Below are 57,671 nucleotides of genomic sequence, written 5' to 3' on the forward strand. Positions count from 1 at the left end.
TGGGCTGACTTATTTTGCACAATATTTTTCTTCGGCCGCTTTGTGGCAATCAATGCGCAATACCTTAGTGTTGGGGCTCGGGGTCACTACGGTGGTCGGTTTACTGGCCTTTGGCTATGCTTATGCGTTAACTCGTTCTTGTATGCCGGGCAAAACTTGGTTTCGTGTGCTCGGCAGTGCGCCGATTCTAGCGCCATCGTTATTGCCCGCCATCAGTTTGATTTTTCTGTTTGGTAATCAAGGGATGCTCAAAGCTTGGCTGGGCGGCACATCGATTTACGGTGGGCTAGGCATTGCGCTGGGCCTGATCTTCTGGACCTTTCCCCACGCCTTGATGATTTTAACCACCTCGCTCAGCACCTCCGATGCCCGTTTGTATGAAGCGGCGCGCGCGCTGAAAACCTCGCCGTTAAAAACCTTTTTTATGGTGACCTTGCCTGCGGCGAAATATGGCTTAATCAGTGCCTTAATCGTAGTGTTTACCTTAGTGGTGTGTGATTTCGGGGTGCCGAAAGTGATTGGCGGCAGTTATAACGTACTGGCGACCGATATTTTCAAACAGGTCGTCGGGCAACAGAATTTCGCGATGGGCGCAGTGACCAGTATTGTGCTGTTGCTGCCCGCGGTGTTGGCGTTTGTGGCGGATCGCTGGGTTCAGAAAAAGCAGCAAAGCTTGTTTGATACACGTTCGGTCGCTTACCAACCCTCGCCACATCGTCTGCGTGATGGGCTGTGTTTGCTGTATTGCGTGGTGATCTGTGTTGCGATCCTCGCTGTACTGGCGATGGCGGTGTACGGTTCGCTGGTGACTTTTTGGCCGTGGAATACCGCGTTAACCCTGAAAAATTACCAGTTTTCCGAAACCAGTACCTATGGTTGGAGCCCGTATTTTAACTCGCTCACCTTAGCCAGCTTGACTGCGCTATGCGGCACGGTGCTGATTTTTCTCGGTGCTTACAGTATTGAAAAAGGTCGAATTTTAGCCCCATTGCGCCAAGTAATGCAGATGTTGAGTATGGTACCGATGGCGGTGCCGGGTTTGGTGCTCGGCTTGGGTTACATTTTCTTTTTCAATCACGCCAGCAATCCACTCAATGGTTTATATGGTGGCATGCTGCTACTGGTGATTAATACGGTGGTGCATTACTACACCGTGGGGCATATGACTGCGGTCACGGCATTGAAACAACTGCCACCGGAGCTGGAAGCCACAGCTGCTTCGATTAAGCTGCCCCAGTACCGTTTATTGTGCAAAGTCACCTTACCGGTTTCCTTACCTGCGGTATTAGATATTGCTAGCTATCTGTTTATTAATGCATTAACCACCACTTCTGCGGTAGTATTTCTTTACTCAACCGATACCGTTCCTGCCTCGGTGGCGGTGCTGAATATGGATGATGCCGGACAAACCGGCGCGGCAGCCGCGATGGCGGTGATGATCATGCTCTCTGCGGCGTTGGCAAAATTGCTGCATGTGGGGGTTGAGTTTGGATTGTTTGGTCGCCTGCAAGCTTGGCGCAAGCGTTAGAGCAAAAAGCAATAGGATCGCAAGTGCAATACGTAAAAATTAAAGATGCTATCGTCGAGCAGATTGATGCCGGGATGCTGATGCCGCGGCAAAAACTGCCTGCCGAGCGAAAATTGGCCGAGTCGTTTGATACCACGCGAGTAACTTTGCGTGAGGCGCTGTCACTGCTGGAGGCGGAAGGCAAAATTTATCGTGAAGATCGCCGCGGTTGGTTTATCTCTCCTGCGCCGCTGCGCTATGACCCGACACAAACGCTAAACTTCACCAATATGGTGCTGGCTCAGCAGCGCCAGCCGAAAACCGAGTTGATTGCTGCGAAGGCGATGATTGCCAATAAGCAGGCAACACGCCTGCTTAAGCTAAAACCCTTTGCTGATGTGTATCGGGTCGATCGCGTGCGTTATTTGGATAACCGCCCTGTGGTGTATGTGACCAATTATATTCGCCCCGAGCTATTTCCTAATCTGTTGGATTTTGATCTGTCACAATCGCTGACCGATCTGTATCGCGAGCATTACGCCACTCAATACCAAACGATCCACTATCGGATTTCCACCAGCTCATTATTGGGTGAGATGGCGCAAGCCTTGCGTGCAACCTCTGGTACGCCAGCGATGGTGGTTGAACGAGTCAATTACAACCAGCAAGGCGAGCTGATCGATTGTGATATTGAATATTGGCGTCATGATGCGATCACCATTGAATCGATCGCCGAATTAAAGCGCTGACGGGTCGCATCGCCACTGAGTGCGATGCGAGCGTTTATCTGTTGTGCTTATTCGCTAGCGACATTGGCCAGTACTTGATTACGCTGCTTTTTATACTGTTTCACTTGCGCTGGGAGCGGCGTAACTTTACCAGTTTCCAACCAATTGCGTAGGCGATTGGCATCGCCGACGGGAGAGAGTTTTCCTTGGGTATCGAGCACCACAAACGCCACTTGGCGTTGATCCATTTCGGTGCGCATCACCAAACAATGCCCTGCAGCATTGGTAAAGCCGGTTTTGGTGAGATGAATATTCCAGCGATCATTAAACACCAAGCGATTGGTATTGCGAAAATCGAGCGTGTATCTGGGCTTAGCAAAAGTAACGGTTTTCTTTTCGGTCGCGCTCAGCGTGCCAAGTTGCGGGTATTGTTTACTGGCTTTGAGCAGTAATACCAAATCATGCGCGGTGGAGACATTTTTTTCCGACAGCCCAGTCGGCTCAACAAAGTGGGTATGCTGCATCCCCAAAGCTTTTGCCTTGGCATTCATCGCTTTAATAAACGCTTGGTAGCCGCCGGGGTAGTGATGGGCGAGGCTGGCGGCGGCACGATTTTCCGACGACATCAAGGTGAGCAGCAGCAGCTCTTGCCGGCCTAGTTCGCTGCCAATCCGTACCCGAGAATAGACCCCTTTCATCTCCTTGGCTTCTTTAATCGTGATCGGTAACTTAGCCTTCATCGGGAGCTTGGCATCTAAGGTGACCATTGCGGTCATCAGCTTAGTCACCGAGGCGATAGGCTTAACCGCATTGGGGTTGCTGGCATACAGCACTTCGTTGGTTTTCAGATCAACCACCAGTGCGCTATGGGCGGAGAGCTCCTGTTTCGGCACGGTTTTCGGCGGGGCAGATTTCATGGCAGATTTGCCACTGCTGGGATCTGCCCCATGGCTGGGACTGCTCAGTATCAAACATCCATATAACATCAAAATAAGGCGCGAGAGGGTCATCATGTTAAGCTCACTGAACCGTTAATGGGGTTAAATCTCCGTTATTTAACCCGTTTACGACTAAGTATAGAGCTCAGACACCGAACCGTAGCTCGTTCGCTAAAATAAATTAAGTTAGTGATTAGGGGGCGAAAGCCTAACCGATTGTCGCCAGATCAATGGGGCAGAGAATAATAAATTGAGCTTGGTTTCTGGGGCTTCCAAGCGTTGAATAATCGCATCGGTCATCTCTTCTAGTGGCTGACCAAAGGTGGTGAGTTGATAGCTCAACCACCCCGCTTGCTCAATATTATCAAAGCCAATCACACACAGATCCTCTGGGATCGAGAGTTTAAATTCCTGCCTGGCGGCATCCATAAATCCGCAAGCGATCAAATCGGTGACGCAAAACACCCCATCTGGCCGATGTCTTGAGGCGAGGATCTGACGCGCGGTTTCAATGCCAGTTTGATAACAAGTTGGCCCTGAGCGATAAATGCTACAGGCAATGTTTTCCTGCTGTGCTGCGGTTAAAAACAGCTGCTCACGTTTTACCATACTGGGTGATTGGATGGTTGATGACACTACTGCGAGCCGCTGACAGCCTGCTTGTTTCAGGCGATATAAGGCGTCGTACATGGTACTGGTGTAATCCAGCGAAATATGGTCGGCACCGTCAAATTGACCAGCACGATTGACCAAAATGACATGCTGTCCACTGTTGACACAGGTTTCAACCAGCGAGGCTTGCGGAGTGCCAGAGAGGACGATGGTGGCGGAGGCGCGATAATTCAGTGTTTGACGTAGCGCCGCATCCACCACCTCGGCGGAACCAGAGGTGTTGATCACCATCACTGCACGGCCTGCCAATTGCAGTTTTTGAGTTAACGCATCCATTAATTTGGCTTGAAACGGAGCATTTAAGTTTGAGCCAAGCAGACAGACTGGGCGGCTACGCTCATTGGATAACCCACGCGCGAGGTGATTGACGTGATAATTGAGGGTATGAGCGGCGGCTAACACCCGCTGGCGGGTTTCATCAGAAACACTGGCTCCTGCGGTAAAGGTTCTCGATACCGCTGAACGTGATACGCCCGCTAAGCGGGCGACCTCGGCGGCACTGGCCACCATTTTTTTGTTCGGTTTACTCATAAATCCTTATTTATCGATATGGTGTCCAAAGCCAGCCGCGCGCAATAATTTTTCCATTTCGATCGCTTGCTGTGCCAGCTCAATTAACATCGGCTTTGGCGTTTCAAACCATTCATCTGGGTGTAATTGGCGTTTATCGCGAATGTGCTGAATGGCTGAGTCTAGCGTGGGAAATTTCTCTGGCCACTCTAAATGTAGAAATACTGCTACTATGGTCACAGAGCGGCTTCTGCCGCCACGACAATTGACCAAAATATTGCCTTTTTGGCGCACCTTGTAGGATGGTTTCACTGGGATCTGCTGGCTGAGACTTGAGCGCATCAGATGGTAGCCGGCGAGCACCATCGCTTGTGGATTACCCGCGCCATCAATCAATCCGATCTTGTAATAGCGGATCGGGGCTGCGCCAAAAGCTTGCAAACCTGCGCTATGCTGCTCATCCAATTCGGTGACCAGATCAATGTCTAAATTGACCGCACAGTTGATCACGGTGCTAATGTTGTGCTGTTGCAGCAACTGGGCATCACTTGCGCCGGTTGAGCCACCAATGTAAATATCCACGCCCCAATGGGGAATATTGCTGGCGATTAAGCTAATCGGTGGGCGAGGGTAGTGAGGGCGATTATTGGCCATGTGGGTTCTCTATTTCAGTCGCAGGTTTAAGGGGGATGTGGGTCGCTTGTGACAGTGTCGCGGCGACCGATGGCGCGGCCGCGAGGATCGCGCCACCTTGGATAATATCCGCAGGGCGGCTTGGGAATTGACCAATGCGTCCGCCCGATTCTTCAACCAGCAGTAAACCGGCGAGGCAATCCCATGCGTTCATATGCAGTTCGGCATAACCATCGGTGCGCCCTTCGGCGACCCAAGCTAGCGCTAATGCGCCAGAGCCACTGCGCCGAATATTGGCACCACTGGCTAATAGTGCGGTATAGGTATCAAGGTAGCGCTGTTGCGTCACGCGATTCGACCAGCCAAGTTCTAACGAAGTAGCCTGTAATGGTGTGTTGGCGACGTGGATTGGTTGGCCATTTTTCTCGGCGTAACCGTTTTTGCGGGTTAAATACAGCTCCTGCGTAACCGGATTATAAATGCCACCAAGCAGAGTGATGCCCTGTTCGACGAAGGCGATCACTACACAGAAATGGCCAATCCCGCGCGCAAAATTCGCAGTACCATCAATAGGATCGATGATCCACAGCCGTGTATGACCATCATCGCCACCGGACTCTTCACCTAAAATGCCATCTTCTGGAAAGCGGGTTTGCAATTGGTGACGGATATATTGCTCAACCAGCAGATCCGACTCGGTCAAAAAATCTTGCGCACTTTTGAGAGAATAACAGTTTGGATCGCGGGAGTTAAAATGGCTGAGTGCCAGTTCACCGGCTTGGAGTAACAGCTGTTTGAGCGTGATTTCTCGCGCTTGTAAGTCAAATTCGTTCAAAAAAGTTGTCCTATACAGCTGCGTAGCACTGGCTACGCAGCAAATAAAAAAGGTTAGCGTTGGTAGTTAAGGCTCCAAAGATCCATCCAATCCTGACGCATTTCCCAGTCTGATTTCGCGGTTGCGGTTTTGTACTGCATCAGTTGGTCGCGATATTGCTCGATGCCGGAGACATCTTCGCTTGGCAGACTGACTTTGAGATTGGAGGACATTTTGCCATCCACACCTTGCGCCTTGATCCCTTCCGCAGTCAGCAGGTAATGGATAAACAGCTTAGATGCGTTTGGACTGTTGGTTTGCGTGGTGATCACCCCTGGGGTTGGGTATAAGCTGCCAATAAAAGGTTGCATACCACTACAGATGCCAAGCTTCATGCCGTTTTGATTATCACGAAATTTTGCGGTACTGATCAGGCCGACAAAACTGCTTTTGGCATCTGGCGCTCCGATCGCTTGCGCGGCATCACCATCGGATTTGGTAAGCAATGGACCATTGTTGGCTAAACGTTTGACAAACTCTGCGGTGGCCGAGGCTTGATCGGTGGTTAGCGGCTTGCCATAGCGGTCTTGGTAAGCTTGTGCCATTTGAGCATCATAGTGCGTGGCCAATTGGTTAAAGGTGTCCGAATAGAGCGGTTTAATGAGCGGATCTTGCATGGCAATTTTATTGCGCCATTGCGGCTCGGTTAATTGCCAAATATTGCTGATCGGGCAGGTGGTATATTCAGCGGTGTTATAAGCCCAGATATTAGGCGAGAGGACCACACTGAGCGGCGCGCGGTATTCTGGATCAATATCTTGCTGCATATCCGCCGGAACCCAACTTTGTACATAGCCCTTATCCAGCAGTTGTACTTGAGTGGCGGGTGCGTCTTCAATCAGGGCGACATCCGCTTTGACATTGTTGGCCTGTGCTTCGCGGCTGATGATTTCAATGATTTGTGGTGATTTCGCTTTGATACCGAGCGCTTTGACACCGTATTTGGCGGTAAAATCTTTCGCCTGTTGGACAATTTTGCCAGTCGGAGCATAGACGGTAATCGTCTCTTCTTGCTGGGCGGCGGCAATCATCGCTGATAAATCCAACGTTTCCGTTGTATGGGCATTGAGAGAAAGGCTTGCCGTTACCACAGTGAGCGCAAGCAAATTGTATTTCATTTCCATATCATTTCCTTTATGGGTATGGTCTAGAGTTGGGTTTAGTTATGCTAAAGCGGCATAGCCAATCGTGGTGTTGCGTTTCATCGGTTGTGAGAGCGTGGGTGACAGTTCCACTCTTACTCCGCTTGGGTCAAAAAAATGCAGGGCGTGATCGGGCAATTCGGCGTACACCTGCTGCCCGGCTTGGTAATTTGGTCGCACTTGGGTTGAATGACATAGGCGATCGTGCCCTGCAACCAGCTCTACCACCCAACTGCCTCCGGTTGGGATGATGGATTCAACACTCATTGCAATGCTGCCGAGCGTTTTTTCGCGGTGCACGATAACGGCTTCAGGTCGAATGCCGCAGTGCTGCGCTTGGTCAAGATCACGATAGCGCTGATGGAGTTGACGTCTCACTTCGCTGTGATTGAGCACGGTTTGTTCGGCCAGCGGTGAACTAAACTGACTAACCTCCAGCATGTTTAGCTTCGGTGTGCCAATAAACTCGGCCACGAAACGGTTGGCAGGTGAAGAGTAGATCTCATCCGGTGAGCCGACTTGCTGTAATTCACCTTCACTCATCACCGCGATGGTGGTGGCTAATGTCATCGCTTCCCACTGATCATGGCTAACAAAGACAATTGTGGTACCAAACGTTTGGTGGATACGGCGCAGTTCCGCGCGCATTTCTAAGCGCAGTGCGGCATCCAAGTTAGATAACGGCTCATCCAATAACAGCACTCCCGGATTAACCGCCAGCATGCGCGCTAACGCTACCCGCTGTTGTTGTCCGCCAGAAAGCTGAGAGGGATAGCGATGGGCATACTGATCAATGCGCAGTTTTTCCATCACATCTAAGCAGCGCGCTCGCCGTTCTTGCTTAGGTAATTTTTTCAGCTTCAAACCAAATTCAACATTTTGTTCCACCGTCATATGTGGCCACAATGCGTAGCTTTGAAACACAAGCCCAAGCCCCCGTTTTTCTGGCGGGATAAAGCAGCCGCTGGCGACCGAATCCATGATGCGGCCATCAATTGCAATATGGCCGCCGGTGGTGTGTTCGATGCCGGCGATCATGCGTAAAATGGTGGTTTTCCCGCAGCCGGATGGGCCGAGTAAGCACATAAAATCGCCGTGATTAACCGTCAGATCGAGTGCTTTTACCGCTGCCGTGCTGGCACCCGGATAGATTTTGTTCAGTTTAGATAAAGTAATGGTCGGCATATTAACTCTCCAATCCTTGAGCCAGGCCAGTGCCTGAAATGCGTTGGATCAAAATGGTTCCTCCCCATGCCACCAGAGCAATGATCAGCACTACAGCATTGGCGGCTTGGTCGTAGTTGTAGTCAATCAATCTGAGTGAATAGGTGGTGAGGACGTCGGTGGCTGGAATGGCGAGAATAATAAATAGACTCACCCCTTTAATTCCGGAAATAAAGGGCAATAAGATGCCAGTTGCTAATGGTGCGGCTTGAATTGGGATAATAATATGGGTTAAACGGCTCAGCCAGTTTGCCCCCGCAATGCGCGCCGCTTCTTCCGGCTCTTTACCTAACTGAGCCATAGCGGCGATACCGGATCGACTTGCAAACGGCATCTGCTCGGCGATCAGCGCGATAATTAATAAGATCGGCATGCCATACAGGGCAGGGATTGGGCCGCGGCTGACCGCGAACAGCGATAAAAACGCGGCGGCAAAGGCAATTCCGGGTACCAAATAAGGCATAAAGGTGACTTGTTTGAGGCATTGTCCCATCCATGGCAAGCCACACCGCAGCACCGCATAACCGACCAATAAACCCAGTACACCAGAGACCAGTGACGCGCTACCTACAATCATCACCGTGTTCCAAGCTGCATCCCAAAATTCCTGTGTTAATAAAATCCCTTGATGCATGGCTAAGGTGTCAAGATTTTCGCCAATCCAATAATCGAAGGTGAAATTTTCGAGAGTAAAGCGCCCCGGCAAAACCATAATGGTCGACATAAATAGAGTCAGCAGGGGAATGGCGACGCCAATCATCACAAACAGAGTGGCGAGACTGCTCGCGGGTAGGCGCATCAAACCGAGTCGATTGAGACGATCCATTTGTCCTTTACCGCCGACGGTGACAAATCGACGCGCTTCTTTCATCATTCGAATATCGATCAGTAAGGTGACGATGCCAATCAGCATAATCACTAAGGCGACCATGGCGGCCACGCCGCTTTGGCGAGAGTCTAATGCACGATAAAGGGTGGTCGATAAGGTGTTGAAATTGATCGGTAGCCCGAGAATATAAGGCACGGCAAATTCACCAATGCAATCAGCAAAGATCAGTAGCGCGGAAGAGAGCAAGGCTGGGCGCACGAGCGGCAGTACAATCTTTAACGAGATGGTTTTGCGATCCGCACCTAGGATACGAGCGCAATCCTCTAATTGTGAATCTAAGCGACGTAGCGCATTGCCGACAATCAGGATCACCAGCGGTATATAGTGGATAACTAAGATCACAATCATAGGAAACAGGCCATAAGCCAACCAGTCTGGGGTGGCGATGCCCATTGCTTCTAGCCAACCGGGCTGGCCGCCGACGATATGATTTTTAAAAATCGTGGTCCAGGCAAGGGCAAATGTCCATGATGGCAGCATAAAGGGAACAATTAATGCTGTAGCAAACCATTTCCGACCGAACATATCGGTGCGATTAATTAACCACGCTAGTGTGACACCAAAAACGAGTGCAAAAAATACCGTTACGCTGGCCATGGTTAAAGTGTGTTGCAATGGCTGCCATAATAATAAGGCTGACATTGGTGATGTCATCAGTCGTGAGAAATAATAATCGGTTATTTCTCCTTCCATTTGCTGCGTACGCATTTCATCACCAGGATGAACAATGAATGCATCAATCGCGATTGATAATACTGGGGCAACAATTAAATAGGCAAAAAATAGCAATAGCAGGAATGCTAATATATTGGCTGGTTCATGGCGCATTATTGCCGCGCGATGTTTCATCCGCTTAAAAATACTGATTGGCACCGAAGTGGGATGGGTGGTTTCTAACACAATGCTTTCCATTTCGTTTATTTGATGGTGTTAGCCTAGTTAAATAAAATGACAGTTAGATGAACCTTTTGCACATAGGTGCAAAAAAGTCGATATTGAAATAGATATGTCATAAAGCAAAGTTAAGGTTCGTGCTGTCTCTTCTTGAATGAAGGGCATCCATTCATTCGATACTAAGGAATAGTAATGACACGACACACTCTTATTGCATCATCGATCATTGCCGCGTTGAGCTGTGGTATGAGCGCGATGGTAACAGCAGCAAACGCTTCCGGATCTTATCAGTACAGCAGTAAGGCGATTTACGCCGCCCAACAAGATGCTGCGACTTATGAAGCTGCACCAGCGGGTTATCAAGTGGTTTATTCACAATTGGTTGAACGCCATGGTGCCCGTGCACTCTCTAGCCCTAAATACGATATTTTGAGCAAGCAAGTTTGGGAGTTAGCCAAGCAACGTGGTCAACTGACCGAACTGGGCAAAAAGCTTGGGCCAGCGATTGATCAAGTGATCGCCGCTAACCAAAAATTGGGTTATGGCTTGTTAACCAAGATCGGTGAAGAGGAGCCTGCGGGTATTGCGACTCGTATGGCACAGCGTCTGAATTCGATCCTGAGTCAGGATGCCAATCAGCCAGTTTGCATTCAGGTGCAAACCTCTGGTAAAGAGCGCGCCAACCAAACCGCACACTATTTCATGCAAACCTTGGCGCAAGATGTCGCTTATGTGAATGATAACGCGGCACAATGCTATCAGGCGCAAACTGAGCCTGAGTCGATCGATAAGCAGTTGGTTAATCCGTATGAGCTGTATTTCCACAAGAAAGATCCAGCGAAGAGTGCCGATTATAAGCAATACGCAGCCAACTTTGCAGCCTACGAAAAGTTCCAAGATTCCGACCAATTGGATGACACGCTCGATGCACTGGCGGAGTTACCGCAAACCAAACAGCTGTCTCGCCAGATGTTAGAGCGGATTTATACCAAACCGTTTGTTGATTTTTTAGAAAACGAAGTTTCGCGTGATAAAAAATGCGATCTCAGCCAAGAGAATTGCATTAAAACCAATACTCGCCAGCCGGGTGAAAAAGAAGATGATTGGAAGTATGTGCAAAGTGAAGTCGATGCCGCTTCAATGCTATACAACTTATTCATCATTGGCCCTGGTATGTTGCGTGAAGCGCAAGCCCAAGGTGCAGCATGGAATTTAGAGCAGTTTATTACTCCTGAAGAGTCTGCTTGGTTCTCTTATCAATCGGATGCCGAAGATTTTTATGAGAAAGGGCCGAGCTTTGCGAATGGTCATGGCGTAACCTATAACATTGCTAAGCCACTGTTAAAAGACATGTTTAATCAAGTTGAAGCGGTAGCCAATGGCCAGCAAGCTTATCCACATGTTGCCAAATTGCGTTTCGCCCATGCTGAGCAGATCATGCCGTTAGCCGCACTGCTTAAAGTCACCGGTAGCACGCAACAGGCCGATCCTAATATTCTGTATAGTCAGCAAAATAACGAATGGCGCGGTGGTTGGGTTACGCCTTATTCTGCCAATATTCAGTGGGATGTGTACAAAAACAGCGCTAATGGTAGCGAAACATTAGTGAAAATGTTTTACAACGAAAAAGAGATCGCTTTTAAAGCTGGCTGTGCGGTTTATCCCGGTACGCAATATTTTTACAGCTTAACTGAGCTTAAACGCTGTTATAGCGCAGAGCTTATGGCAACTAATTAATCATTGATTTAATGATGGCTGATGTGATCAATTAAAACTTTTACTCAATAAAAAACTTTTAATTAAAGGTAATGGCGAATTTCACTTAAATAAATTTAAGTGAGAAGCGATTGCCTGCGCGTAAAACTGCATTTAATATGGAAATGAAAATGAAATTTGTTAAAACTGCTTTAGCTCTTGGATTAATGTCAACCACCGTTCAAGCGGTGACTTTAGTTGAAAATAAAGGTATTAGCTTTGATATTAAGGGTGATTTGCAAATACAGTTGCAAAAAGATAATGACAAATACCAAGATGCCCAGTTCAATTTTGATTCTTTAGAACTCACCAATATTATCTCCTATGAAGTTAATCAAGATTTGACCATGTTTGGTGAGCTAGGGTTTGATTTTGCTGATGCCGCTAATAAGTCTGAAGACAGTGTTGAATTGAGTAATGCGCTGGTTGGTTTTGAATATCGCAATGTGTTACTGACATTGGGCAAGCAAGATTATGCCTCGGATGAGTTTGGTATTGCTGAAGATTATGAAATGGCTTCTGACGATGTGGCTTTTCCTGAAGATGAAGGCAAAAATGTTATTTTGTTGAAAATGGATTTTAAACCATTTGAACTGATCCTCTCGACCGACTTACCTGTTAAAAACAAAGACAACGAAACCACGCGATCATTTGATGCCTTTGCAGCGGTCGAGGTTTGGGATTTTGAACTAGCAGCTGCTTATCAAAATTTTGTCGATGAAGGGGATAAATTCCAAACTTATGGCCTGAGTGTGGCTTATGATGCTGGATTTGCGCTATTTGCTGCCGATTATTCACAAACCAAAGACGATGCAGAAGACGCCACCTTTAAAGTGTACAACTTAGCCACGCTGTTTAGCGTGAGCGATTCAATTGATATCGCACTGGGTTACGTGAGCAACAAACAAGAGTCAGAGTCAGAAATCAAGGAGTGGTATGCCAATGCCACTTACTATGTGCCTAATTTCAAACGGTTAAGCGTATTCTCTGAAATCTCTCATACCAATGGTGATGATGCCGAGCTGGCTTATTTGGCTGGGGTACAAATGAAGTTTTAATGTTTGATCAGCACTAAATTGATCGCACCGCGCTGGCGACGATTCGTGAGCGCGGTGCTTTGTATTATCGCCAGTCGATCCTGATCGCGAGCGACTCTGAGCGAACGCACAGATCCGGATCATTCCCCACTTTTGATGAACAATTTTATCACTAACCGTGTGATTTTAGCTTTAAGTTAGTGCGTTGTAACATTATGCTTTCCTAGGATTAACATTTATTGTCGTGAACTTAAGGAGCATTTCATGCACCAGACTCGCTTGATACTGGCTTTATTGATAGCGGTTGGCTTAATCGCTTGCGCTGCATCGCCAACCGGAAGAAATCAATTATTGCTGTTTTCTGAACAGGATATGAGCCAGCTTGGCGTACAATCTTTTGCTGAGATGAAAAAGCAAACTCCAGTTAGCCAACAAGCTAAAACCAATGCTTACGTTCAGTGTGTGGCCAATGCAATTGTGGCGCAGGTTCCCAAACAACCCAGTTTTGCACAGTGGGAAGTGGTGGTGTTTGAAAGCGATCAAGTGAATGCCTTTGCCCTACCTGGTGGCAAAATTGGTGTTTATACCGGACTGCTTAACGTGGCGGTCAACCAAGATCAATTAGCAACGGTGATTGGCCATGAAGTGGCACATGTATTATCCAATCACAGTAATGAGCGTTTATCACAATCGCAGATCGCCAATGCCGGATTGCAACTGACCGATATTGCATTAGGCGCATCGGAATATAGCCAATACCGTAACGTAACGATGGCCGCGTTAGGGGTAGGGGTGCAATATGGGGTGATTTTACCTTATGGGCGCAGCCAAGAATCAGAAGCGGATGTGTTAGGGCTTGCGCTAATGGCCAAAGCAGGATTTGATCCTAATCAGAGTATTGAATTGTGGAAAAATATGGCGAAAGCTTCAGGAGGCCAGCAGCCTCCGGAATTGTTATCGACCCATCCATCTCACAGCACACGGATTGCCGATCTCACACGAACAATTGCGACACTTCCGGTTTATCAAGCCCATCCCGCCCGCTGTGTGAGGTAATCATTATTTGACCATTGAGCCAGAGTGATCTCTGGCTCATGATCAATGTCACCGGTTCAGGATAAAAGGCACAGCGTCACATTAACATGGCGAATGATTAAAAAAGGCGAATCGCGCTACGCCCAGATGATGACGGCTTATCATCATGGTTTTTTTGCGGTTTTTTTGGCTTAGTGTTGGCTTTAGGGTTCGCCGTGTTGGATGTTTTCTGCTTTGGTTTGCGGCTCGGTTTAGCCTTGGCTGGCAACGATGGGTGAGTTTGCTTGGCCTGCTTCGGTTCGACCGCAACCTTGCTGATAGACGCTTCAGTGACTGGCGCATCACAAATCACTAAATAAAACTCTTGGTTAAATTCAATTAAATCACCATCAAACACTTTACAACGTTTGCGAGTTTCGACTTCACCATTGACCCATACATAACCTTCGCTGATCACATGCTTGGCTTCACCGCCTCCGCTGACGGCGCTTGCGATTTTGAGCACTTTATACAGTTCAATCGGTTGATTAGAAACTTCCACACCAATCGCTTCAATTTCGATTTCGTGATCTGCTGGGGGTAATGCTGCGTCTGTCATGACTGGTCTCTCAAAAAATTTTTCGCAGTCTAGCATATTGTGGCGCGGCATAGCGCACTTTGCATGAGCGCTAAATCATTTTTCCTTGGCCGTGGATTTTGGCGAGCGAGAGCGGAAAGGAAATAACCTCGCCATGTGCGAGGTTATGCGTTGTCTGATCAGCCAGAATGGTGTTGATTATGACTGGCGATCGAACGATCAGATATGGTTAGCCGCGATGTAGGCATCCAATTCTTGATGGTTAACTACGGTCAGCAGTTCGCCATCGAGATAAAATGCCACGTCATCTTGGTTTTTTTCGCCACGCAACACTTTGCGTGAACCGTCGATATAAGTCACTTCCATCTGCAAGGTTTGTGGATCCAGTTGCTGCATGGTGGCTTTTTCGATTGGCAAAACTTGCGTTTGCAAAGGAGCTTCGGTCAAAGAGCGATCCAATTGATCATTCACTTTAAAGATAGCTTTAGCTGGCAGATCAACTACTGCAGGTGATTTACCAGAAATTGGGTTTTTGCCGGTCCAAAATTCAATTGAGTTGAAAATAAACAGGTCGGCAGTACTCGCGATGCCATATACCGGAGAAAGCAGCAAGAATAGACCTTCACGTGCATAACGGTTATCGACAACTTCCAAGTTGAACTTGTTGACCAATCCAGTGGTTGCCATTTGTCCCATACAGCCAGTCAGGGAAGTTACACCTAATCCGGCCACTAGTGCCATTTTTAATAGTTGCTGATTCATATCATCTCTACGCGGTTGAAAAAAACGAGCCATGATAGAGTTTTTTCTCAGTTTTGGAAGAAAATAAACGCAGAATTAACCATATTTTCACGCAGTGCTGTGGATGGGTTTTTACCCATTTAATCGCGTAATGGTTGGATACAATTGGCTAACATTGGGTTGTGATTAGCCGCGGGATTTTTGTCACGAATAAGAGTTTTTTATCGGTAAACAAAAAGTAATTCCAATCATCAAGCGATTGGCTATAATCCGCGTACTTTGTCAAAAGCGTTGAATTTTGCAAAGTAATTTTGAACAAATACCGATAACCGATGGGTTGTCTATTCTAATTTTTGACTGAGTATCACAAACAATGAGCAAGATTGATAAAGCTATGCGCATTCTGCTGGCGGGTTTCTGTATCAACCTTTGTCTTGGCATTCTTTATGCCTGGAGCGTATTTAATAAAGCCCTTGTTACTGACTTTGGTTGGAGTGCAACGGATGCTTCTTCACCTTATGCGATTGCGACAATTGCTTTTTCTGTCTGCCTGTTAGTTGCGGGGGTTTTGCAAGATCGAATGGGGCCTCGTAACATCCTAATTTTAGGTACAACCTTAACCGGTCTTGGCATGATTGCATCTGGTTTTGCTTCTTCAGTATTGATGCTGAATATCACTTTTGGGGTGATTACCGGTGCGGGGATTGGTTTTGGCTATGCTTGCTTATCACCGTCGGCGATGAAATGGTTCCACTCGAGTAAGAAAGGTATGGTTAACGGCTTGATTGCCGCAGGTTTTGGTTTGGCGGCGATTTATCTTGCGCCTCTGACCTCAACCTTGATCACTCATTTAGGCATCCAAACTAGCTTTATGATCTTGGGTGCTGGAGTGTTGGTGATCGCAGTACCACTGGCTTGCACAATTAACAACCCACCGGAAGGTTACCAACCGGCGGCACCGAAATTGAAAGACGGTCAATCCGCTAAAGTGGTGGCCGATGCGGTAAATCTTAACTGGAAAGCGATGCTAAAAACGCCACAGTTTTATACCTTATGGGTGATGTACGCGCTGGCTGCTTCAGTTGGTTTGATGATCATTGGTAACATCACCAATATTGCAAGTGTGCAGGCAAGCTTGCCAAATGCTGTTTATCTGGCATCGATCTTGGCGATTTTTAACTCCGGTGGCCGTGTCGCTGCGGGAATGCTATCGGATAAAATTGGTGGAGTGCGCACTCTGTTGCTGGCTTTCTTATTGCAAGGCATCAACATGGTACTGTTCGCCACATTTGATTCAGAATTCACCTTGATCATTGGTACCGCGATTGCGGCGGTTGGTTACGGTACGTTATTGGCGGTTTTCCCATCGATTACTGCGGAGTTTTATGGCCTGAAAAACTACGGTACCAATTACGGTGTGCTGTATACCTCGTGGGGTATCGGTGGTGCGATTGGCGCGGCTGTGGTGGGTTATTCAATGACGCATGGCGGTGGCTATGATGTAGCGTACATTATCTCTGCGAGTATGATGGCGGTGTGTATTGTTTTAGCGTTCATCACCAAGCCGATTTCAGCTGCAAAACTGGCTCAGTTACAAACTAACGCGTAATTGATCGTTTTTGATTGCTCTTTTCTAAGCGGTTGACCGAGGTCAGCCGCTTAAGTTTAATCTCATATCACCGTTTAATCTCACATCACGATCGCAAGATCGCTGCAAAACACTATTGAGCATCGAGCCCTAATTTCTTCAACAGTAATACTGCAGGGCAAAATCCAGTAAATGCGCTTTGGATCAGGTTGATGCCGACCAAGACAGTCAACCATAAAAATTGGCTATGTACCCACCAAGTCAAGATCACCGAGAGCAGAATCATACTGCCGGCTAATACTCTGACAGCGTTTTCAATCGTCATATTGTCACCTCATTGATGGTTTGGGCATGGCTCATAGGAGAATAGTCGATATTGGCTAGTTTTGTTCACCTCTTCACGTTGTTTGAGGATAACTGATTGATCCCAATCTAAAAGGCTTCAAAAATATCGTCACCAACAGAGTTATTAGACTAGTGTTATAAATAATAAACTTGAGAGGATGCTACTTGGTTGGCACAGGGTAAGGGAAAGGATGAAAGCATTAATATGCACTATTGGATTGCTATTGGCATGCTCCGTGTATGCGAACACTCAGTCAGAACCGCAGATCTTTGTGGTAAAAAAAGCGTCGTTTTCGCACCGGATTGAGTTCGATGGTGTAGTGCAGCCGGTCAATCAAGGCTCTTTGGCTGCACAAACCACTGGACGTGTGGTCGGAGTGTTTGTCGATGTCAATGATTGGGTCAAAAAAGATCAAGTGCTGTTAGAGATTACGGCGATCCAGCAATCTGCCGCATTACAAGCAACCCAAGCTCAGTTAGAGAGTGCCAAAGCGCAAAATAGTCAGGCACAAGCTCAGCTTAATCGCTATCGTCAACTGTTTCCTAAAGGTGCAATTTCTCAAGAGCAGATGGACTCTGCCGCTGCCCAAGCGGAGAGTAGTGAGGCGGCCGTTAGATCAGCACAGGCTGCGGTAGCACAAGCGAAAGAGTCGTTAGGCTATACCAATATTACCGCACCTTATGATGGTATCGTGACTCAGCGAATGGTCGAATTAGGTGAAACTGTTGCACCGGGTACACCATTGGTGAGTGGTTTTTCATTGGATGCACTGCGGGTTGAAATTGAAATTCCACAGCGTTATCAGCCGGTTGTGGCTAGCGTTGCACAGTTCACCGTGCGTACAGCACAAGGCGAGCGAATCAAACCCATTTCATTGAGTCTGTTCCGTTATGCCGATCCACAGTCGCATACCTTTAAAACTCGTCTTGAATTACCTGAAAAAACGCCAGCTTTAGTTCCTGGAATGTGGGTCAAAACTGAATTTGATCATGGTCAACATCAAATTTTGGTTGTTCCCCTCCATGCCGTAATACAGCGCGCAGAATTAACTGCCGTATATCGTATCACCGATGGGCAACGTTGGCTTAATCCTATTCGTGTCGGACAAATCTACGGTGATTATGTCGAAGTGTTAGCAGGGTTAGAACTGGGTGATGAAATCGTGATCGATGGCTTAAGCGTAAAAGGTGAATAACATGCAGACTCGACTTGGTATAGCGGGTCGCATTGCCGCCGCTTTTCAACACTCAGCGATGACCCCTCTGCTTGCCTTAGTGGGGTTGCTGATGGGCCTATTCGCGATAATCATCACTCCTAAAGAGGAAGAGCCACAAATCGATGTCACTTTTGCCGATGTATATATCCCTTTTCCCGGCGCGTCACCTCGTGAAGTAGAGAGTTTAGTGACAACACCTGCGGAACAAGTGATCTCTGCGATTGAGGGTATTGACAAAATTTACTCTTTCTCGCAACACGATGGGGCAGTGATTGTGGCAATTTTTAAAGTCGGAGTTTCACGCAATGACGCTGTGGTGCGGATCTATAACCAGCTCTATTCCAATAAAGATTGGATGCCACGAGGAGTTGGGGTAGGAGAGCCGATTATCAAGCCGAGAGGGATCGAAGATGTGCCGATTATCGCGATAACCTTGGCGGATAAAACGGGTCACTTCAATCAGCAGCAGTTAACTCAAGTGGCACATGGTTTGGAAACCGAGCTGAAACGTATCACTGGCACGCGTGATATTTATACCATTGGTGGACAAAACACCATTGTTGATGTGCGGCTTGATCCTACCAAAATGAACAGTTTTGGCATAACCATCGATCAGCTTAATCTGCATTTACCGACGGCCAATCAAAGCTCAACCATGCTGCGTTTAACTCACGATAACCAAGCATTTCCGCTGAAAATTGGCCAGTTTTTAACGCATATCGATCAAGTGAAACAGTTGGTGATCGGAGTACATCAGGGCAAACCGGTATATCTGGCCGATGTGGCATCCGTATCCTTTGGTATCAATACGCCCACTCAACACGTATGGACTGGAGATCGTGATGGTATTCATCCTGCCGTCACTATTGCCGTGGCGAAAAAAAATGGTGAAAACGCGGTGCAGGTGGCTAAAGCGGTGGAAGCACGTTTAGTTAGCCTTGAAAATCAATTGATCCCACAAGGGATTGAGGTCGAGATAACGCGCGACTATGGGCAAACTGCGGCTGACAAAAGCAATACTTTGATTGGCAAACTGGCTTTTGCCACCACGGCGGTCGTGGTGTTAGTGTTACTCACCATGGGTTGGCGTGAATCGATAGTGGTAGGGATGGCAATCATGGTCACTTTGATGATCACGCTGTTTGCTTCTTGGGCATGGGGCTTTACCCTTAACCGCGTGTCGTTGTTTGCGCTGATTTTTTCAATCGGTATCTTGGTTGATGATGCGATTGTGGTGGTCGAGAACATTCATCGCCATATGGCATTCGGCAAACACAGATTAACCGAATTGATCCCATCGGCCGTCGATGAAGTGGGCGGCCCAACCATACTTGCGACCTTAACCGTGATTGCTGCGCTGTTGCCGATGGCATTTGTCTCTGGATTAATGGGGCCGTACATGAGCCCGATCCCGATTAATGCTTCAATCGGGATGCTTATCTCGCTGGCGGTAGCGTTTGTACTTTCACCTTGGTTGGCGGGAAAGCTCCTTAAAGCGGTTAATCATCCGCAACAAGGTAGAGCCACCGATAGCCTATTTCACAAAATTATGTCGCCTTTTGTCACCGCACCAAAGCAGAGACGTAATCGACGATTTTTGCTGTTGACCATCTTGGCTTTGATTATCGGCTCGATACTGCTACCAATATTGCAAGTCGTAGTGCTAAAAATGTTGCCGTTTGATAACAAATCGGAATTTCAGATTGTGCTCGATATGCCAGAGGGTAGCGCACTAGAGAAAACCCAGCGGGTACTGTTTGAAATGGGGGCGGCGCTTAATCAAGTTCCCGAAGTCCGTGATTACCAAATCTACGCTGGCACCGCTGCTCCAATTAACTTCAATGGTTTAGTGCGCCACTATTTTATGCGCAGTCAATCCCATCAAGGCGATATTCAAGTGAATTTGTTGGGGCGTAAACAGCGCCACCGCGATAGTCATACCATTGCTCGCCAACTTCGACCACAGCTCAATCAGATTGCCCAGCGCTTTGGCGGCAAAGTGAAAGTAGTGGAAGTGCCGCCAGGACCACCGGTTTGGTCGCCGATTCTGGCTGAAGTGTATGGCCCAACGACGGAAATTCGTCACGCAGCCGCGCGTCAAGTGAGGGAGTTTTTCCGTCAAACTCAAGATATTGTTGATGTGGATATCTATCTGCCAGAGTTGCATCAACAATGGCAGGTGGTGATTGATCGCAGCAAAGCGGCGCTTTGGCAAGTACCGTATGCCTCGATTGTTGATACGCTTGCGACGGCTATCGGTGGTAAACCCATTACTTATCTACACAGTGAACATAGCAAATACCCCATCCCGATCCAGATCCAAGCCGCCGAGACTGCCAAGGTGCGCTTAGAGCAGGTGCTGAATATGAAAGTCAGCAGCCAAACCGGTGATGCTTATCGGCTCTCGGATCTTGTTGAAGTACGCCAAACCGGTATGGATGATTACCTAGTGCATAAAAACCTAGTGCCGATGGTGATGGTTGTCGGGGATATGGCTGGCGAGCTCGATAGCCCTTTATATGGCATGTTTGCTATTGGGCATGCACTTGATCAACAAATGGGGCTAGATCAGTATTACACCCAGCAACCGGATGGTTTAAGCGCGATAGCAGTAGCATGGGATGGGGAATGGACGGTCACCTACGAAACGTTCCGTGATATGGGAATCGCTTATGCTGTTGGTATGTTATTGATTTATTTATTAGTGGTTGCTCAGTTTAAATCTTACATCGTGCCGCTGATCATCATGGCGCCAATCCCATTAACGATTATTGGCGTAATGCCGGGTCATGCATTACTTGGAGCACAATTTACTGCCACTTCAATGATTGGAATGATTGCCTTAGCTGGGATCATCGTGCGCAATTCGATTTTGTTGGTTGATTTTATTAACCAACAATTCGAGTTAGGCAGTGAGTTATCTGAAGCGGTCATTCAGTCAGCGGCAGTAAGAGCCAAACCAATTATGCTCACGGGATTCGCTGCGATGATTGGCGCACTATTTATTCTTGATGATCCGATTTTTAATGGTCTGGCGATCAGTTTGATCTTTGGGATTTTCGTTTCTACGCTACTCACTTTAGTGGTGATACCAGTACTGTATTATGTCGTGATGCAGCAACGTTTAGCACGGAATAAATAGCCGCTTATACACACAAGCCAAGCAGATATTCAACATCCGCTTGGCTTGATAAGACAAAAACGTGCTCAATGCTAATTGGTATTGGCCACTTGTGCTGCTTGAGCGATCCCTTCTGGTAAACCAAGATAGTAACCTTGATACATATGAATATTCAGTTTGCGCATTGCTGCTAATTGTTCTGCCGTTTCTATGCCTTCAACCACGGTATCGGCACCAGAACTGCGGGCTAATTGCAGGCCGGTCAGTAATCCAGTGCAATTGCCGACCATGTAATCTAACAGCAGTTGGCGGTCTAATTTGATAATATTGGGTCGCAACATCGCCACTCGTGCTGGGGTGGAGGCTCGGCAACCAAAATCATCAATCGCAATTTGAAAACCACTCGCCGCCAATTGTGCAGTGGCAATCTGTAACCGTTGTTCATCACTCGATTCGACTTCAAGTAATTCCATCACTACCCGTTGATGTGGGATGTTCAATTTAGCCAGTTGGATCGCTAGTTGGCTGGTACTAATATTGCCGTCGGCAAATTGTTCACCCGCGATCGGTAATAGATTGAGAAACAAACGAGTATCTCGGTAGGCCGAAAGGTTAAAATTGCGAATGTGGATCGCTCGGCTAAGTCGTTCGACATTTAGCTTATCTTCGACCGCGAAGGCATCTGAATGGAAAAACAGATCCGGCCGTATTTGAGTCCGTTGCTGAGTATAAATCCGCACCAATGCTTCTGCACCAACCACCTGATGCTGTTTATCAAAAATAGGTTGAAAAACACTGCGTAGTGTTAAGCCGTTGTATCTTGGATAATACTCGCCATCTTCATCGTAATAGATGCTATCGAGAACGAGTCGTTTATCAGTTAGAACCATAACAATTCAGTATCCTTAGCCAAAAACAGCGTAACACTTCCCTGTACTCATACCTTTATCATTGGCATGTTATTAACCAAATATCGAATGTGTCAATCTGCGCATCATCCAATAGTATGAGACTGAGTTGTTGATGTGAGTGGTAAAGTACCTAGCCAAGTTGTAATTAAACAGTGCGTTGTTTTTATAATATCTTTAAATACATAGAGATAACACGCATACTAACGCTATGTATTGAGTTCGGTATTGATTATTATCATTTTTGTGCTAAATAACGACTCTAATGTATTGTATGCAAACGGTTTTAAAAAATTCGACTCACATCACCTTTGCATAAACTTAGTTATGCCATCGCGAATGATTAAACCCACTGTAACACCGCATAAAGTTGTACATACTTACGTACCCGTTGTTGATTTTTAGAGCGTTTAAGTGGATGACCAAACTTTATGTAGCAAGGCGTGATCTGGTAGTAGTGTTCCAAGGTTTGGGTTAATTGGGCATCACTTTCCTGTAATGCAATACCTTGGGCATGATATTCCTCCATTTCATCGGGCAATTGGCCAGTCCACCAGTGCAGTAATTCGCGGCTTTTTTGGCTGCGTCCCATCCAGTGATCATTGAGTAACAGTAATAAATCATTGGGTTGAGTAGCGTAGGCATACTCTTGCTGCCATTGACCAATATCGCGCATCAACTTAGTTCGGCACGCTTTGCCGGCGCTCATTAGGTGATGAGTGAGGATCCATACCGTACCGACGTCGCTGGACACCCGGAAATGGTGAGGAAGATCCCGTTGGTAGGTCGATTCCAATGCCGCGTATTCGCAAGCATGACCAAATTCACTTAATGTGCGCGCCAATCGTCTCGCAAAAGCCAAGCCTAAGTGATGTTCACTCATCCCTTGATTATGGATGGTCGGATAATGCTTCTCACAAAGCCGAAGGCAATCGACCTGAAATTCACTGATACTTTGCGTCACGATATCCAATAGCAAGATGTTGTTCTCCCTAACAAAAACCAAGCAAGATTAGCACAGTTACATTTTGTCACTAGTGGTAAACCGTGAGTTCTTGATCTCTGGCGCTTTTCTGAGTTGAAAATGGAAAAGGAATGTCGTCAATTTCGCATAAGATTGTGAATAGCAGGATGATCGGGATCGGTGTCATCACTTGTTCTAAAAATTTGATGGAGTTCTTCGGTTAGCTTGGCTAGGCACTAGGCAAGATCTGGTCAATACTCTTGATCAATACCAAGCGGCAACAATCCTCGTTGATCACTAGAATTTTATAAGAGCCAGCATGCAATGAATCAGTTAACTGTTCCACACTATAACCTTATCGCCCGTAGTCTGCATTGGATCTCTGCTTTGCTGGTGATCGCTCTGTTTGCGTTAGGGACGTGGATGATGGATCTCTCTTATTACAGTACGTGGTATCACATCGCACCGCAATGGCATAAATCAGTCGGTGTGTTACTGGTTGGATTAACATTGCTACGAGTGTTATGGAAGAGTGTGACGGCTTCTCCGCAAATTGATGGCGCGCAGTGGCAAAAAATCGCAGCAAAAAGTGCTCACCATTTGATGTATATCGGACTCTTAGTGTTGTTTGTATCTGGTTATCTTATTGCCACGGAAGATGGACGCGGGATTAACGTTTTTGATTGGTTTACTGTCCCAGGTGCTGGGGCGTTATTTGAACATCAAGCAGATCGAGCTGGTATCGTCCATTTGTACACTGCTTGGGGCTTAATCATCATGGCGGTGTTGCACGCCGCGGCGGCACTCAAACATCACTTTATTAACCGCGACAACACATTACGTAAAATGCTGACAGGAGTATCAAAATGAAAAATAGCCTTATAGCGATGGCCGTTACCGCCATGTTATCGACCCCATTGGCAGTGAATGCCGCAGACTATGTGATTGACACTAAAGGTGCACATGCTTCGATCAACTTTAAAGTCAGCCACTTAGGCTATAGCTATATCCAAGGCCGATTTAATACCTTTGATGGTGAGTTTAGTTATGATCCAGCCAATATTAGTGCAGCAAGTGTGAAGGTTAATGTGGATACTCGCAGTTTAGACTCCAACCATGCAGAGCGTGATAAACATATCCGCAGCGCGGATTTTATTGATGCGGCTAAATATTCAACCGCTACTTTTAACAGCAGCCAAGTGGTTGATAAAGGTAATGGTCAACTTGAGATCAACGGTAATTTAACCTTGCATGGTCAAACCAAACCGATCCAGATCGAGGCACAATTTATTGGTGCAGGACAAGATCCATGGGGTGGACAACGTGCTGGTTTTGTTGGGACGACCCGTCTTGAGCTACAGGATTTTGGTATTCAAGTTATGGGTGCTTCTAGCTATGTTGAATTAGAGCTGCACGTGGAAGGGGTGCAAAAATAATTGCGCTGCAACACATTTACTCATTGATTAGTTTAATAATGAACTCCGCTTAGTCATCAATAAACTTAGTGATGGTGAATCCACCAACCTGTTAGGTAACCATCCCCCAAGCGAGCGTAAGGGGGATTATTTTCATGGTGTGATGGTTAACTGGCTGATGCGTGGTTAAGTATTACCGTTTGCCATGGTAATCACTCGCTTAAGTATCCAGCGTAGCAGTAGCGGAACAGACTCAATGCCATTGCTTTCACAATGTGAGGTGATGGCTAAGGCTAAATCCGGTTTAGCATGTTTTTTCAAAACTTTAGACACTACTTTTTTGGCCGGCATTAAATGATCAGGCGGGATCTTGGCCAACTGCTTAAAGAATGCTTCAAAGCCATGCGCATAGAGAAAGTGCTCAATGTCTCGATCGGGCAACTCCGTTAATCGGTGTCGCTCTTGATCATGCTTGAGCAACCCCCTTACGGTGGCGGAGTATTTTTTACCGGCTGGGTCGCCATCACTGACCACATGCCAATCAATTCCAAAGGCACGCGCCACTTTAATTAAAGATTTCAGTCCTGATTGAGCAAACTCGATAATTTGTACCCCTTCAGCGGCTAAGTTGTAGCCACACTGGCGGGCTAATTCATGGAATAGCCAAACCTCAGTTTCACCCTCCACCAATAACCAACAGCGTGCAAAAAGAGCGCCTGAGCGGTGGAAGCGAATATGAAAACCAATCCGGCGTAATTCATCGCGACTTAAACTGCGCTGTGAAACTCGGGTGGCGATGGTGCAATCAGACTTTCTGACCAAACGACGGATCGAATGCAACGGCACCGCCGCGAGCAAATCACTACTGTTGGTGGTGAGAATTTTCTGCATCGGCAGTAAATCAAAAAAATTCCACGCCCGAGCAAGGTGAGTCGGGTGTAAGCGACCCTCTGGGTCTTCAATAATTAAGATTGGTCGAGCGCAGCGGCGCAGCTCTTTTGGCCCTTTACCTTGCAGATAAGCATTGAGCAAACCAAGCAATAACAATTTGGTCGGCTTATTTTGAGTTTGATTGATGATTTGGCTTAAATTTTTCTCGCTTGATAAATGAGTGTAGAACAGGCTATCTCGCTCACGACGTGGATTTTTGCGTGTTTGACTTTTAAAAGAAAAATAGTGCTCAATCAAAGAATTCATCGCATTCAGACTGCTGTGAATTTCCCCTTTATTAACGTGCCCAGGACTGGCCATCAGCCTCCGCCAAGTATTGCTCAGCCGTTTTTCTACTCGCGCATTGCTGCCATTACTGGATTGAATGCCGCGTTCAAAGCGACGTGAATCTTTTAAGCGGATCACCGGATGTAAACTCATCAATTCTTGCGCAAGTTGTTCCGAGTGATGCAGCGCGAGCACATTGCCGGCTAAGTCGAGAAATGCGTATTGGGTTGTGATCTGATATTGGACGCGAGAGGCGGAGATCCGATAGATAATTTGCGGAATACCTTGTTGATTGGTTTGCCAAAGTGGCTTGAGTTTACGATAGCGTCCGGCTTGGGGCTCATGATTATCCAGCGCATTAAATATCAAAATGATCTGTAGATGTTGAGTCTGAGGATCGGCAACTGAATAATCAACATGAAAATCGGCTAGGGTGAATTGATATAAGGTACCATCGGTTGGCAATGCCACCGATAAGGCATCGAGTAAGGATGATTTACCCCAAGTATTTTCACCAATCAACGTCGTCACTTGATCAAAAGTCAATGATAGTCGGCGAATGCCACGGAAACCTGCAATTTCAATGCGTTCTAAATGCATAGGTGGCTCCTTTGCTACCTCAGCAAGATTGTTACCTCAGCAACAACAGCGGATAATTTTTTGACTCTATAATTTAAGAATAAAGGAAAAATTCAATCTAAGCAGGATGTTAACTGGATGATTTCCCGTTAAAGGTCACATTTTGCAGAGGAACTTTACCCTGCTATGCCAGATTAAAAATGTGATGCCAATAAACAAGCTTCACTAAAGTTTCAAGAAGGTTTCATAAAAGTCACGATTCTGTCATGATCAGCAAGCTAGGATTAGAGTGAATAACAGAGAACACGTATGCCTATCAGAATAAGCCATCAGCCAGCTTCGATCACGTTGGCACATATTAATGACACCCACTCCTACTTTGAGCCGACTTCATTACAACTGACGCTTGAGCATCAAACCGAAATTTTAAAACCTTTTGTCAGTGCAGGCGGATTTGCACGCATTGCCACCCGTGTTGCCCAGTTGCGTGATGATGCGCAGCGTATGCAGCGTGGATTCTTATTTTTGCATGCTGGTGATTGTTTTCAAGGGACCTTGTATTTTTCGCTGTTCAAAGGTCAGGCCAATGCGGACATGCTCAATGCCCTTAATCTGGATGCGATGGTGGTTGGTAACCATGAATTGGATTTAGGTAACCAGCCAGTCGCAGAATTTGCTCAGCAAATTCAATTTCCTCTATTGGCCGGGAATTGGGATTTATCACAAGAGCGGGCCAACAAAGCACCGAGCTTGGCAAACAACCCCAAGATATACAGCTATGATGCGCAGCAGGGCCATGCTCGTTGGATCGAAAAGAGCGTCAATGGTGAAAACATCGCTATTTTTGGTCTTTCGATCGATAAAATGGCCGACATTGCTAACCCAGATCCAGATACGCCGTTTGTCAATGCGCTTGCTACCGCCAAAGCAACGGTTGCGGCTATCCATCAGCAAGGGATCAATAAAATCATTCTGCTTAGCCATTTAGGTTATGACGGTGATATCGCGTTGGCTGAACAAGTGGACGGGATCAGTGTGATTGTCGGAGGGCACAGCCATGTATTACAGGGCGATTTTTCAGCCTTAGGCATTGCTAGCCAAGATCACTACGGGCGACGGGTCAATCAAACTTACATTGTGCAAGCGGGATTTTATGCGCTGATGCTCGGTCATTGCCAGATTGATTTTGCTGCGGATGGGCAAGTAACCCGATTCACTGGGCGCAATGAGCTGTTGCTTGGTCGCCGCATGTTTGTCGATGCCAGCATGAGCCAAGTGCAGTTAGATGAGAACTATCGTCAAGCACGTGATCAGGTTGATAATCACCCGAATGTGGTGGTGTGTAAAAAAGATCTTACGTTGCAAGCGCTGCTGCAGGACAAATATGTTGCTAAAGTGCGCCAACTCCAACAACAAATTATTGCCCACGCGGATCATGGTTTACGCCATATTCGCATCCCAGATGCACAAGGAGGAAGCCAGATTGCACCCTTGGTCGCCAAAGCATTTGCCCACGCTTTAAATAAACGTGGTTTAGATGTTCAGTTTGCGATCCATAACGCCGGAGGGGTACGAAATTCGATTTTACCGGGGGCCATTTCTGTGGCCGATGTGGCCGGAAAACTGTTGCCTTTTGCCGTACCAATTGGCGTTTACCAAGTGAGTGGACGGGTGATTGCTCAAGTATTAGAAGGGGCGATCAATAACGCTTTAAGTAATGGTGTGGTCGGTACCGGTTCAGGAAGTTACCCTTATTGTGATCGATTACGTTTCCAATATATTGCGGATAACCCACTCGGTGAGCGGATCACCAAACTACAAATCCAGCAAGCAGACAAGTGGCAACCGATTGATTTTAATCTTATGTACTGGGGGACATCATCGGCTTATACCATGAAAGGCAAAGAAGGCTACGATGCTTTGCTGGCGATGGAAGGCGAGGGAATAGTGACGCAAATTTCCATGGCTGATGCATTTATCGAACTATTAACCGACTGCCCAACACTCTTATCACTGGATACCAATACTATCTATGAATGTCCCCTGCAATAATAATCAAGTTGGCATATTGTTTGCTTCGTTACAGCGAGTTGCCGCTCACCTCTGATGGGCAAAACGGAGGGAATATGTTCAGTAAAGATTGGTTTGACGCATTAATGATGATGGTTTGGGTAGGGATATGGTCAGCATTGGTTTATTTGTTGCCTTTTGCTGGCGTTTAGCCACTGTATACATCTACTTATCTACTGGAATAGATAGACTGAAATTGTTCACATGTTGGGCTGGGGATGCTCCATGGTTATTTGCTAAAAGAGCCTCAAATGAGGCTCTTTTTTATGGATCTAGACAGTTTCTGAGCAGAGGCATAGAATGATTGAGTTTTGGGGAGTAGTCGCCTAAGGTTTATTTGTCGTCATCACGTTGGAATGAATTCAACCGGCAAATATAAGTGCTGAATCCGAGTTCAATACTTCGACGAGACCAACGCATTCAATGCCGCACTAAATGCGGTGATTATTAGTATGCGGAAGGTTTCGACACTCAATAATTGAGCGAAATCTTCCAACATGGAGTTAGCATGTCCCCAATCACTTATCTGGGCTTTGGCCTACTAACCTTAGCGCTGGTCGTCGTTGATATTTGGCAAACGCGCGGTGGTAATGTCACTATCAAAAAAGCCGCTATCTGGAGCTTATTTTGGTTTCTGTTAGCTTTTGTGTTTGCCGCCACCATTTATTATGGCTGGCAATGGTATGCCCCAACTAGCACTTATAGTGCGCAAAAAGCCACTATCTCCTTTATTACCGGTTATCTGCTTGAAAAATCATTGAGTGTCGATAACTTGTTCGTGTTTGCGATTATTTTCCATCAATATGCGGTACCTGACCATTTACGCCCTCGAGCTTTACTATGGGGGGTAGTTGGTGCTTTGGTGCTACGTGCGATTATGATTGCGGTTGGAGCTCAGTTACTTAGCCAATATCATTGGGTCTTATATGTGTTTGCACTGTTCTTGATTTGGACTGGGATCCAGCTTGCACGTGATAAAGGTGAAGAAACCATCAATCCATTGCCCGAGCGATTGATCCGCCGCTGGTTTAAAGTCACTGACCATTATCAAGGTAATGCACTGTTTACCAAGCAGCAAGGCAAGTGGTGGGTTACGCCGATGTTTATCGTGATTGGCGTGATTGCTTTTATGGATGTGATGTTTGCACTTGATTCAATTCCGGCAATTTTTGCGGTCACCCAAGAGCCGTTCTTAGTGTTGGCGGCCAACGTCTTTGCTTTGCTCGGATTGCGTTCACTCTATTTTGTACTACAAGGCATGATGGATAAGTTCTTCTACCTGAAACCAGCCTTGGCTTTCATCATGGTATTTATCGGGATCAAAATGATGTTAGTCGGATCAGAGTGGGCAATTCCTACCCCGGTTTCTTTATGCGTATTGCTGATCACCATGACGGTCGCGGTAATTGCCTCTTTACTGCGTGAGCGTAAAAAACAGATCACTTGTGATCAAAAAGGCTAGCTTCAATCTACAGTATCTCTCCTTAATAATGTGATTAGGGAGAGATCTTTATCACGGTGGACGGACATCTCGCGGATACAGTGCGGTTTAACCAAAAGGCTTACGATTGAAAAAACACGGCTCACTGCGTCAAGCTCAGCCCGCAGAGAGTGAAATGCAGATGGTTTTGCTCAAGAGATAAGCAAACAGTATGCGAATGATTAAAAAGGGGTTTTCTTTTTCGAAGAGTGTGGCATAGTAGCGGCGTCTCTTCGATGCGCGGGCATCGTATAATGGCTATTACCTCAGCCTTCCAAGCTGATGATGCGGGTTCGATTCCCGCTGCCCGCTCCAAGTCCCTATCACCTATCTATTCGTTCCTTAGCCGTTTATCTATTAAACCCATACTGTTTTTGTTACTGCTTATTTACAGCTATTTTGTCTTAGCTGGATTCGTTTGACGATAAACGCCAGAAATAGCGAGTACGCTCTTTTTTGTTTTTTTAAATCAAACACTTAAGGTATTGGATGATGTACTAGGGTATATTCATCAACTGGTTAATCATTAGCGTGCTAATTTTACGCAGTTACGACCGGCTTGCTTGGCATTATAGAGTGCGCCATCGGCTGCTTTGAGGGCTTCATTGGGGTCACGATGTTTTTCTGAGTCACAAACTCCAATACTGGCAGTTATCGTGACAATGTCACTGTTTGTTTTGCGGGAACGCTGTTTAGCCCCATCAGCATTGTTTTTCGGTCGTTTGCTTGGATTACGGATCACTAGCTCATAGGATTCAATATCTTGGCGTAACGCTTCAATAAAAGGCTGCACCTCTTTAGCCAATTTCCCCTTGTAAATGATCGAAAATTCTTCGCCACCGTAGCGATACACCCGAGCTTTACCACCTATCAGACGTAAACGTGCCGCAACCAGCTTTAACACATCATCGCCCGTATCATGACCGTAGGTGTCATTAAATTTTTTGAAGTGATCGACATCAAGCATAGCGACGGTAAATTTTCTTCCCATGTGCTTAAGATCTTGATCTAATGCTTGTCGGCCTGGGATCTGGGTCAGTGGATCGATGAAAGCCATTTCATGTCCAGCCGAGATCAGGTAAATCAGCAACAGCAAACCCGCCAGAGAAAACATGGTGGTAGAAATGTAAGCCACATGAAATAGTACAAATGCATTCATGGCTAACAGAATGGCGCTATAAACCACCGCATCCAGTAATTGATTACGCGTGAGTACTGAAATTGCGGCAATACCGGCTAAAGCAACCAAGTACCCGACCATAATCAGCGGTAAACGGGAAATTTGCGGTACCACAAAGAAGATATTTTCGGTCAAATTCAGATGATTTTTTTCGATAAGGTGTGACTGAGTTAGCCAAGCCCAAAAGATAAAAAGCAATAAAATCAATAAATAACTAGCAAAAGAGTGACTGAGTAATCCCGAATTTTTGTAGGCATAAGGTAAGAAACAAGCCACGGGTAGAAGCAGGCTTAACATGATCAATTCAAGCATAGTTGCGCTATTAGTTAACGGCGTTTGCAAACGAATTTGAATCAAAGCGTAGGCGACCAGCATAGTGACAGCCACCATCGCGATCCGACTTTGCTTAAAAATATGTGCCACAATTAGCGATACGAAGAAGAGTATGTAGGGGAGATTCATCGTCATGCCCAGATTGGACGTTATCACGACTTCCACATTATGGATGCAAAGCCATACCACAGCCAATAGCGACAACGGAAAACCAAAACGAAACCAAGGTGATGTGACAAAGCTAGAAGACATGAATTCCTGAGGTTCTAGAATGAATTAGTAATAATTCTACGATTAAAATCTGTCACCAAGGATACTTTGATTTCATGATTTTCCAAGCTTTTTAGGCAAGTTAAGTGATGAATACAGTGCTAATCAGCTCTTTTCATTATGAAATTTGCACTTGATTAAAGAAAAAGCCCCTTAAACTCGGCTATATTCATTCCAGTAGCGAGTGTTTTTCGGCATAGATCGCCGGTAGCCTACCGTAGCATGTCGATGAGTAATGATGTGGTAAGCGGAGCAGCGTTTAGGTATTTGGGTAGGAGATAATGATGCAATTGAGTGAAGATGTGCATAACTATATGGAAACCTTGGTTGGTCAAGTGCTCGGATTGCCAACATATTCGCAAGTTTATTCGCCAGATCAATTGGCAGATTTGGCTTGTTTGGCTTTAAGTCAACTTAGGCCAATTTATATTCGTCATGATATCGATTTTCTCGCAACATTACCTGAAGCCAAGCTGGTGATCCTTAAAGAGTATGCTCAGATTGCTGTTCAAGCGGCACAATCCATGATAATTAATGATCGGCGTCAGCAGCGCGATCATGACCTACCGGTAATTTTCACTCATGCGCGATTTGATGATGATGCCGAATTAGAGTGGTTTGAAGCTCCAATTGTGAATAACATTAAGCCCCGTCAATAAAATAAGGAACCCAACCCAATGGGATTATTTGCGCGCATTTTTGGAAAAACGAAACAAGCTAAATTACCCGAAATAGAGCCGATTGAGTACCAAGGGTTTCTCATCTATCCAGAGCCGATGGCTGAAAATGGTCAGTTTCGTGTCGCGGGTCGTATCACACAAGAGTTGCAGGGCGAATTAAAAACCCACCGTTTTATTCGTTCGGATCTGGTGGCGAGCAAAGCGGATGCGGAAGAGCTAATGCTCAAGAAAGCACAGCTTTTTATTGATCAAATGTCCGGTCAGATTTTTTCCTAATAAGCCTACATGTTGATAAAAGTCATGAATAGTTTAGGTTGTTCAGACCATGCTCAATCGCTTTTCAGCTCTGGCCGATGTAACTTACTGTTTTTATGTAATATCAACAGCACTGGTTTGACCTCTGCTGTGTGTGAAAATCGTTGTAATTATCTAACAGAGTTCACACAATTAGCCGCAACCTGGCATTAAAAGTAACCAAGCTTCGTAATTGAATTACAAACAACTTGCAGTTCATGCCATCGTCCGATAAAAACAGTTAATCATTGTGCCAATAGTCAAGGAACCGCTATGCAAATTGGTGTACCAAAAGAACAACTCGCCGGAGAAACGCGAGTGGCTGCCTCCCCATCCTCGGTGGAGCAGCTAATAAAATTAGGATTTGAGGTCTGTATCGAATCAAAAGCTGGCGTTTTGGCGAGTTTTGATGATGCCGCTTATGCTGCCGCCGGAGCGACGATCGTTTCAACGCAAGAGGTGTGGGCATGCCCATTGATCCTTAAAGTTAATGCACCTTTAGATGAAGAAATTGCCATTCTAAAACCAAACACTACGCTGATCAGTTTTATTTGGCCGGCACAAAATCCAGCGTTAATGGAAAAGCTGGCGAGCAAAAATATCAACGTGCTCGCAATGGACGCCGTGCCGCGTATTTCTCGCGCTCAAGCATTGGATGCGTTGTCTTCTATGGCCAATATTGCCGGCTATCGCGCGGTTGTTGAAGCAGCCCATGAGTTTGGCCGTTTCTTTACTGGTCAAATCACGGCGGCTGGTAAAGTGCCACCGGCGAAAGTGTTTGTGGCTGGCGCAGGTGTGGCTGGTTTAGCGGCGATTGGCGCGGCGGGTAGTCTAGGGGCGATTGTTCGTGCATTTGACGTGCGCCCTGAAGTGAAAGAGCAAGTACAATCGATGGGCGCTGAATTTTTGGAAGTCAATTTCCAAGAAACCGCAGGCTCTGGTGATGGCTATGCCAAAGAGATGTCGGATGAGTTTAACCGTAAAGCGGCTGAACTTTATGCTGCTCAAGCGAAAGACGTCGATATTATTATCACTACCGCATTGATCCCAGGTAAACCAGCACCAACGCTGATCACTAAAGCGATGGTCGACAGTATGAAAGCGGGAAGTGTGATTGTCGATTTGGCCGCTGCTAACGGTGGTAACTGTGAATATACCGTGAAAGATCAGGTGATCACGACCGCTAATGGCGTCAAAGTGATTGGTTACACTGACATGGTTGGGCGCTTGCCAACTCAATCTTCACAACTGTATGCCACCAACTTAGTTAACCTGCTCAAACTGCTGTGCAAAGAAAAAGATGGCAACATTGAGATTAATTTTGACGATGTGGTGTTGCGTGGCGTCACGGTGATTAAACAAGGTGAAGTGACTTGGCCAGCACCGCCAATTCAAGTTTCTGCTCAGCCTCAGCAAAAAGTTAAACAACAACCGGTCGAAGCTCAGAAAAAAGAGCCTGAGCCAACCTCACCAATCAAAAAACTGGCTGGTTTTGCGCTGGGTGTCGGTCTATTTGGCTGGGTTGCCTCGGTTGCACCGGCGGCTTTTCTTGGCCATTTCACCGTATTTATCCTTGCGTGTGTCGTCGGTTACTACGTGGTGTGGAACGTTACTCATGCACTGCATACACCTTTGATGTCAGTCACTAACGCCATCTCCGGTATTATTGTGGTTGGTGCGTTACTACAAATTGGGCAAGGCAGTGGGATTGTCACCGTGTTAGCCTTTATCGCTATTTTAATTGCAAGCATTAACATTTTTGGTGGCTTTACTGTCACTAAACGTATGCTTGAAATGTTCCGTAGAAACTAAAGGAGTACATAATGTCTGCAGGATTAGTACAAGCAGCGTACATTGTTGCTGCTTTATTTTTCATCATGAGTTTGGCGGGGCTGTCTAAGCAAGAATCCGCGCGCATGGGTAACTATTATGGTATTGCCGGTATGGCAATTGCCTTACTGGCGACAATTTTTAGCCCTAGTGCGCAAGGTATTGCTTGGGTATTACTGGCGATGGTGATCGGTGGTGGGATTGGTATCCACTACGCTAAAAAAGTTGAAATGACCGAAATGCCTGAGTTGGTAGCGATACTGCACAGCTTTGTGGGTATGGCGGCAGTATTGGTGGGCTTTAACAGCTATATCGATGCACCACAAGCGGCAACTCACGCCGAACATGTGATCCATTTGGTCGAGGTCTTTTTAGGGATCTTCATTGGTGCGGTGACATTTACTGGTTCGATTGTCGCGTTTGGCAAACTGCGTGGCATCATTAAATCCACCCCATTGAACCTGCCACACAAACATAAATTGAATTTGGCTGCATTAGTGATCTCTGCTCTGCTGCTGGTGCACTTTGTCAATGTCGATGGCAGCATTATGGCACTACTGGTGATGACGTTAATCGCCTTTGCGTTCGGTTATCATTTAGTGGCCTCAATTGGTGGGGCGGATATGCCAGTAGTGGTTTCCATGCTTAACTCCTATTCAGGATGGGCAGCGGCAGCCGCTGGTTTTATGCTGGCCAACGATCTGTTGATTGTGACGGGTGCGCTGGTTGGTTCTTCTGGTGCGATTTTGTCTTACATTATGTGTAAAGCGATGAACCGCTCTTTCATCAGCGTGATTGCGGGCGGCTTTGGCCAAGAAGTGGTGATCAGCAGTGATGAAGAGCAAGGTGAACATCGTGAAACCAGTGCGGAAGAAGTCGCAGACATGTTGAAAAACTCCAAATCGGTGATCATTACTCCTGGATATGGCATGGCGGTTGCGCAAGCACAATATCCAGTTTACGAAATCACTGAAAAGCTGCGTGCACAAGGCATCACAGTTCGTTTTGGCATCCATCCGGTTGCCGGCCGCTTACCTGGTCATATGAACGTACTGTTAGCGGAAGCTAAAGTACCGTACGACATCGTATTGGAAATGGATGAAATCAACGATGATTTCCCAGCCACCGATACCGTATTGGTGATCGGTGCCAATGATACGGTTAACCCAGCGGCACTCGAGGATCCAAACAGCCCGATTGCCGGTATGCCAGTATTGGAAGTGTGGAATGCGAAAAATGTCATCGTGTTCAAACGTTCGATGAATACCGGCTATGCTGGGGTGCAAAATCCACTGTTCTTTAAAGAGAACACCATGATGTTGTTTGGTGATGCGAAAGAGAGTGTCGACGCAATAGCTAAGGCACTATAAGTTTCACACACACCATCGAATCGAGAAGCCAGCATTATGCTGGCTTCTTTGTCTTTGTGTTGATCATTATTGACATCAATATAACACTCTAATATCGCTTTATCCGATAATGCGTTATAGTTTTTGCATACCAAGTCAAACAGCATTATCCCTTGATAAAAGCGTTTATTGTTACATTGGCAAGTTTACACTTAGCCATTTTACCCAGCACCGTTTATGCCGATTCGCTCCCTGAGCGCATCGATCTTTTTGTGTCGCTGTTTGATTATCATGCGGCCATCACATCTTATGATATTCGTTCGATTCAAACGGATTTTCCCACTCGCTTGTTGACGCCCGATAGTATGTTACCGCAGACCTCTGAGTATCCACTGAAAGATATTCAGCAACTGTACAAATTAGCACAAAATTGCACCGGAAAGTTGCCGCTCAGTCCACTGATCACTGAGCCTTTAGTTTTTACTCGTTCGTTATGTAAAGGCTCCAGTCTTTCTCCTCGTTGGTTTGCACGCAGTGGCCTTATTCATCCTGGAGGGGGGAGCTATGCCGTTCGTTATGCTGAAAAATACCCGGCTCAATTTGATAAACTACAGCCTTATATGCATATTCAAGAGCGCCCCAAAGCGGTAGAGGGGAGCTTGCTGTATCATTTACAAAATATGAGTGAAGACTCGATCAATGCTTTGATTAGCGGCGCATCAATGTTTGGTGTTGGTGATCAATTATGGTTGCGAAAAGGCGATATTTATTACTTATTTAATGAGGAGACTTGGTTAAGTAATACCAATAAAGCCGGATTAAGCTATAGCCTGATCTCGGCGGAAAATACCTGTTTTATTCAGCGCGGCAATTTATGCTGGGATGTCGAAGATCATTCAGTGCTACTGCGTACCAGTATGATTATTTTGGTGCTGGCCAATATTTTGTTGGTGCTTGGCTGGTCAATTTATCGCTGGAATTACAAACGGCAAGAAATGCGCAGCCGTATGCTGATTTTACAGATTTTAACTCATGAATTACGTACCCCGATCGCGAGTTTATCGCTGACCGTGGAAGGATTTCGTCGTGAATTTGAGCAGTTACCAGAGTCTCTGTACGATGAGTTTCGCCGCTTATGTGAAGACACCCGACGATTACGCCAACTGGCTGAAGCCAGCAAAGACTATTTGCAGTCCGACAGTCAACCTTTAGCTTCAGATTGGGTTCCTTCGGTTGAGGAATGGTTGCAGTATAAAGTTGAGGAAGAATTTAGCGGCAGCGTTACTTTAAAGATTAATCAAGATGTTGCAGCTAAACTCAATGTGTATTGGCTCGGTGCATGTATGGATAATTTACTGCGTAATGCGGTCAAATATGGCGTAGCACCTGTGACTTTAGAAGTCATCACTCAAACTCATTCAGTCACCTTTAAAGTGACTGATCAAGGCTCGCTAACGCACCGGGATTGGCGTCATTTGCGCAAACCGTTTGTCAGTAAAAGCGGCTTAGGACTCGGTTTGACGATTGTCGAATCAATGGTGGAACGGATGGGGGGCAAAATGTCACTCGAAGGTCCGCCGACTACCTTTATTTTGGAGATACCTTGTGAAACAGACACTGCTTCTCGTTGAAGATGATAAAAACCTCGCAGATGGTCTATTGGTTAGTTTAGAGCAAGCCGGTTATGACTGTTTACACGCAGAAACCATCGCCGATGTGAAACCGCATTGGAACAAAGCCGATCTGGTGATCCTTGATCGCCAATTACCGGATGGTGATTCAGTTCAACATTTACGGGATTGGAAAAAAATCAAAGACATTCCCGTCATTCTACTGACGGCTTTAGTGACAGTGAAAGATAAAGTAACCGGGCTTGATGCTGGAGCGAATGACTATCTCACTAAGCCTTTTGCAGAAGCCGAATTATTTGCACGTATTCGAGCCCAATTGCGTTCACCAGATAATGGGCAAGATGATAGCAAAGTGGTGACCGCCAACTTAATGATTGATAAGGCGACTCGCGAGGTCCTATTTAATGGTGAATTGATTACTTTGACGCGTACCGAATTTGATCTGTTGCTATTTTTAGCCAGTAATTTAGGACGAGTGTTTACTCGTGACGAATTGTTAGATCATGTTTGGGGTTATAACCATTTTCCAACCACGCGCACGGTCGATACTCACGTTTTACAGTTGCGCCAAAAACTACCGGGGTTAGAGATCGAAACACTGCGTGGTGTTGGCTATAAAATGAAAGCTTAACCATGTTTCGAGTGAACACTCTATTACTGCTAACCGGCGTGTTCTTGAGCACGCCGGTTGTGGCGAATGTTACCCGCTGGTTTGAAAAAAACACGCCACTAACTCAAGCCCATCAACATTTATTAAATAATGATCTGGAAAATATGTTCAGCTCATTGGTTGAAGTATGGCAGCTTGAGAAAAATAAAAATTTACCAACACATTTGAATAACTTATTAATTCAATCACTCAGTGTTGATTGTGGTCGAGGGCTGGATAACAAGCCTTTTCCAGAATGGATTCAAGGAATTACCATCAGAAGAGTGGATGTACAAAGTCCAGGCCGAGATGCCTATCAGGTCGCGATTGAGACGAAGACCAAAGTGCCAATCGTTGATATCCGCTTGATGAAATGGGTTGATAAAGTGGTTTCAACCGATAGTTCCTTGATTAATCGTAGTGACAGCGTCACATCAGCCAATTATACCTATTCCCGTCGTTATAATTTGAGCAATCCGCTTGGCGCAGGATTATATCGCATCGATATTACGGCCGCTGATCAGTCATCATGGAGTGCTTGGGTTATTTTAGGCGATATCATTGCCAAACAAGTGGTACGTTGGACCTCAAAAGATGAGTGGCAAATTCAAAAGAATCAACTGCTTAATCCACATTGCCCATTGCCTAAATTATCCATTTCTGTTTTTGACCATATTGATGGTAGTTATAAGCAGATTTGGAATCAGAGCTATGAATCCGATTACCCCACCAATTTAGAGAATGTTTCATTACCCTCTGATCGTTACATTGTAACGGTATCCATGATCCAGCAACGTTGGCAAGGTCCGATTGCGATTGAGCAATCTCAAGTTATTAGTAAAACGTACGATGTTAATGTAGAGGAATAGCTGAAGATATTGGAGAATATGCCGCTATAGAATAAAAAGACGAATAGGCGCGTTATTTCCATGAAAAAAATTAATCTGGCGGTGGGTTGTTCATTAGTTTTTCTTTCTCCCGTGGTTATTGCTGCTAATTATGCGATTGAAGCTCGTGGTGATGCCATGGGCGGGGTTGGCGTGGTGTCCGGTAATTTTTTAACCGGGCCATTTTATAACCCTGCGCTAGTGGCTATTTATCGCCGTAATGATGACGTAGGTATGATCCTGCCTAGCATTGGCTTGTCGTATAACGACCCTAATGATCTGGTGAATGATTTAGACAAAGTGTCGGATATTATTAAGAACAAAAATCCGAATGATCTTGATGAGCTAAATCGTACTTTAACTTCAATGCAAGGCAGTGTGCTGAATGTTGAGCTGGGTGGAGTGGTGGCGTTTGCCATTCCGAACCAATTCATTTCTGCCAATGTGTTTGGTAAAGCTTATACCGAATCGTTTGCCGCTCCCATTATAGATAGCTCATGTGCGGATCCCGGCTTTAGCTGTCAGTTGGCTCGTGCCGAGGCGAGTTCAATTCATGCCGTATCGGTTGGTGTCACTGAACTGGGGATCACGCTGGCTAAATATCAGACTTTCCTTGGCCAACATATGGCGTTTGGTATCAGCCCTAAGTTGCAGCGTGTCTACACTTATGTGTATGAAGCCAGTCTAGATAACTATGACATCAAAGATCTGCGCGACAATGGCACCGGTGAAACCATGTTCAATATCGATGCGGGTGCATTGTGGTTTTATGGCCCGTTTCGCGTTGGCCTTGCGGCAAATAACTTAATTGCCCGTGAAATTACCACCAAAACCATTACTTCAGCCTCTGGTAAGTCAATTGCATACACTTATGACATGAAGCCACAATACACAATTGGTGCGGGGATTGTGGCAGACTACTTTACACTCAGTGTTGATTACGATCTCAACGAAGATCAGCGCTACAAAAATTTTCAAGATAATACGCAAATGATCCGCATTGGCGGTGAAATTGACCTGATGCGCCAGCTAAAACTGCGGGCTGGCTACAATAAAAACCTTGCCTATGATAATAGCGAAGGAACCTTGACCGCAGGGGTCGGTTTATCGCCACTGAATCTTTTCCAATTGGATATTGGCGCCAGTTATACCAATGAAAACGCGATGGGGGCTTACGTTAACTTCCTTGCCAGTTACTAAGCATCTCTTTATAGTATGGCTCCCTGCTGAGGAGCCTATTTTATGTTTGATGATCTACCCACGTTAACCCATGCTGAGCAGCAAGCCGCCGTTGAACAGATCCAACAATTAATGGCGCAAGGTATCAGTACCGCCGAAGCCATAAAAATAATCGCACAGCAAATTCGTCACCAAAAAGCCCATCAACCTGCAACCGATGATTAAATAGGAAGCGGTATGACCATTTGGAAAAAACCGATCAGCTTAGAAGTACTGAATGCTACTTCAAAACATACCCTGATTGAGCATCTCAATATTGTGTATAGCGAGCTAACCGAGCAGAGTCTTTCCGCTACCATGCCTGTGTGTCATTTTACCCATCAGCCATTAGGCATGTTGCACGGTGGCGCTTCAGTGGTATTAGCCGAAACCTTAGGATCGATTGCCGCCAATTTCAGTGTCGGGCAGGAGGCTTATTGCGTTGGATTAGATATCAATGCCAACCATATACGCGCGATGCGTGAGGGGATAGTGACTGGCACGGCAACTCCGCTGCATATCGGGATCTCCACTCAAGTGTGGCAAATTGAGATCAAAGATCAGCAAGGTCGATTAATTTGTATCAGCCGCCTGACTGTGGCGGTAAAACGCTCTCGTCCACAATCCACAATGACAGAGGCTTAAGTGGTTATTCAATTTAGTGGCGGAAAAATCATTCTCTCTGTACATGAAGTTGTGGTGCGACTTGATCGTCACTCGGTAACTTTACAAGCTCACGCTGATGCCATCACCTTGATGGGCAAGGGCGCAAATGTCATGATCGCCAATGGTAGTGAAAGCAAGTGGTCGATCAAACTCGATGATGAAATTCAACTGCGGTCGATTGCGGATATGCTCGCTTGTGACGTGCTTTAAAAGTTTGTGTACTCAACTTGCTCCAATGTCGAAAAATAGGGAAACTATCGACAATTAGTCTTGAGATGAGATTTCCTCTTTATGAGCAGCCCTCGGCTACGTGTTCAATTCGATACATTGTTCGAACATTTTCAAGGACAGGATGTTGAAACTCAATTAGAAGATGTAACAGACATTCTATTTTGTACCCGGCGTAACGCGCGAATTGTGCTCAATAAAATGGAAGAGGAGGGTTGGCTTGAATGGCATCCCGCCCCAGGACGTGGCAAGCTCTCGCAATTAATCTTTAAACGTACTCGGGCAGATGTGTGTGAAAATCTCGCACGCCGCTACCTGAATGAAGGCAAAATAAGCCAAGCGTTTGCAGCACTGAATCAAGATGCAGCGAAATTAACCCAAGTGATTGAAAGCTATCTTGGGGTGCAGCATCAAGAGGGACTGCAAGTGGTCAGGTTGCCATACTATCGTCCACTTTCCATGCTCAATCCGCAAAAAATGATGCGCCGTTCAGAGCAGCATATCGCTCAACAGGTGTTCAGCGGCTTAACTCGCTTAGATGAAGCGGAACAATTACAGCCGGATTTAGCCCATGCTTGGCAAGCGATTTCTGAGACGCATTGGCGATTTTATTTACGTCCCGGGGTGCGTTTTCATAATGGTAATTTACTGACGACTGAATTGGTGGTGCAAAATCTTTGGCAACTTCGATTGGTGAATCTATTTGCCCACATCGAACGAGTCGCTGCGCCGTATCCTTGGGCAGTCGATGTGTTTTTAAACAAACCCGATGCACATTTGCCGTTAATGCTTGCCGAAGTGTGCGCCAAAATGCTTCCAGCCGATGCCGATCGCAACCAAGATTTTGATTTAATGCCTGTGGGTACTGGTCCTTATAAAGTGGTATTAAATGATGAAAAACGCTTAGTATTACAAGCCTTTGATGGCTATTTCGGCTTTCGTCCATTACTCGATAGAGTCGAAGTCTGGGTGATTGATGAAGTTCACTCATCCATGGTATTTCCCAGCTTATCCAATCCGATCAAAACCGCGCGAGGATCTTCAGAAGAAGAGGTGGAGTTGGATCCCGGCTGTACTTATTTGCTGCTCAATCGTCGTAATGGTGTCGCCAAAGATGCACATTGGGCGCGTTATTTATCCGAGCGGCTCAGTGCGCTAAACCTATTTCGCCTATTACCGGAAGAGAAGATTATTGAGCTTGGGGTTTTGCCCGCTTATGGTTTAAAACCCGGTTGGTACCATCACTCAACACCGCCTCATAAGATATACCCACCAGAAGCAAAACAAATCACCATTGCTTATCATGCACAGCATCCAATGTTTCCCACCGTAGCCAGTGCGATTAAGCAACTGCTTAATCAAGATGGCATCAGTGTCAACATTATAAAGTATGAGCATACCGTACTAGAAACCGAACAGGTTGATATTTGGATCAAAGCGATGGGAATAGCTAATCATCGTGACGAGGCTTTAGCGGGATGGATACTCAATTATTCGGATATTGAATTTATGAGCCAAAATGAGGATTTTAATCAGTGGGTGAGCCTAATTGATACTTGGCGTGCGAATTCATCGGGCGTATTTCCGGCCAAAGAGTTAGGTAAGTCCTTGATTGAAAAACTACAGTTGATCCCAATGTTCCATTGCTGGTTAGGGATCAGCAAAGATCAGTGTGGTGCTTTGCAAAATGCTAAATGCAATGCACTGGGCTGGTTTGATTTTAGTCAAGTCTGGGTTAAACCAGAATTATCTGCCAAAGGTTTTGCTGTGCAACGTTATAGCAAGTCATGAAATCGTAATATCAAGCGGTGATCCGCTGATGGTTATTCGCTAATCATCATACTTAACATTGCTCAATGATAAATATGATGATTAGCTATTTTATGGTAAATCCTATTATGTTTAATCCCATTTAAGCGGGGGATCATAGGCAAGAGAAAGGCTGGTGGTTTTAATATCATATTTAACATAAGATTGATAATGCGAAGTGCATTGCTAATTTAAGACAATTATGTCTTAATCACCGTAAGTGAACGATTCATGAAAATTGGAAGTTTAACATACCTTACTGTTTGACTATTAACGCATTTATTTGCCACCACGAGTCACAACACAAGGTAAATCTCGCGATATCCCTTTAAATTTTGAGTTTAAAATGGATAATACGCGCTTACATATTTTTACAAGGTGGGTACCATGTCTACTGAAGCAACTTTACTTGAACGCTGTCAATCACAATGCGAGCTATGTGCCGCACCAGCGCCTCTTTCTCCTTTTGTGGTTGCGCCGCACACACTAGTTACAGTTGATCACGCGGTTATGCTATGTGATACCTGTAAAGGGCAAATCGAAAACCCTGAGACGGTCGACGCGAACCACTGGCGCTGCCTAAATGACAGCATGTGGAGCCAAGTTCAACCGGTTCAAGTACAAGCATGGCGTCAACTAAAACGTCTTGCCGAAACGCAAAGCTGGGCTGGCGATCTGCTTGAAATGATGTATCTGGATGAAGACACCGCGAAATGGGCTGAAATTGGCATGGATGATGATGCCGATAAGCCGCGCGATGTGAATGGTGTCGAACTGAAAAAAGGTGACGATGTCACTGTTATCAAAGATCTGCCAGTTAAAGGCTCAAGCATGGTGATTAAACAAGGCACTGCTGTGCGTGGTATCGCTCTGACTGATGATCCAAAGCACATCCAAGGCAAAGTTAATGGTCAAACCATGTATATCATTGCCGAATATTGCCGTAAGAAATGATCCCTCTTGAGTACAGACTGATTTAACAGCGACTTATGATGTGTATAACCCAAAGTGCCTCAATAGTGACTTTGGGTTATTTTTTACGTTCAGGCACACAAGCTAATCACCTGCACCAGAATGATGTAGGCAAAGCAACAAAAACGCCGACCATTGGCCGACGTTTCCATTGATATCTACTGTCAATCACTCGCTGAGTGACTTACCGGTATAAACCGAGATCTTTTTGAAGATGCGCTGACAATTCGTCCGCTTGGTAATGACGTGGAGCATTTGCCAAAAACAGAATGTCGACTAGGTGAGCTATCAATCCTTTGAAGTTAATCGCGTAGGTCTTGCTATCCTTAGAGGTTGGATCCGCAAGGGTCCCCATTTGCATTAGCTGAGCCATGTTTGCCTCTGTTGAATCGGTTACTTATTTTATTAGGTTCAATTTTAGTCAATCACCGCGTGGTTAGAAAATGACGAATTTTACCGATTCAGATAACTTAAACTAATGCCCTATTCCCAACTTACTCGCCTAGCTACCCTTTATGCTTCATTTAGGCCAAGGCAAGACGCACCAACTGTTGTGTATACGGATGCTGTGGTTGAGCAAATAAGCGTTGGGTTTCCCCTTGTTCGACAATGGCTCCCGCCTTTAGCACCATAGTGTGGTGGCACATTGCGCGGATCACCGCTAAATCGTGACTGATAAACAGATAGGTTAACTGGTATTTCTGCTGCAGATGTTTAAGTAAATCCAAGACTTGTGCTTGCACTGTACGATCGAGTGAGGAAGTCGGCTCATCGAGCAAAATAAACTCGGGCTTAAGGATCAGCGCACGAGCAATCGCAATACGCTGGCGTTGTCCACCTGAAAACTCATTCGGATAACGATGCCGCGTGCTGATATCCAACCCCATCTCTTGCATGACCGCACAAATGGCTTGATCAATCTGCTCTTCATTCATCTGACGATGAACACGCAAGCCCTCCCCAATCACTTGAGCGACCGACATGCGCGGATTCAGCGCGGAATAAGGATCTTGAAACACCACTTGCATTTTGCTGCGATACGGCAACATCTCCTTACGCCCTAGCCTTTGCAAATCTTCTCCAGCAAAACGAATTTCTCCTTGGGATGCGAGCAGTTTTAAAATGGCCATACCAGTGGTGGATTTTCCTGAACCACTTTCGCCGACTAAGCCCAGCGATTGCCCTTTGACTAAAGTGAAATTAACGTCCGTCACGGCTTTGCTATACCCTTGTGTGCGCTGAAAGAATCCGCCTTTGATGGGAAACCAAACTCGCAAATTTTCGACCTGTAATAACGTAGGGGCATTCATGTCCGCCGTAATTGGAGCCCCACGAGGATCGGCGTTGATCAACTGTTGTGTATAAGGATGCTGCGGCGCGGCAAAAAGTGTTTGGCAGTGATTGGTTTCCACTAGCTTACCTTGTTGCATTACGGCCACTCGATCTGCAATTTGGCGCACTATGCTTAAATCATGGGTAATAAACAACATCGCCATGCCAAACTCTTGTTGCAGTGATTTCAATAGCGCCAAGATCTGGGCTTGCACTGACACATCCAACGCGGTAGTCGGTTCATCGGCGATCAGTAGTTCAGGCTCATTGATCAGCGCCATCGCGATCATCACCCGCTGACGTTCACCACCTGAAAGTTGATGTGGATAAGCATTAAGCTTAATTTGTGGATGATGGATCCCGACCTTGGTGAGCCATTCTAATGCGATTTGCTGTGCCGCCGCTGAGCGTAAACCACGGTGAATGGCTAACGTTTCCACCAACTGTTGACCAATTTTATGTAAGGGATTGAGTGACACCATTGGCTCTTGAAAAATCATGCCAATTCGCCCGCCTCGTAATCCGCGCAGTGTTCGCTCTGAGCAGCGCAGCGTATCAATCCCGGCAAACTGAATACGGCCATTTAAGTAATGAGCCGAACCTTTGCCAAGTAGGCGTAAAATCGCATTTGCCGTGACTGACTTGCCCGAGCCACTCTCGCCCACCAAGGCTAAGGTTTCGCCACGCGCGATCTGTAAGCTGACCCCTTCTGTCACCGGGCGTATTTTGTCTGCCGCACCAAAACCGATCGAGAGATCATCAATCTTCAATAGCCAATCGTTCACGAGCCGCTCCGTTGCAAATGAGGGTCAAAGGCATCACGCACCGCTTCACCAATAAAAACCAATAAGCTCAGCATCAGTGATAGTACGATAAACGCCGATAAACCAAGCCAAGGTGCTTGCAAATTCGCTTTACCTTGCGCGAGCAATTCCCCTAGTGATGGCGAGCCGGCAGGCAAACCAAAACCAAGAAAATCTAACGAAGTCAAAGTAGTGACCGAGCCAGAGAGGATGAATGGCATCATAGTCAATGACGCCACCATCGCATTAGGTAACATATGGCGTAACATGATCCGTAAATCACTGACCCCCAGCGCCTGTGCTGCGCGCACATAATCAAAGTTACGGCAGCGCAAAAACTCGGCACGCACGACACCCACTAAACTCATCCAGCTAAACAGCACCATGATGCCAAGTAACCACCAAAAATTAGCTTCAACAAAACTCGATAAAATGATCAATAGAAACAAAGTCGGCATCCCTGACCAAACCTCAATAAAACGCTGACCGAGCAGATCTAACCAGCCGCCGTAATAACCTTGCACCGCGCCAATCAGCACGCCAATCAGGGAGGAGATCAGCGTCAATATAAAACCAAACACGATCGAGATCCGAAAGCCATAGATGATCCGCGCTAATACATCACGACCTTTATCATCGGTACCCAGCCAATTGACCGCATCAGGTGCTGATGGTGCGCTGCCAGCCAGATTGAAGTTGATGGTGTCATAGTGAAAGCGGATCACTGGCCAAATAATCGTCCCTTGCTCTTCTATCAATTCAATGACGAATGGATCGGTATAATCGGCAGCGGTAGCAAATTCTCCGCCGAACTCGGTCTCGCTATAAGTTTGAAAAATCGGCGTATACCAGCGTCCTTGGTAGTGGATCAGCAGTGGCTTATCATTGGCGATCAACTCAGCAAATAGACTTATCACCAGCAATAGTAAGAAAATCCATAATGACCACACACCACGCCGATTAGCGTTAAATCGAGCCCAGCGCGCTTGGGTTAACGGATTGGGCGCGGGTTGTATTTTTTGCCACATTTTCATCCGCGAGCCTCAAAATCGATACGTGGATCGACCCACATGTAAGTCAGGTCTGAAATAATACTCAGCAGTAATCCGAGCAGGGTCATAATATACAAAGAGCTAAACACCAGCGGATAATCGCGTTGGATGGTGGCCTCAAAGCCGAGTAGACCTATCCCTTCCAATGAGAACATCACTTCAATCAGCATTGAGCCAGTAAAGAAAATACTGATAAACGCACTTGGAAAACCGGCAATAATGATCAACATTGCATTACGAAACACATGACGATAGAGGATCGCTCGCTCATCCAACCCTTTAGCCCGTGCAGTCACCACATATTGCTTATTGATTTCATCCAAAAACGAGTTTTTGGTCAGCATACTTAAGGTGGCAAAACCGCCGATCACCATTGCCAATGTAGGTAAGGTAAGATGCCAAAAATAATCAAAAATTTGTTGGTACCAAGGTAACGCGGCAAAATTATCGGAGACCAATCCACGCAGTGGAAACCAGCTGAAATAGTTACCGCTGGCAAATACAATGATCAACATCAGCGCAAACAGAAAACCCGGGATTGCATAGCCGATGATCACCAGCGCACTCGACCAAATATCAAATCGTGAACCGTGATGGATCGCTTTGCTGATGCCCAGTGGGATTGAAATAAGGTAAATCAGTAAGGTGCTCCAAAGCCCAAGCGAGATCGAAACGGGCAAGCGTTGAATGATCAAATCAATCACGTTGCCACCACGAAACAGACTCTCACCAAAATTAAAACTGGCGTAATCTTTCAGCATCTGCCAATAACGCTGGTGCAATGGTTTATCAAACCCAAACCGACGAGTGATTTCTGCCACCACTTCTGGGTCTAGTCCCCTTGAACCTTTATAGCCACTCACTGTCGCGTCCGTAGTGGCGGTGACCTCTTGGCCTCCACCACTAAAACGCTCCATTAAACCAGAAGTGTTGCCTTCAAGCTGGGCGATCGCTTGCTCAACTGGACCGCCTGGGGCAATTTGAATGATAAAAAAGTTAATGGTGATAATCGCCCATAAGGTCGGCACCACCAGCAGTATACGGCGTGCAATATAACTCAGCATCACGCCTCCTAACGCCGTTTTTCCGGCAAACGCTGCGCTTTTTGTTGGTCTACCCACCAAGTGTCTAAGCCTAAAGAATATTTAGGCAATTGCGTTGGACGGCCGAATTTATCCCACATCGCCACCCGATATATGCTTAAATGCCATTGTGGGATCAGGTAGAAATTCCATTGCAATACTCGATCGAGCGCTCGTCCTAACGCGCGCAGCTTAATGGTATCTTGCTGACTCGTTGCGATTTGCTCGGTGAGAGCATCAAGCACCGGATCATTTGCCGCGGCGGTGTTGTAAGTGGAATCCATATAATGTGAATTCCACACAATCAATAAATTGGGACTCGGATAGGGATTCGCACTGTAACCATGTGAAATCATATCAAAGTCACGATCACGTAACCGTTTCGTGTACTGGGTGGTATCGACCGTGCGGATCTTCATCTCGATCCCCATTAATTGCAGATTTTTTTGCAGCGGAATGGCAATTCGCTCCGCGGTTGGGCTGTAAATCAGCAACTCAAAACGCAGTGGTTGACCGGTTTGGGTATGGGTCATCACCTTATTATTCAACTCCCACCCGGCCTCTTTCAGTAAGGCAAATGCCTTACGCATCTGTTGGCGGATCCGCCCGCTACCATCGGTCACCGGTGGTTGATACACCTCACTAAAAACGCGGGCTGGCACACTCTCTTTATAGGGCAATAAAATCGCTAACTCAGCGGCATCCGGCAGTTGTTGCGCGGCATATTCAGTATTTTGGAAATAGCTGCGAGTGCGCTGGTATTGATCATAAAACAGGTTCTTATTCATCCACTCAAAATCTAAGGCGTAATTTAACGCTTCACGCACTCGAACATCTTGGAACACCGGGCGCTGAGTGTTGAAAATAAATCCTTGGGTAGCTGCGGGGGCCTGATGAGCAATTTGCTCTTTCTTGATCAATCCTTGATCAAAATGACTGCCGGTATAGGCGGTTGCCCAAAATTTAGCTTGATTCTCTTGGCGTAGGTCAAACTCTCCCGCTTTAAAAGCTTCCAGCATCACCGTATCGTCACGATAATAATCATACTGAATTTGTGCAAAATTATGCCGACCCACGTTGACCGGTAAATCTTTCGCCCAATAATTTGGATCGAGCTGATAGGTCACGCTTTGCCCAGGTTTGAAAGCCACAATTTGATAGGCGCCACTACCAATTGGTGGCTGATTGAGTGGTTCGGCCAGATTTTTATCTTGCCAGAAATGTTTGGGTAACACGCGGGTTGATTGTGCGAGGCTAAACAGTTGTTCACGGTTAGGTTGCTGCATTTCGATGCGGACTGTTCGTTCAGCAATCGCCCGCACTGACTTTACATCTTTGTAGTACACCCGATATTGCGCGACCCCTTCGCTCATAAATTTATCAAAGGTAAATTCCACATCTTGCGCTGTAATGGGCTGTTGATCATGAAAGCGTGCCAGTGGATTAAGATCAATTTCCAACCAAGTGAAATCATCAGAGTAGCGAATTTTACTGGCAATCAGCGGATAGTATGAGTCGATTTCATCCGCCGGTGAGAACATGAGTGGATCATACAATTCTTCGCTATTGGCGGCGGCCACCCCACGTGATGCAAAACGGTTAAAGTTATCGTATGTGCCTAATTCGCCAAAGGTGACTTTGCCATATTTGGGCGCCTGTGGATTTACATAATCAAAATGCGCAAAATTGGCAGGATATTTGGCTTGCCCAAACCCAACCAGCCGAGTGGTTTCGACCACATTGGCCCAGCTTATCTGGCTAAATAACACCAGCAGGATACCTAATCCTATCGCTTTGTAACTGCGCATCGCTCTCTCCCTCAGCATGTTATCTTATCCTATTCCATATCAAACTTAGATGTGATGGTATAAATAACCAATCATACAGACAGTTAAATCGCCTTAAACCTAAGCTTTTGGCCGATGCTAACACAATTTTTTATCTGAAACGCCACCAATCCGTAGTCAATTAAAATCGATTGGGCTTCATGATTGCCATCGCTATTCGCTTGATTCTGGCTCAAATCTCATTTTATTGATAGAGCAACCAGCGTTTAGGCTAAGTGTGCAAAAATTGATGCAACAAAGCGCGTTAAATGTGCAGGCAACGCCTATTTTACGCGGTTGTATTGACATTTTTTGATAACTTCCTAGCATGGCATTTTTCACTGTAATGAGAATTTTCCATGTCTGAGACAACCCCAACCGAAACACCAGCAGTGGACTTAGCATCCATCTCACCAGAACTGCGCCAAGTTCTAGAGTTTGATCAAGTGCCAGAAGCAATGTATCACATGGTAACTTCGATTCATGAAGTCTCTGAAGAAGTGGTTCGTGAATCCTGGAACTCACTGCCAGCCAGTGCACAAAACATTCTGGATAATTTTGAACAGTTTCATGCACTGATTTCCGTTAGCCAAGCTTTTGCTGGGCTGAATGTCATGGAAGAGTTCCCAACCTTGAATCTTCCTAAAGAGATGAGCGAGCAAGATAAAGAGGCCTATCGGGCTCAGTTGCTGGATCAAGTGCTGCACAACTGTGTTAAAGACATGGTTAAACAGATCAAAAAAGCACGCCGTGACCCAATCCTTAAACGTGATTTTAAAGACGTGTTTGCCCAATAAGCCAATCACCTAGGATCTTGTTGATCAAAAGCGGTAAATGGCCAAGCAACTATGCAAGGAGCGCATTAGCGCTCCTTGCATTTTAGGCAAAAAAAAAGCCCACTCAATCAGTGGGCTTGCGTACTTCATAGGGGGAAGTTACGCCATTACCTGAACCCCTTGCTTGGCCTGCTCACGTAGCCCAAGTAAGAAAGTCAAACCAAATGCGGCGACAAAAGCAATCACCATCCCAACAATATAGTAGCCAATTTGCTGTGGAGTAATCGAAATGATCCCAGGCAAGCCTGCCGCGCCTAAAGCTTGAGCTTTGACATTAAATAACGTAATGAAAGCACTTGCCAAAGCCGAACCACAAATCGCTGCAATAAACGGATAACGCAGCTTCAAATTAACACCAAACATTGCAGGTTCGGTAATACCCAATAATGCGGTGATACCAGATGGAATCGCAATCCCTTTGAGTTTGCTCTCTTTGGTCATCACGCCCACCGCTAACGCTGCGGCACCCTGAGCAACATTTGACATAGCCGCAATCGGGAAGATAAAGGTTCCACCAGTGGTGATAATGTCGGCCAATAATTGCGTTTCGATGGCAATGAAGCTGTGGTGCATGCCAGTGATCACAAAAGGCGCATAGATGAAACCAAATAAACCACCACCGATAAAGCCTGCTGAATCATAAAGCCAATTCAGCGCGTCACCAAGCATAAAGCCAATATCACGAGTCAGTGGGCCGACCAAGGTGAAGGTGAGAAAACCGGTGATAAAAATTGCCAACATTGGTGTCAGTAGGTTATCCAACACTGAAGGCACAATTTTACGCAGACCATTTTCAATTTTGGCTAAAATGAAAGCCGATACCAGTACCGGTAGCACCGAACCTTGATAACCCACTTTCTCAATAGCAAAACCAAGAATATTCCAGGTGGGTACCGTACCTGATACCGATGCACTGCCAAATCCCCAACCATTGAGTAGATCTGGGTGTACCATCAGCATGCCAAGTGCGGCGCCTAAAAACGGATTACCGCCAAATTTACGTGAGGCTGAGAACGCAAGTAATACTGGCAGATAGACAAACGGAGCATTGGCAAAGGTGTTGATCATGCTGGCTAAATCAGCCAATCCAGGATTAGCATCAATCAGTGATTGCCCTTCAATGAATAAACCGGTGGCCGTAAGTACATTGAATAACCCCATTAACAGACCACCAGCCACAATGGCAGGAATAATCGGCACAAAAATATCCGATAAACCTTTCACCGCCCGTTGCGCCCAGTTCTGTTTTTCTGCACCAACCGAAGCCACATCATTGGTTGACATGTCAGCTAACCCAGTTAATTTAGCCATTTCAGCATAGACTTGGTTCACAATGCCTGAGCCAAAAATGATTTGATACTGCCCTGCAACTTTGAATTGTCCTTTCACGCCTGGCAGTGATTCGATGGCGCTTTCATCGAGTTGCGTTTCATCTTTTAACACTAAACGTAGACGAGTCGCACAATGCGCAAGTGCTTGAATATTGCTTTTGCCACCCAAGCTATCTAGAAGTTGTTTTGCTATGACTGGATAGTCCATAACTCACCCCGGTATTTATTTTTGTTCAATTGAAAATAGGCCGTTTGCCATATCAATTGGGAACGTTTGCAAGATCATTCTTGTCTGTTTCTTTGTTGTGGTCAAAATCAATACCATCAAAATGTGAATAAGATCGCCAAATTTACTAAGGATGCCGCATGAAACAGGGTTAAAATGCGATTACTCATTTGTTTGTAGTCTCTATTTCTGCAATCAATCCCAATTTTGCGCCTTCAGGATGCTCTATGGCCAGTTTGCATGATGTTGCCCGTTTAGCGGGTGTTTCTAAATCTACCGTTTCTCGTGTTATTAATGATGAATACGGCGTTAAACAATCTACAAAAATCAAGGTGTTACAGGCAGTTAAGCAATGTGGTTATGTCGTTAATCAAGTCGCGAAAGATCTCAAATCACAAACCACCAATTTGATTGGTGTGATTGTACCCCGTGTTTCTTCTCATGCCACTGCGCAAGGAGTAGATGGACTAACGGCCATTTTCGAACAAGCAGGCAAGCATGTGCTATTGGCCAACACCCATCAAGTGCATGCAAAAGAAATCGAATATATTCAGATATTTAACCAAAAAAGAGTCGAAGGCATTGTCTTTTATGCGACGCACCTTGATAAGCCTCTAGTCGAAGCGATTCAGCAATCAGCCGTTCCGGTGGTGTTGGTGGGGCAAGACGGTTCGTTATATAACATTCCGAGCATAGTGCACGACGATCATCGAGTGGGTTTTGAGGCCGGACAACGCTTAGTCACTGCCGGATGTCAGCATATTGGTTTTATTGGTGTGCAAAGTGATGATATCGCAGTCGATGTACTGCGCTCACAAGGCTTAGAACAAGCCCTTGCCTTTCATCAATTAGAACTGCTTTTTCATAGGCGCGGAGATTTTTCGCTGCACTCCGGTTATCAAATGGCCAAACAAGCTTATCAAGATCACCCACAGCTTGATGGCCTATTCTGCGCAACTGACCGACTGGCGATTGGCGCAATTAAAGCGCTGCAAGAGCTCGGCGTTCAAGTCGGCCAGCAAATTAAATTGCTTGGGGTGGGCAATGATGAGTTGGCTTATGTGAGTACACCACCATTGGCAACTTTTAACTATGCATTTGATAAAGCTGGCGAAAATGCAGCAAAAATGCTGTTAGAACGGATTGCGGGTCGTGGACAAGAAATGAGTAAAGTGGTGCTGACCTTCCAAAATATTCAACGGGAAACTTGCCCTGTGTGATCACGAAAAACTTGCTTTACCGGTTTGGGGACGCTAAATTGAGAACGTTCCCGACATTTTTGATGGTAAGGTAAGTCAATGTTATTAGAAAAACTGCTCGCATATGCCGGTGGAATCGACAACGTCACACGGATTTTAGCCCCGCAAGGTCGCGTGGCTTTAGCTCTACGCGACGTGCCCTTAACAACCGATGAATTAGCAATCGACGAAATTGAGCTGCAATCGGTACTTGGCGAATGGCAGATTTCCATCCCACGCAATGCTTCTATCTCTGATCAGCAGTTAGCCGAGATTGGTTTAATTATTGCTCAGCGCCAAAAAGCGCAGACCTTACCTTATCAACGTGCGGTGGCAAGCCTTTATCGCCCCCAATGGCACATCTCTCCACCACAAGGGCTGCTCAATGACCCCAACGGTTTTATTTACCATCAAGGGCAATATCACCTTTTTTATCAATGGTCGCCTTTTGCTTGCCAACACCAAGATAAATATTGGGTCCATCTTACCAGTGCTGATTTAGTCGATTGGCAGTGGCAATCGGTCGCCCTAACCCCTGCCGATTGGTTTGATAGCCATGGCGTTTTCTCCGGTCATGCGGTCAGTGATCAACAAGATTTATGGTTATTCTATACTGGCAACACCCGCTTAGGAGTCGAGCGCCAACGGCAAACGATGCAGTGTGCAGCCCGCATGAATGATTGCGGAGAGTTTGAAAAACTCGGGCCGCTGATCCGCTCATTACCTACTGGTGTAACTGAGCATATTCGCGACCCCAAAGTAATTGGCCGCCAAGGCGATTGGCAAATGTTACTGGGAGCTCAAACGCTGCAGCATCAAGGACGACTGGCGATTTACCGCTCCCATGATTTACTCAATTGGCACTTTGATAAGCTGTATGGGGATGAACTCGGCGACTATGGTTATATGTGGGAGTGTCCTGATTGGTTTGAACTACAAGGTGAGCGTTTCTTGGTATTTGGTCCACAAGGGATCAAGTCAGACAATCCTCATCACACGATTCAACATCAAAATCGGATTTTCCGGGTGACCCAAAATCCGCAAGGTGAAGTCACCTTCCACCAAGGTTGGCCTTTGGATGAAGGGTTTGATTTTTATGCTCCGCAAAGCGCTCAAACTGCCGATGGGCGTCGTGTACTCTGCGCGTGGATGGGCTTGCCCGATGAACTGCAGCATCCCACTTGCGACCAAGGTTGGATTCATCAACTCACGGCACTGCGTGAATTAGAGTGGCGCAATGACCGGCTTTATCAACAGCCATTGCGTGAGCTACAAACGCTAATGCATGCCCAGCAATCACTACTTTTAAGTGACATTGTCACTGACATGCAAAGCAAAAGCTTTGCCCTTAAAGTGACTCTGCCCTGGGGCTGTGAATTGCGCTTAATGCAAAACGCACACTATCAGGTCCGATTGACGTTAGATGCCGAGCAACAAGTACTGCGCCTTGACCGCTCAGCAACCCAGATCCGTCAAGGTGATACGATTCGCGAACTGTCACTGAGCAGCGCAAATGTCGAGCTATATATTCTCGCCGATCAATCCTCACTGGAAATTTTCATCAACCAAGGTGAACATGTGATGACAAGTCGCATCTTTACCCCACAAGATGCGACCGGGATTTCGTTGCATGGTGCCACTGTACGCGCTGAATGGGCCAATATCGCTGCAAGTTGTGCGCCATTTGCTACGGTTTGATACTGCAACAATCTGATACCAAATAAACACTGAGCTGGGTCAACCGCCTAGCTCAGTGCTTTTTTTGAACCAGCACTTAGTCATTTAAGCCGTGAGTATGCGGGATAATGACCTGCTGATACGCTTGCCTGCGCTGCTCGGCAGCCCTATCACCGCCTTGAGCTTTGCGTTGATAATGATGCTGTAATTGTTGTAAATAGCGCTGCGCTATTTTTTGCTGCACTTGGTTGTCGGTGTGCCACAACGCTTTGCCAGTTAAAGAGAGCGGATGCTCAATGGCGGCCGAGGCGCGGTTAATTTGCACATGCAACAGCTCATAAATCCGCTGATTTTCTTCCAACAAATGCTCACTGTGCAACTCAGCACCAAGATTGATTAACTGTTCACGCAATGTATACGTGTGATGTACTGGACACAGCAGCAGATCTAAGCTCAATGTCGGATGGCGTTTAACCAGCTCAGTGATAAATTCACTCATCAAATCACCACCGACTCCAGCAATAATCACCAGCTGCGATCCAGCATGTGCTGCTAATGGCAAATCGCGCACATCAATACAATAGGTATGCCAACGAGCTAAGTCTGAAGCTGCTGGAAAAAAATCGGTTAAATCGCGCGTTACCTTTTCCATCAGCTGCGGCACGATATCGACAAAATGCACGCAGCTGTGCGGATGTTGCTTAAGTAATGCGGCGCCGAGTAAGCCATGATCGCAGCAGCAATCCCAAATGTGATCATAGTGTCGATTGACTTGCTGAACTAACCGGGTTAGCCGTTTGCCTAATTTCATGCCATTCCTCAATTCACTGTCTTATTCAACTGGTGACTTAATTAAAACTTTGCCAATTATACGGATGGTTGAATGGTGACTTAAGTTGGTTGTTTTTACACGCGAAAAATTTGCCAACCAAAACTACAGATGGCTCAATTGCTAGTTCACCTTGATCCTTCGCTGTTTTATAGTGAGAGCATCTTATCTCGCTTCTCAAAGGAAATGTCATGGCGAGCCTGTTTATCAAATGCCTACTGGGTGCATTAGCGGTATTGATGATTGCTTTATTATCCAAAAGCAAAAATTTTTTTATTGCCGGATTAGTCCCCCTGTTTCCCACTTTTGCCTTGATCGCCCACTACATCGTGGGCACAGAACGGACCATGCAAGATTTACGGCTCACCGCACTATTCGGCCTTTATTCGCTGATCCCATACGCAGCCTATTTGCTCGCTGTTTATTATTTTAGCTATCGTTACAGCCTAACCGCGACTTTGCTTGGCGCAACGTCAGTTTGGCTGATGTTTGCTGGGCTATTGCTGATGGGTTGGACCCGTTTTGCCACTCACTTTACCTAAAAAAACAGACTTAACTCACCGTTAATTTGAGGGAAATATGTCGATTGTCAAACCGTTAACCACTCAGTTACCGATCGCCGAATGTGTTTCGTTCTTGCTGATCAAACAAAATCAAGGATTGCTGGAGCGCCGCTCCGCCAGCAAAACTTGCGATCCCAATATTGTTGCCATTCCGGGTGGCCATATTGAAGCGGGAGAAAACCAGGCACAAGCCCTGCTGCGTGAAGTGCAAGAGGAATTAGGCATTGAGGCGACACGCTTTGGGTATCTCTGCTCGCTCTATCATCCGACCCAACTTGAGCTGCAATTGCTGCACTATTACGTTGTCACCGAGTGGCAAGGAGAAATTGCGTGTCATGAAGCCGATGAAGTATTTTGGCAACCGCTGAGCACTAGTACGGTCGAAACCGTGGCCGATAAAATTGCAGTGCAAGAATGGCAACGACTTTATCAAAGCGGATTACTCAGCGCTTAATGCTTTGTTGCAAGATGCCAGATCGCATGTACGCTCTATTGGTGGCAATAAAAAACTCGCTCTTTATCGAGCGAGTTTTTTAAGGTCGGCGGCCAAACCGAATTGACAGCTATGCCATGGTCAAATCAGCGAAAACGCACCAAGCGTATTCACCTACAGCTCAGTATAGACCGCGTTTGTGAAGCTAATATGAATCACCAAAAATTCTATTGCATATTATCGAGTTAATTAATTGTTGACTTAAAAGATCACTGGATGGCAATCGGTTCAATACGCTTGCCAATAACGATTTATACGCTAACTTTTGGGCTGAAACTTATTTAAATTGGTAATAAATCACTAAAAAGACAATGATTTATCTCTAC

51 protein-coding genes and 1 tRNA gene (1 of these 52 cut by a window edge) are annotated in these 57,671 nt (G+C 46.1%); 31 read left to right on the forward strand and 21 right to left on the reverse strand.

What is annotated here, in order from left to right:
- Both OOK74_RS11900 and phnR read left to right on the forward strand, forming a co-directional pair.
- Positions 1-1,528, forward strand: partial view of a putative 2-aminoethylphosphonate ABC transporter permease subunit gene (locus tag OOK74_RS11900; protein ID WP_277206946.1) — the 3' portion only. 173 nt of this gene lie to the left of the window's left edge; only the last 1,528 of its 1,701 coding nucleotides appear in the window; its start codon lies beyond the left edge, outside the window; its stop codon occupies positions 1,526-1,528.
- A 23-nt stretch (positions 1,529-1,551) separates the two neighbouring features.
- A complete protein-coding gene (gene phnR / locus OOK74_RS11905; RefSeq protein WP_274723024.1) occupies positions 1,552-2,256 on the forward strand; it encodes a phosphonate utilization transcriptional regulator PhnR in 705 nt (234 codons plus the stop codon).
- 47 nt (positions 2,257-2,303) lie between these two features.
- Here phnR and pbpG read toward each other — a convergent pair whose 3' ends face one another.
- The 7 genes from pbpG to OOK74_RS11940 all read right to left on the reverse strand — a co-directional run bounded on the left by pbpG (position 2,304) and on the right by OOK74_RS11940 (position 10,017).
- Complete coding sequence (gene pbpG / locus OOK74_RS11910) at positions 2,304-3,248, reverse strand: D-alanyl-D-alanine endopeptidase (RefSeq protein ID WP_278183447.1); 945 nt, start codon at positions 3,246-3,248, stop codon at positions 2,304-2,306.
- Positions 3,249-3,359: 111 nt separating this feature from the next.
- Positions 3,360-4,376: a LacI family DNA-binding transcriptional regulator gene (locus tag OOK74_RS11915; RefSeq protein ID WP_278183448.1), complete on the reverse strand. Its 1,017-nt coding sequence runs from the start codon at positions 4,374-4,376 to the stop codon at positions 3,360-3,362.
- A gap of 6 nt (positions 4,377-4,382) precedes the next feature.
- Positions 4,383-5,009, reverse strand: coding sequence for a dual specificity protein phosphatase family protein (locus tag OOK74_RS11920; RefSeq protein WP_274723021.1), 627 nt, complete (start codon positions 5,007-5,009; stop codon positions 4,383-4,385).
- Entirely contained in the window at positions 4,999-5,823 is an 825-nt protein-coding gene (locus tag OOK74_RS11925; protein ID WP_278183449.1) for an inositol monophosphatase family protein, read from the reverse strand. The genes OOK74_RS11920 and OOK74_RS11925 overlap by 11 nt, the downstream gene beginning before the upstream one ends.
- A gap of 53 nt (positions 5,824-5,876) precedes the next feature.
- Positions 5,877-6,986, reverse strand: coding sequence for an ABC transporter substrate-binding protein (locus tag OOK74_RS11930; RefSeq protein ID WP_278183450.1), 1,110 nt, complete (start codon positions 6,984-6,986; stop codon positions 5,877-5,879).
- 39 nt (positions 6,987-7,025) lie between these two features.
- Positions 7,026-8,189 carry an ABC transporter ATP-binding protein gene (locus OOK74_RS11935; protein ID WP_274723018.1) on the reverse strand — a complete coding sequence of 388 codons (1,164 nt, stop codon included), beginning with the start codon at positions 8,187-8,189 and terminating at the stop codon, positions 7,026-7,028.
- A 1-nt stretch (position 8,190) separates the two neighbouring features.
- Positions 8,191-10,017, reverse strand: coding sequence for an ABC transporter permease (locus OOK74_RS11940; protein WP_278183451.1), 1,827 nt, complete (start codon positions 10,015-10,017; stop codon positions 8,191-8,193).
- A gap of 186 nt (positions 10,018-10,203) precedes the next feature.
- On the opposite strand from OOK74_RS11940, the gene OOK74_RS11945 reads away from it, so the two are divergent.
- The 3 genes from OOK74_RS11945 to OOK74_RS11955 all read left to right on the forward strand — a co-directional run bounded on the left by OOK74_RS11945 (position 10,204) and on the right by OOK74_RS11955 (position 13,859).
- Entirely contained in the window at positions 10,204-11,748 is a 1,545-nt protein-coding gene (locus OOK74_RS11945; protein WP_277206953.1) for a histidine-type phosphatase, read from the forward strand.
- Positions 11,749-11,897: 149 nt separating this feature from the next.
- Positions 11,898-12,824: a porin gene (locus tag OOK74_RS11950; RefSeq protein WP_278183452.1), complete on the forward strand. Its 927-nt coding sequence runs from the start codon at positions 11,898-11,900 to the stop codon at positions 12,822-12,824.
- Positions 12,825-13,067: 243 nt separating this feature from the next.
- The gene (locus tag OOK74_RS11955) at positions 13,068-13,859 is read left to right on the forward strand and encodes a M48 family metallopeptidase (RefSeq protein ID WP_277206956.1); all 792 of its coding nucleotides are present in this window, start codon (positions 13,068-13,070) and stop codon (positions 13,857-13,859) included.
- A gap of 97 nt (positions 13,860-13,956) precedes the next feature.
- Here OOK74_RS11955 and OOK74_RS11960 read toward each other — a convergent pair whose 3' ends face one another.
- Positions 13,957-14,436 (reverse strand): RNA-binding S4 domain-containing protein, encoded by a 480-nt coding sequence (locus tag OOK74_RS11960; RefSeq protein WP_278183453.1) that lies wholly within the window; start codon positions 14,434-14,436, stop codon positions 13,957-13,959.
- Between the two features lie 198 nt (positions 14,437-14,634).
- Positions 14,635-15,177 carry a DUF3332 domain-containing protein gene (locus tag OOK74_RS11965; protein ID WP_274723012.1) on the reverse strand — a complete coding sequence of 181 codons (543 nt, stop codon included), beginning with the start codon at positions 15,175-15,177 and terminating at the stop codon, positions 14,635-14,637.
- A 352-nt stretch (positions 15,178-15,529) separates the two neighbouring features.
- On the opposite strand from OOK74_RS11965, the gene OOK74_RS11970 reads away from it, so the two are divergent.
- Positions 15,530-16,765 carry an L-lactate MFS transporter gene (locus OOK74_RS11970; protein ID WP_278183454.1) on the forward strand — a complete coding sequence of 412 codons (1,236 nt, stop codon included), beginning with the start codon at positions 15,530-15,532 and terminating at the stop codon, positions 16,763-16,765.
- A gap of 112 nt (positions 16,766-16,877) precedes the next feature.
- Here the strand turns inward: OOK74_RS11970 and OOK74_RS11975 are convergent, their stop codons facing one another.
- Complete coding sequence (locus tag OOK74_RS11975) at positions 16,878-17,069, reverse strand: YgaP family membrane protein (protein WP_278183455.1); 192 nt, start codon at positions 17,067-17,069, stop codon at positions 16,878-16,880.
- Positions 17,070-17,280: 211 nt separating this feature from the next.
- Here OOK74_RS11975 and OOK74_RS11980 point away from each other — a divergent pair, with 211 nt between their 5' ends.
- Entirely contained in the window at positions 17,281-18,285 is a 1,005-nt protein-coding gene (locus tag OOK74_RS11980; RefSeq protein ID WP_274723009.1) for an efflux RND transporter periplasmic adaptor subunit, read from the forward strand.
- A 1-nt stretch (position 18,286) separates the two neighbouring features.
- Positions 18,287-21,448: an efflux RND transporter permease subunit gene (locus OOK74_RS11985; RefSeq protein WP_278183456.1), complete on the forward strand. Its 3,162-nt coding sequence runs from the start codon at positions 18,287-18,289 to the stop codon at positions 21,446-21,448.
- A 71-nt stretch (positions 21,449-21,519) separates the two neighbouring features.
- On the opposite strand, the gene OOK74_RS11990 is transcribed toward OOK74_RS11985, so the two are convergent.
- Positions 21,520-22,317, reverse strand: coding sequence for an EAL domain-containing protein (locus OOK74_RS11990; RefSeq protein ID WP_278183457.1), 798 nt, complete (start codon positions 22,315-22,317; stop codon positions 21,520-21,522).
- Positions 22,318-22,678: 361 nt separating this feature from the next.
- Positions 22,679-23,314, reverse strand: a complete 636-nt coding sequence (locus OOK74_RS11995) for a hypothetical protein (protein ID WP_274723006.1) — start codon at positions 23,312-23,314, stop codon at positions 22,679-22,681.
- 309 nt (positions 23,315-23,623) lie between these two features.
- Here OOK74_RS11995 and OOK74_RS12000 point away from each other — a divergent pair, with 309 nt between their 5' ends.
- Together OOK74_RS12000 and OOK74_RS12005 are read left to right on the forward strand one after the other, a co-directional pair.
- Positions 23,624-24,169, forward strand: a complete 546-nt coding sequence (locus tag OOK74_RS12000) for a cytochrome b (RefSeq protein ID WP_278183458.1) — start codon at positions 23,624-23,626, stop codon at positions 24,167-24,169.
- Complete coding sequence (locus tag OOK74_RS12005; protein ID WP_274723004.1) at positions 24,166-24,735, forward strand: YceI family protein; 570 nt, start codon at positions 24,166-24,168, stop codon at positions 24,733-24,735. The genes OOK74_RS12000 and OOK74_RS12005 overlap by 4 nt, the downstream gene beginning before the upstream one ends.
- A 165-nt stretch (positions 24,736-24,900) precedes the next feature.
- Here OOK74_RS12005 and OOK74_RS12010 read toward each other — a convergent pair whose 3' ends face one another.
- Entirely contained in the window at positions 24,901-26,532 is a 1,632-nt protein-coding gene (locus OOK74_RS12010; RefSeq protein ID WP_274723003.1) for an ATP-dependent endonuclease, read from the reverse strand.
- A 288-nt stretch (positions 26,533-26,820) separates the two neighbouring features.
- On the opposite strand from OOK74_RS12010, the gene OOK74_RS12015 reads away from it, so the two are divergent.
- The 3 genes from OOK74_RS12015 (at position 26,821) to OOK74_RS12025 (ending at position 30,376) form a co-directional block, all read left to right on the forward strand.
- Positions 26,821-28,563 carry a bifunctional metallophosphatase/5'-nucleotidase gene (locus OOK74_RS12015; protein ID WP_278183459.1) on the forward strand — a complete coding sequence of 581 codons (1,743 nt, stop codon included), beginning with the start codon at positions 26,821-26,823 and terminating at the stop codon, positions 28,561-28,563.
- Positions 28,564-29,089: 526 nt separating this feature from the next.
- Positions 29,090-30,043: a TerC/Alx family metal homeostasis membrane protein gene (locus OOK74_RS12020; RefSeq protein ID WP_274723001.1), complete on the forward strand. Its 954-nt coding sequence runs from the start codon at positions 29,090-29,092 to the stop codon at positions 30,041-30,043.
- A 258-nt stretch (positions 30,044-30,301) separates the two neighbouring features.
- Positions 30,302-30,376, forward strand: a tRNA-Gly gene (locus OOK74_RS12025).
- Positions 30,377-30,587: 211 nt separating this feature from the next.
- Here OOK74_RS12025 and OOK74_RS12030 read toward each other — a convergent pair.
- Positions 30,588-31,826: a GGDEF domain-containing protein gene (locus tag OOK74_RS12030; RefSeq protein ID WP_274723000.1), complete on the reverse strand. Its 1,239-nt coding sequence runs from the start codon at positions 31,824-31,826 to the stop codon at positions 30,588-30,590.
- Between the two features lie 302 nt (positions 31,827-32,128).
- Between OOK74_RS12030 and OOK74_RS12035 the strand changes: the two genes are divergently transcribed.
- From OOK74_RS12035 to OOK74_RS12095, 13 genes are all read left to right on the forward strand, one after another.
- Positions 32,129-32,503 (forward strand): late competence development ComFB family protein, encoded by a 375-nt coding sequence (locus tag OOK74_RS12035; RefSeq protein WP_274722999.1) that lies wholly within the window; start codon positions 32,129-32,131, stop codon positions 32,501-32,503.
- Between the two features lie 18 nt (positions 32,504-32,521).
- Positions 32,522-32,800, forward strand: coding sequence for an HlyU family transcriptional regulator (locus OOK74_RS12040; protein ID WP_274722998.1), 279 nt, complete (start codon positions 32,522-32,524; stop codon positions 32,798-32,800).
- 291 nt (positions 32,801-33,091) lie between these two features.
- Positions 33,092-34,630, forward strand: a complete 1,539-nt coding sequence (locus tag OOK74_RS12045) for a Re/Si-specific NAD(P)(+) transhydrogenase subunit alpha (protein ID WP_278183460.1) — start codon at positions 33,092-33,094, stop codon at positions 34,628-34,630.
- 11 nt (positions 34,631-34,641) lie between these two features.
- Entirely contained in the window at positions 34,642-36,018 is a 1,377-nt protein-coding gene (pntB, locus tag OOK74_RS12050) for a Re/Si-specific NAD(P)(+) transhydrogenase subunit beta (protein WP_166015449.1), read from the forward strand.
- Positions 36,019-36,170: 152 nt separating this feature from the next.
- Entirely contained in the window at positions 36,171-37,628 is a 1,458-nt protein-coding gene (gene vxrA / locus OOK74_RS12055) for a sensor histidine kinase VxrA (protein WP_319946307.1), read from the forward strand.
- Positions 37,603-38,259 carry a response regulator transcription factor VxrB gene (gene vxrB / locus OOK74_RS12060; RefSeq protein WP_166015450.1) on the forward strand — a complete coding sequence of 219 codons (657 nt, stop codon included), beginning with the start codon at positions 37,603-37,605 and terminating at the stop codon, positions 38,257-38,259. The genes vxrA and vxrB overlap by 26 nt, the downstream gene beginning before the upstream one ends.
- A 2-nt stretch (positions 38,260-38,261) precedes the next feature.
- Positions 38,262-39,146, forward strand: coding sequence for a DUF2861 family protein (locus OOK74_RS12065; protein WP_278183461.1), 885 nt, complete (start codon positions 38,262-38,264; stop codon positions 39,144-39,146).
- A gap of 60 nt (positions 39,147-39,206) precedes the next feature.
- A complete protein-coding gene (locus OOK74_RS12070) occupies positions 39,207-40,364 on the forward strand; it encodes a conjugal transfer protein TraF (protein ID WP_278183462.1) in 1,158 nt (385 codons plus the stop codon).
- 42 nt (positions 40,365-40,406) lie between these two features.
- Positions 40,407-40,568 (forward strand): YoaH family protein, encoded by a 162-nt coding sequence (locus OOK74_RS12075; protein ID WP_274722994.1) that lies wholly within the window; start codon positions 40,407-40,409, stop codon positions 40,566-40,568.
- A 12-nt stretch (positions 40,569-40,580) separates the two neighbouring features.
- The gene (locus tag OOK74_RS12080; RefSeq protein WP_278183463.1) at positions 40,581-41,027 is read left to right on the forward strand and encodes a hotdog fold thioesterase; all 447 of its coding nucleotides are present in this window, start codon (positions 40,581-40,583) and stop codon (positions 41,025-41,027) included.
- Positions 41,028-41,258 carry a DUF3389 family protein gene (locus OOK74_RS12085; protein WP_274722992.1) on the forward strand — a complete coding sequence of 77 codons (231 nt, stop codon included), beginning with the start codon at positions 41,028-41,030 and terminating at the stop codon, positions 41,256-41,258.
- An 81-nt stretch (positions 41,259-41,339) separates the two neighbouring features.
- A complete protein-coding gene (locus OOK74_RS12090) occupies positions 41,340-43,067 on the forward strand; it encodes an SgrR family transcriptional regulator (protein WP_278183464.1) in 1,728 nt (575 codons plus the stop codon).
- Between the two features lie 405 nt (positions 43,068-43,472).
- Complete coding sequence (locus OOK74_RS12095; protein WP_274722990.1) at positions 43,473-44,039, forward strand: PhnA domain-containing protein; 567 nt, start codon at positions 43,473-43,475, stop codon at positions 44,037-44,039.
- 202 nt (positions 44,040-44,241) lie between these two features.
- Here OOK74_RS12095 and OOK74_RS12100 read toward each other — a convergent pair whose 3' ends face one another.
- The 5 genes from OOK74_RS12100 to OOK74_RS12120 all read right to left on the reverse strand — a co-directional run bounded on the left by OOK74_RS12100 (position 44,242) and on the right by OOK74_RS12120 (position 50,134).
- The gene (locus tag OOK74_RS12100; RefSeq protein WP_278183465.1) at positions 44,242-44,430 is read right to left on the reverse strand and encodes a hypothetical protein; all 189 of its coding nucleotides are present in this window, start codon (positions 44,428-44,430) and stop codon (positions 44,242-44,244) included.
- A gap of 151 nt (positions 44,431-44,581) precedes the next feature.
- Positions 44,582-46,174, reverse strand: a complete 1,593-nt coding sequence (locus tag OOK74_RS12105; RefSeq protein ID WP_278183466.1) for an ABC transporter ATP-binding protein — start codon at positions 46,172-46,174, stop codon at positions 44,582-44,584.
- Positions 46,171-47,226: an ABC transporter permease gene (locus OOK74_RS12110; protein ID WP_278183467.1), complete on the reverse strand. Its 1,056-nt coding sequence runs from the start codon at positions 47,224-47,226 to the stop codon at positions 46,171-46,173. Before OOK74_RS12110 ends, OOK74_RS12105 begins: the two co-directional genes overlap by 4 nt.
- A complete protein-coding gene (locus OOK74_RS12115) occupies positions 47,223-48,308 on the reverse strand; it encodes a microcin C ABC transporter permease YejB (protein WP_274722986.1) in 1,086 nt (361 codons plus the stop codon). Before OOK74_RS12115 ends, OOK74_RS12110 begins: the two co-directional genes overlap by 4 nt.
- A gap of 8 nt (positions 48,309-48,316) precedes the next feature.
- Positions 48,317-50,134 (reverse strand): extracellular solute-binding protein, encoded by a 1,818-nt coding sequence (locus OOK74_RS12120; protein WP_278183468.1) that lies wholly within the window; start codon positions 50,132-50,134, stop codon positions 48,317-48,319.
- A 377-nt stretch (positions 50,135-50,511) separates the two neighbouring features.
- On the opposite strand from OOK74_RS12120, the gene OOK74_RS12125 reads away from it, so the two are divergent.
- Positions 50,512-50,949, forward strand: coding sequence for a DUF3069 domain-containing protein (locus OOK74_RS12125; RefSeq protein WP_274722984.1), 438 nt, complete (start codon positions 50,512-50,514; stop codon positions 50,947-50,949).
- Positions 50,950-51,087: 138 nt separating this feature from the next.
- Here OOK74_RS12125 and OOK74_RS12130 read toward each other — a convergent pair whose 3' ends face one another.
- Entirely contained in the window at positions 51,088-52,527 is a 1,440-nt protein-coding gene (locus OOK74_RS12130) for a sucrose-specific PTS transporter subunit IIBC (RefSeq protein WP_274722983.1), read from the reverse strand.
- A gap of 245 nt (positions 52,528-52,772) precedes the next feature.
- On the opposite strand from OOK74_RS12130, the gene OOK74_RS12135 reads away from it, so the two are divergent.
- Positions 52,773-53,765, forward strand: coding sequence for a LacI family DNA-binding transcriptional regulator (locus tag OOK74_RS12135; RefSeq protein WP_274722982.1), 993 nt, complete (start codon positions 52,773-52,775; stop codon positions 53,763-53,765).
- Positions 53,766-53,843: 78 nt separating this feature from the next.
- Positions 53,844-55,481, forward strand: a complete 1,638-nt coding sequence (locus tag OOK74_RS12140) for a glycoside hydrolase family 32 protein (RefSeq protein WP_278183469.1) — start codon at positions 53,844-53,846, stop codon at positions 55,479-55,481.
- Positions 55,482-55,557: 76 nt separating this feature from the next.
- Here OOK74_RS12140 and OOK74_RS12145 read toward each other — a convergent pair whose 3' ends face one another.
- Positions 55,558-56,271 (reverse strand): tRNA (adenine(22)-N(1))-methyltransferase, encoded by a 714-nt coding sequence (locus OOK74_RS12145; protein ID WP_274722980.1) that lies wholly within the window; start codon positions 56,269-56,271, stop codon positions 55,558-55,560.
- Positions 56,272-56,480: 209 nt separating this feature from the next.
- On the opposite strand from OOK74_RS12145, the gene OOK74_RS12150 reads away from it, so the two are divergent.
- The gene (locus OOK74_RS12150) at positions 56,481-56,831 is read left to right on the forward strand and encodes a GlpM family protein (RefSeq protein WP_278183470.1); all 351 of its coding nucleotides are present in this window, start codon (positions 56,481-56,483) and stop codon (positions 56,829-56,831) included.
- A 37-nt stretch (positions 56,832-56,868) separates the two neighbouring features.
- A complete protein-coding gene (locus OOK74_RS12155) occupies positions 56,869-57,306 on the forward strand; it encodes an NUDIX hydrolase (protein WP_278183471.1) in 438 nt (145 codons plus the stop codon).
- The last annotated feature ends 365 nt before the right edge of the window (positions 57,307-57,671 follow it).

The sequence above is a fragment of the Vibrio misgurnus genome, assembly GCF_029635775.1.
GTDB lineage: Bacteria > Pseudomonadota > Gammaproteobacteria > Enterobacterales > Vibrionaceae > Vibrio > Vibrio chanodichtyis.

Coding starts and splice junctions, on each gene's coding strand:
- pbpG (WP_278183447.1), bottom strand. CDS start 3,248: ATGATGACCCTCTCGCGCCTTATTTTGATGTTATATGGATGTTTGATA.
- OOK74_RS11915 (WP_278183448.1), bottom strand. CDS start 4,376: ATGAGTAAACCGAACAAAAAAATGGTGGCCAGTGCCGCCGAGGTCGCC.
- OOK74_RS11920 (WP_274723021.1), bottom strand. CDS start 5,009: ATGGCCAATAATCGCCCTCACTACCCTCGCCCACCGATTAGCTTAATC.
- OOK74_RS11930 (WP_278183450.1), bottom strand. CDS start 6,986: ATGGAAATGAAATACAATTTGCTTGCGCTCACTGTGGTAACGGCAAGC.
- OOK74_RS11935 (WP_274723018.1), bottom strand. CDS start 8,189: ATGCCGACCATTACTTTATCTAAACTGAACAAAATCTATCCGGGTGCC.
- OOK74_RS11945 (WP_277206953.1), top strand. CDS start 10,204: ATGACACGACACACTCTTATTGCATCATCGATCATTGCCGCGTTGAGC.
- OOK74_RS11950 (WP_278183452.1), top strand. CDS start 11,898: ATGAAATTTGTTAAAACTGCTTTAGCTCTTGGATTAATGTCAACCACC.
- OOK74_RS11955 (WP_277206956.1), top strand. CDS start 13,068: ATGCACCAGACTCGCTTGATACTGGCTTTATTGATAGCGGTTGGCTTA.
- OOK74_RS11960 (WP_278183453.1), bottom strand. CDS start 14,436: ATGACAGACGCAGCATTACCCCCAGCAGATCACGAAATCGAAATTGAA.
- OOK74_RS11965 (WP_274723012.1), bottom strand. CDS start 15,177: ATGAATCAGCAACTATTAAAAATGGCACTAGTGGCCGGATTAGGTGTA.
- OOK74_RS11970 (WP_278183454.1), top strand. CDS start 15,530: ATGAGCAAGATTGATAAAGCTATGCGCATTCTGCTGGCGGGTTTCTGT.
- OOK74_RS11975 (WP_278183455.1), bottom strand. CDS start 17,069: ATGACGATTGAAAACGCTGTCAGAGTATTAGCCGGCAGTATGATTCTG.
- OOK74_RS11980 (WP_274723009.1), top strand. CDS start 17,281: ATGAAAGCATTAATATGCACTATTGGATTGCTATTGGCATGCTCCGTG.
- OOK74_RS11985 (WP_278183456.1), top strand. CDS start 18,287: ATGCAGACTCGACTTGGTATAGCGGGTCGCATTGCCGCCGCTTTTCAA.
- OOK74_RS11990 (WP_278183457.1), bottom strand. CDS start 22,317: ATGGTTCTAACTGATAAACGACTCGTTCTCGATAGCATCTATTACGAT.
- OOK74_RS12000 (WP_278183458.1), top strand. CDS start 23,624: ATGAATCAGTTAACTGTTCCACACTATAACCTTATCGCCCGTAGTCTG.
- OOK74_RS12005 (WP_274723004.1), top strand. CDS start 24,166: ATGAAAAATAGCCTTATAGCGATGGCCGTTACCGCCATGTTATCGACC.
- OOK74_RS12010 (WP_274723003.1), bottom strand. CDS start 26,532: ATGCATTTAGAACGCATTGAAATTGCAGGTTTCCGTGGCATTCGCCGA.
- OOK74_RS12015 (WP_278183459.1), top strand. CDS start 26,821: ATGCCTATCAGAATAAGCCATCAGCCAGCTTCGATCACGTTGGCACAT.
- OOK74_RS12020 (WP_274723001.1), top strand. CDS start 29,090: ATGTCCCCAATCACTTATCTGGGCTTTGGCCTACTAACCTTAGCGCTG.
- OOK74_RS12030 (WP_274723000.1), bottom strand. CDS start 31,826: ATGTCTTCTAGCTTTGTCACATCACCTTGGTTTCGTTTTGGTTTTCCG.
- OOK74_RS12035 (WP_274722999.1), top strand. CDS start 32,129: ATGCAATTGAGTGAAGATGTGCATAACTATATGGAAACCTTGGTTGGT.
- OOK74_RS12040 (WP_274722998.1), top strand. CDS start 32,522: ATGGGATTATTTGCGCGCATTTTTGGAAAAACGAAACAAGCTAAATTA.
- OOK74_RS12045 (WP_278183460.1), top strand. CDS start 33,092: ATGCAAATTGGTGTACCAAAAGAACAACTCGCCGGAGAAACGCGAGTG.
- pntB (WP_166015449.1), top strand. CDS start 34,642: ATGTCTGCAGGATTAGTACAAGCAGCGTACATTGTTGCTGCTTTATTT.
- OOK74_RS12065 (WP_278183461.1), top strand. CDS start 38,262: ATGTTTCGAGTGAACACTCTATTACTGCTAACCGGCGTGTTCTTGAGC.
- OOK74_RS12070 (WP_278183462.1), top strand. CDS start 39,207: ATGAAAAAAATTAATCTGGCGGTGGGTTGTTCATTAGTTTTTCTTTCT.
- OOK74_RS12075 (WP_274722994.1), top strand. CDS start 40,407: ATGTTTGATGATCTACCCACGTTAACCCATGCTGAGCAGCAAGCCGCC.
- OOK74_RS12080 (WP_278183463.1), top strand. CDS start 40,581: ATGACCATTTGGAAAAAACCGATCAGCTTAGAAGTACTGAATGCTACT.
- OOK74_RS12090 (WP_278183464.1), top strand. CDS start 41,340: ATGAGCAGCCCTCGGCTACGTGTTCAATTCGATACATTGTTCGAACAT.
- OOK74_RS12095 (WP_274722990.1), top strand. CDS start 43,473: ATGTCTACTGAAGCAACTTTACTTGAACGCTGTCAATCACAATGCGAG.
- OOK74_RS12100 (WP_278183465.1), bottom strand. CDS start 44,430: ATGGCTCAGCTAATGCAAATGGGGACCCTTGCGGATCCAACCTCTAAG.
- OOK74_RS12110 (WP_278183467.1), bottom strand. CDS start 47,226: ATGAAAATGTGGCAAAAAATACAACCCGCGCCCAATCCGTTAACCCAA.
- OOK74_RS12115 (WP_274722986.1), bottom strand. CDS start 48,308: ATGCTGAGTTATATTGCACGCCGTATACTGCTGGTGGTGCCGACCTTA.
- OOK74_RS12120 (WP_278183468.1), bottom strand. CDS start 50,134: ATGCGCAGTTACAAAGCGATAGGATTAGGTATCCTGCTGGTGTTATTT.
- OOK74_RS12125 (WP_274722984.1), top strand. CDS start 50,512: ATGTCTGAGACAACCCCAACCGAAACACCAGCAGTGGACTTAGCATCC.
- OOK74_RS12130 (WP_274722983.1), bottom strand. CDS start 52,527: ATGGACTATCCAGTCATAGCAAAACAACTTCTAGATAGCTTGGGTGGC.
- OOK74_RS12135 (WP_274722982.1), top strand. CDS start 52,773: ATGGCCAGTTTGCATGATGTTGCCCGTTTAGCGGGTGTTTCTAAATCT.
- OOK74_RS12140 (WP_278183469.1), top strand. CDS start 53,844: ATGTTATTAGAAAAACTGCTCGCATATGCCGGTGGAATCGACAACGTC.
- OOK74_RS12145 (WP_274722980.1), bottom strand. CDS start 56,271: ATGAAATTAGGCAAACGGCTAACCCGGTTAGTTCAGCAAGTCAATCGA.
- OOK74_RS12150 (WP_278183470.1), top strand. CDS start 56,481: ATGGCGAGCCTGTTTATCAAATGCCTACTGGGTGCATTAGCGGTATTG.
- OOK74_RS12155 (WP_278183471.1), top strand. CDS start 56,869: ATGTCGATTGTCAAACCGTTAACCACTCAGTTACCGATCGCCGAATGT.